The following is a 54,414-nucleotide window of genomic DNA, read 5'->3' as shown; positions in this document are numbered from 1 at the left end:
AGATGGAGCAGGTCGAACACGTAGTAGACGACCGGCACCGTGGTGAGCAGGGCCGCCGACGGCCGGCTCACGTGGATGCGGTTGGCGAGCCGCGCGAATGACGGCCGGTCACCGGGCTCCAGGGCAACGATCTCCCCGTCCAGGACGGCGGTGTGCCCGGCCAGCAGTGTGCCGAGCTCACCCAGCTCGGGGTAGGTGGTGGTGATGTCGAGGTGGTTGCGCGACAGCACCCGCACCCCGTCGGCGCTGATGTAGCTGATGGCGCGGACGCCGTCGTACTTGAACTCGAACGCCCACCCGGCGCCGGCCGGCAGGGCGCCGGCGGCGGCCAGCATCGGCGGAACGAGATCCGGTACGGCGTCGGTCACCAATTCTGCCTACCCCAGTCGAGGGCCAAGGTCACGGTATTTCTGGTTTCAGATCACCAGGGGCGGTGGCGCCTTGCGCGGTGGCGCCGGTGGGATGGGTGGTCGTGGCGCGCCGGCGCCGGGCGGCACGGTGAGGGTGGCCGTGCGCGGCCGCACCGCCTTGCCCCGCCCGGCCGAGCGCAGCTCGAGGGTGCAGTGGCGCAGCCGGCCGCGCCCCTGGCCGAGGCCGTGCCACTGCCGGGAGACGGTTTCGATGGAGAGCTCGGCGCCGGGCCAGCTGCGGGTGGGGATGAGCACGCTCCCGCGCTGCCGGGCCCGGCTGGACAGAGACCGGGCCAGCCCCTCGGGCACCTCGGCGGGCGGGGCGACGGCCACCAGGTCGATGCCGTCGAGGAGGGTGCCGACCACGGCCGGCCAGTCCGGCCCCGGATCGGGCACGAACGCGAGCCGCTCGGCGGGCACCCCGTAGTCCTGGACGGCGGCCAGCACCCCGAAGGACGGCATGCCGACGACGCACGCCCACGAGCCGGTGTCACGCATCGCACCGGCCAGCAGCAGCATCAGCAGGCTGGTGGAGCCGACCGCGCTGATGGTGGCGCCCTTGCGCAGCCCACCCGACCAGGGCAGCAGCGGCAGCAGCATGGGGTCGGTCGGCAGGATCTGGGTGGCGTCGGGCGTGACCTCGGCCTGGTCGGCGGTCTGCACGGCGTGCGCCAGCGCGGCGGTGTTGCCGCGCTGCTCGGCCGCCTGGTTGACGCGCTGGAGAGCGGCGAGCGCGTCGGCCACGCCGCTGATCTTGCCGTCGCCGGTCCATTCCTGCCGTGAGCCCACGCCTGCCCCCTTGCCTGGTGCCGTGTCGCGGGGGAAGACGCGACGTCCGCGCTTCGAACGTTTGTTCTAACCGGCAGCCTAGCGTACCGGTGGAACTCCCGCACGGAACTCACGCAGACCCCGCTCCCAGCGCTCGCGCCGCTGCTCCAGGGTCTGCTCCCACCAGGGGACGCCGCGTTCGCCGAGCGCGACCTTCGCCGCCTGCACCCGGGTGCGGGCGGGTTTCGGGTCCCGGTCCGCGCGCAGCGCCGCGCCGACGTCCCGCCGTGCGGCCATCAGCGCGCGGCGCAACTCGGCGGCGACGTCCTCCGGGATGGCCGGGTCGGTCGCCCGCCACCGGCGCCCCTTGATCACCACGTAGCGCTGTTCCTCGTCGCCGGTCATCAGCCGCGCCGTTCCGCGTTGAGCCGGGCCGCCTGCCGGGTGAGGTGCTCACGTTCGGGCAGGCTGTGCGCGGACCGGGCGGCCTCGGCGTAGAGCCGGGCCGCGGTGGCGAGGTCACCGTCCCGCTCGTGCAGGTAGGCCGCCACGGCGGTGTAGCGCGGCAACCCGGGGTCGAGCTGCGCCAGCGCGGCCAGGCCGGCCCGCGGACCGTCCGCCTCGCCGACCGCGACGGCCCGGTTCAGGCGGGCCACCGGGCTGTCGGTGAGGCCGATCAGCTCGTCGTACCACTCGACGATCTGCACCCAGTCGGTCTCCTCCGCCGTACGCGCGTCGGCGTGCAGCGCGGCGATCGCCGCCTGCGCCTGGAACTCGCCCAGCCGGTCCCGGGCCAAAGCGGCCTGCAGCACGTCCACGCCCTCGGCGATCATGCGGGTGTCCCAGAGGCCGCGGTCCTGCTCGGCGAGCGGTACGAGCCGCCCGTCCGGACCGGTCCGCGCGGCCCGCCGGGCGTGGTGCAGCAGCATCAGCGCGAGCAGCCCGGCCACCTCCTCGTGCTTGATCCGGGCGGCCAGCCGGCGGGTGAGCCGGATCGCCTCGGCGGCCAGGTCGACGTCGCCGGAGTAGCCCTCGTTGAAGACCAGGTACAGCACGCGCAGCACGGTGGCGACGTCGCCGGGCTGGGTGAACCGGACCTCCGAGACGGTCCGCTTGGCCCGGCTGATCCGCTGGGCCATGGTCGCCTCCGGCACCAGGTAGGCCTGGGCGATCTGCCGGGTGGTCAGCCCACCGACCGCGCGCAGCGTGAGCGCGACCGCCGAGGCCGGGGTCAGCGACGGATGCGCGCACAGGAAGTACAGCTGGAGGGTGTCGTCGGTCTGCCCGGCCGGGCCGGGCGGCGGTTCCACCTCGACGAGCGCCTCGCGCCGGCGCCGGGAGGCGTCGGCGCGAGCGGCGTCCAGGAACCGGCGCCAGGCCACGGCGACCAGCCACCCCTTGGCGTCCCGCGGCGGGTCGTCCGGCCAGGCGCGGACCGCCTCGACCAGGGCGTCCTGCACGGCATCCTCGGCCGCCGCGAAGTCGGCTCCGCGGCGGACGAGGATCCCGATCACCGTGGGGGTGAGGGACCGCAGAAGGGCCTCATCCACGGTGTGTCACTCGGTGATGGTCGGGGGCATGGTCAGGATCGGGCGCACCTCGAGCCACTCGTGGATCGGCTTGCCGCCCGCGCCCGGCGCCGCGGACAGCTCGGCGGCCAGCTCCAGCGCCCGGTCGTAGCTCTCCACGTCGATCATCATCCAGCCGGCGATCAGGTCCTTGGTCTCGGCGAACGGGCCGTCGGTGACCGGCGGGCGCCCCTCGCCGTCGTAGCGGACGAACGTGCCCTCGGCCTGCAGCGCCTGACCGTCGACGAACTCGCCGGTGTCCTCCAGCCGGGCGGCGAAGTCCTGCATGTACTTCATGTGGGCGGACACCTCCTCGGGCGTCCACTGGTCCATCGGCACGTCGTTGACCGGGGCCGGCGCGCCACGGTAGTGCTTGAGAAGCAGGTACTTGGCCATGGTGATCTCCTTGGAACGGTACGGCCCATCGTGGCCGTGTGCGATGCGGGGACGGAGCCGAACCCGGGTTCTCGACATCTTCGCGTCAAGAACTTTCAGGCGCGCTGGCGCTCCTCCCGCTGCCGGATCAGTTCCTCGACCGCGCTCGGCAGGGTGGTATCGAAATCGATCAGTTTCGCCCAGGTCGGGGTCACCACGATCCGGACCATGCTCCGGTAGAGCGAGCGCACCTCCGCCTCCCACGCCACCCGCTGCTCGGGCGTCATCCGGTAGGTGCCGCTGGCCTGCATGTACTCGTCCGGGATGCCGTCGACGAGGTCCAGCTCGGCCCGGCCGCGGATCAGCAGGATCATCGGCGGGTGCACCTCGGTGTCGATGGTCAGGGCCACCATCGGGTTGGCCCGCAGCGCCGGGAGCTTCGGGGCGTTCGGCGTCGTACACATGACGATCGTCGAGCCGTTCCAGACGAACCCGATCGGGACGTTGCGGGGTGTGCCGTCCTTGGCGACATAGGCCAGGCGGGTCAGGTCGCGGGCCAGCAGCTCCTGGCTGATCGGCCGCTGCAGAACCTCGGTGATCTCGTCGGGTCGCACGGTGGTTCCTCCTCGTTCAGGTCGTTTCCCCGGGGACGGAGCCGGCACCGCGTTCTCGACATCAGGTGCGCGCCATGGGCAGGGTGAATTCGTGCACCGCGGACCAGTCCTGGCGGGCGACCACGTGCATCACCCCGCTGTGCGGCTGGTAGGTCACCGACCACTGGGTGTGCGGCTGCGCGACGGCGCGGAGCACGTCGAAGGCCTGCTCCCGGTTCAGCACGCCGTCCCGTTCGGTGAGGGTGGCTTGCGCGGTGGCGTAACGCCGGTCGGCCTGCCGGGTGGTGGCGTCCGAGCCGGCCAGCCGGAAGTTGGTCAAAGCGTGCCAGCGCGGGCCGCCGCGGGTCACCACCCGGCGGCCGTCGACGAACTCGACCACCGCCGAAGCGCCGGACCGGTCGGCGATCAGGTAGTGCAGCGGCGGGCCGCCGTCGAAGTCGAGGTTGAACCGGTCGATCAGGGCGAGGGCCTCCTCGACCGTCGCCGCCCGGTCGAGCATCAGCCGCAGGATGCGCACGCTGCCGACGGTCGGCCGGTCGGGGCGCGTCTCGGCCCGGCCGGACTCGTCGGCGGCCATCCCGACCACCAGCCCCCGATCGTTCATGCCGTCGAAGGGCAGCAGCGGCGCGCCGAGCAGCCGGCGGCGGGCGTCGTCGTCGGTCAGCGGATCGACGCCGGCCGGGACACCGAGATAGAACAGGTCGACGATGGACACCGAGGCGTAGCCGTCCGGCGGATCGGTGTGCAGCACCAGCGCCGGGTTGGGATCCCAGTCGAAGTTGCGGGCGAAGACCGACCGCCCCGGGTCGCCGGTGGCGTAGAACAGCGAGCAGCCGAACGGTTTCGCGGACGGGGGAAGCGGCACGCCGGCCAGCTCGTCGTAGTCGCCGGTGAAGGTCATCGCGTACATGTGAGTGCCGGGAATCCGGCGCAGGCCGGCCAGAGAGGCTGTGCCGGCAGTGCTCGCCTCGGGCGGGCTCGAGCAGGCGGCCACGCCCACCATCAGCGCGGCCAGCAGCATCGCCGTGATTCCGCGTCGCATCGCTACACGGTAACCCCGGGCTCACCGCGTCAGGGGCCGTGTCAGAGGCGTGACAGGGCGGTGTCAGAGCGGGCCCCGATCTTAGGTGCATGCGAAGTTCAGCGATTGAGGTCTCCGGGCTGCGAAAGGCCTTCGGCGACAAGAAAGTTCTTGACGGCATCGACCTGACGGTTGCGGCGGGCACGATCTTCTCCCTGCTCGGCCCGAACGGCGCGGGCAAGACCACGACGGTCAACGTGCTCACCACGCTCATGCAGGCCGACAGCGGTTCGGTACGCGTCGCCGGCCACGACGTCGCCACCGAGGCCAAGGCGGTGCGCGCGCTGATCGGGGTGACCGGCCAGTTCGCCGCGGTGGACGAGCTGCTGTCCGGGCAGGAGAACCTGCAGCTGATGGTGGACCTGAACCGTGCGGTCACCGGCAACGGCAAGCGGATCGTCAACGACCTGCTGGAGCGTTTCGAGCTGACCGAGGCGGCGCAGAAGCCCGCCGCGACCTACTCCGGCGGCATGCGCCGCAAGCTGGACCTGGCGATGACGCTGGTCGGCAACTCGAAGATCATCTTCCTGGACGAGCCGACCACCGGGCTGGACCCGCGCAGCCGGCGCACCATGTGGGAGATCGTCCGCGGGCTGGTGGCCGACGGGGCGACCATCTTCCTCACCACCCAGTACCTGGAGGAGGCCGACCAGCTGGCCGACCGGATCGCGGTGCTCGACCAGGGCCGCCTGGTCGCCCAGGGCACCCCGGAGGAGCTCAAGCGGCAGATCCCCGGCACGCACGTCCGGCTCCGGTTCGCCACGGTCGCCGACCTGGACGCGGCCGCCCGGCTGTTCGCCGACTCCACCCGCGACGCCGAGGCGCTGACCCTGCGGGTGCCCAGCGACGGAGGCACCACCTCGCTGCGGGCGCTGCTGGACCGGCTCGACGAGCACTCGCTCGGCGCCGAGGAGTTCTCGGTGCACACCCCCGACCTTGACGACGTTTTCCTCGCCCTGACGGGCCACGCCACGGAGGTGGGCGCCAAATGAGCAAGAACCAGTCGGCCGTGATGCTGCGACGCAACTTCAAGCACCTCACCCGGAACCCGACCTCGGTCTTCAACGCGGTCCTGATGCCGGTCGTGATGATGCTGATGTTCGTGTACGTGTTCGGCGACGCCTTCGACGTCGGCGTCGACTACATCGACTACGCCACACCGGGCCTGATGCTGCTGGCCGTCTGTTACGGGCTGGGCGCCACCGCGACGTCGGTGAACTCGGACATGACCAAGGGCATCATCAACCGGTTCAAGGTCATGGACGTCTCCCGCAGCGCCGTGCTGAACGGGCACGTCGTGGCCAGCGTGCTGACCAACCTGATCGCCATCGGGGCCCTGCTCGGGGTGGCTTTCCTGCTCGGCTTCGACCCGTCGGCGAGCCTGCTCGACTGGCTCGGCGCGATCGGCATCGTGGTGCTGCTCGGCCTGGCGGCCGGCTGGTTCACGATCGCCCTGGGCCTGGCCGCCAAGTCGCCGGAGACCGCGGGTATCGCGGCTGTGCCGCTGGTCATGCTGCCGTTCTTCAGCAGCGCGATCGTGCCGGCCGAGCTGATGGGACCTGGTGTCCGGCAGTTCGCCGAGTACCAGCCGTTCACGCCGATCATCGAGACCCTGCGCGGTTTCCTGAACGGCTCGCCGGACACCACCGACCTGATCGTCGCGGTCGCCTGGTGCGTCGGGATCACCCTGGTCGGATACCTGTGGGCGTCCGCCACGTTCAAGAAGCGAGCGTGACCTCGGCCAGCTGACCCCAGTCGGCATGCGTACCCTCCTCAGCCGCCTCGGCGAACCTCTCGCCGAGGCGGCTTCGTGCCGCCTGCTCGATGCGGGCCAGGTCCGGGTGGGAGCGGTCCGGCAGCCCGCGCTGGGCGACGCTCGCCGCGAGCAGGCGGGCGACCTGTTCGTGCTGCTCCTGGCGCAGGGCCAGGTCCGCGACACCGATGAGGACGTGCGCGATCAGCAGCGGGTGTCCCGCCTCGGCGGCCGCCCGGCAGGCCGCGGCACGATGCGCCCGGCTCTCGGCGAGGTCACCGGCCAGATAACCGAGCACGTCGTGCCGGGTGGCGCGGACGCTCGACTGTTCTGCCTTGTCGCCGAGCAGGGCCGTCGCGGCGTCGAGCTGCCGGTGCGCCTCGTCGGCGTCGCCGTCCCAGCGGGCCAGTTCCGCCTTGGCGAAGGCCAGTTCGGCCAGGGCGTCGGGCCAGGTCACGCGAGCCGCGTACCGTTGCGCCTCGGCAAGAGCGGCCGCGCTGGCGGCCTGGTCTCCCTGCAGCCAGCGCAACTGTGCCTGCCGCGCCCGCATGTGGATGACGTCCTCGATGGAGCCCAGCTCGGTCACCACCGTGACCGCCTCGTCGTAGTGCTCGCACGCGCCGGCGAACTCGCCGCGCGTGGCGAGGCGGTCGGCCAGTTCCATCAGGGCGAAGTAGATCCCGAACCGTTCGCCCAGCGCCCGGAACTCGGCGAGGGCCTGCCGCAGATAGGCCTCCCCCTCCGGGCCGAGCAGTCCGTGGTTGATCCGCGACTTGCCCATGTGCAGGCGGGTCAGCGCGCGGACCCAAGGGTCCCGGCTGTCCAGCAGGGGATCCCACGCGGTCAGGAAGGACTCCGGCGCCCGCAGCATGCGTTCCAGCGGAACGATCAGCTCCAGCACCGGGTTGGTGATCGGGCCGCGCCGGCTGAGCTCGTACGCTTGGTGGATCCACTCCGCCGCGTGGTTCTCGTCGGCCCGCCCGGAGCTGGCGAACATCGAGATCAGGCCGTAGACCACGGCCCGCGTCTCGTCGGTCACCTCGCCCGGCACACCGGCGGCCGCGGTGATCAGTTCGATGCCCTCGGCCTTGTGCCCGCTGAGCCACCAGTACCAGCCGGCGCCCGCCGCGAGCCGCATCGCCGCCTGCGCCTCCCCGGCGGCGACCGCGCCGCGCAGCGCCGCGCCGATGTTGTCGTGCTCGGCCTCCAGCCCGGCGAGCCAGGTCAGCTGCTCGGCGCGGCGCAGGTGCGGATCGGCGGCCTCGGCGAAGTCGGTGAAGTAGGCCAGGTGTGCCCGGCGGGCCGGCTCCGATTCGCCCGCCTCGGCGAGCCGGAGCCCGGCGTACTCCTTGATCGTGCCCAGCATCCGGTAGCGCGGGGTGCTGTCGCCCGCGGTGACCAGCAGCGATTTCTCCGCCAGCGAGGTGAGCAGCTCGAGCACCTGCTCCGGCTCGACGCCGTCGCCGGCGCAGACCCGCTCGGCCGCTTCCAGGCCCGCGCCGCCGGAGAAGACCGAGAGCCGGCGCAGCACCGTCCGCTCGGCGTCGCTGAGCAGCTCCCAGCTCCAGTCGACCATCGCGCGCAGCGTCCGGTGCCGGGGCAGCGCGGTCCGGCTCCCGCTCGTCAACAGCCGGAACCGGTCGTCGATCCGGTTCGCGAGCTGCTCCAGAGACATCGTGCGCAGCCGGGCCGCGGCCAGCTCGATCGCCAGCGGCATCCCGTCCAGCGCCCGGCAGACCCGCGCCATCGTCGCCAGGCTGCGGGCGTCGATCGTGAGGTCCTTGCGCACCGCTCCCGCCCGGTCCCGCAGCAGCTGGACCGCGGGGGAGGAGCCGGCGTCGGCGTCCCGCTCCGGCACGGTCAGCGGCTCGACCGGCCACAGTGCCTCGCCGGTGATGCCGAGCGGTTCCCGGCTGGTGGCCAGGATCCGCAGCCGCCGGCACTCGCCGAGCAGCCGGTGGGCGAGCGCCGCCGCCGATTCGATCACGTGCTCGCAGTTGTCCAGGATCAGCAGCACCTCCCGCTCGCGGATGGCGGCCACGAGCCGGTCGGTCAGATCCGCCTCCGGCGCCCCGCCGAGCAGGGCGTCACGCAGGCCGAGCGCGCTCAGCGTCGGCTGCGCCACGTCACCGTCCGCGCCGATGGCCGCTAGCTCCACCAGCCAGACCCCGTCCGGCAGGTCGCCGAGCAGGGTGCGCGCGGTCTCGGTGGCGAGCCGGGTCTTGCCCGAGCCGCCCGGCCCGATCAGCGTGGTGAGCCGATGCCCGGCGACGAGGTCACGGACCGCCGCGATGTCCGCGTCCTTGCCGACGTAGCTGGTCAGCTCGGCGCGCAGGTTGGTCCGGCGCTCCTCGGCGCGCCGGCCGACGTCGCCGCGCAGCAGCGCGACGTGCAGTGCGGACAGTTCGGGGGAGGGGTCGGCGCCCAGCGCCTCGGCCAGCTCGTCCTTGGTGCGCTGGTAGACCAGCAGGGCCTCGTTGCCGCGACCGGCCGCCGCCAGGGCCCGCATCAGCGCCGCGGCCAGCCGTTCCCGCACCGGGTGCGCGGCCACCAGGTCGGTCAGTTCGGTGACCAGTTCCGCGCCGTGCCCGAGGGCGGCCTCCGCGTCGAACCGGTCCTCCAGCGCGGTCAGGCGCAGCCCTTCGAGCCGGGTCACCGCGGCGTTGAACGCCGCGCTGTCCGGCAGGCCGATGTCCTGCATGGCGGCGCCGCGCCACAGGGCGAGAGCTTCACGCAGCATTCGTACGCGTTGAGCGATGTCATCGTGCCGCGCCTGACTAGCGCTGACGAGCCGCTCGAACCGCACCGCGTCGACGGCATCGGGCGCCACCGTCAGCCGGTAGCCGTCCGTCTGCCCCTCGATCGTCTGCTCGGGCAGTGCCTTGCGCAGCCGGGAGACCAGCCGGTGCAGGGCGTTCGTCGCGTCCGCGGGCGGCTGCTCGCCCCAGATCCAGTCCACCAGAGTCGCTTTGGGGACCACACGACCGGGTTCCAGCGCGAGGGCGGCCAGCAGCGCGCGCAGCCGCGCGCCCGGCACGTCGGCGAGGACACCGTCGTCCGTGCGAACCTCGAACGATCCGAGCATCCCGATCAGCACCAGCAGATTTTGCCACGGGTGAAGATCCGGCCGGTCCGGCGCGGCCTCAGCGTGCGGGCGCGCGAGTACGGTCAGGGTGTGACCGGGCAGAAGAACGACCGCGTCGAGGACGTGGCCCTGCTCATCCTCCAGTGGCTGGGCGAGCAGGGTGTCGACGCGATGATCAGGGTGGATGCCGAGAGGCAGGCCGAGGGAAAGCCGGCCTGGACCTTCGCGGCCAGTGGCGGCCCGCTGGAGTGGGGCATGCGCGCTGACGGGCGGGACGCGCGGGAGTGCATGTCACGCGCGGTGGTCAAGCTGCGGGAACTCGGCGTGCAGGTGCCGGCCGGCAACGCCGATGCGGGTGACCGCCACCGCGCCTAGCAGACGAGCGCCGCGACGACACGGTTGACATTATGCAGGCAGCTGCCTGCATAATGCAGGTCATGGTCGGTGACATGGACATGGTGTTCAGAGCTCTCGCCGACCCGACCCGCCGCCGGCTGCTCGACAGCCTCCGCGAGGAGGACGGCCAGACGCTGGGCCGGCTGTGCGGGCGCCTCGCCATGACGCGACAGTCGGTGACCCAGCACCTCGGTGTGCTCGAGGACGCCAACCTGATCAGCGTCGTCCGGCGGGGCAGGGAGAAATGGCACTACCTCAACCCGGTCCCCATCCATGAGGTGCAGCAGCGGTGGATCGCCTCGTTCGAGGAGCCCCGCCTGCGCGACCTCGCCGCGATCCGGCGCCACGCAGAGGAGACGCACATGACCGCCACCAAACCCGCCTACGTCTACGTGACCTACATCCACGCGACCCCGGAACGGGTCTGGGAGGCGCTGACCGACGCCGACCTGACCGGGGCGTACTGGGGGCATCAGAACATCTCCGACTGGCAACCCGGGTCGTCCTGGGAGCATCGGCGCACCGACGGCTCCGGCATCGCCGACGGCGGCGGCGTCGTGCGGGAGGCGGTCCCGCCGAAACGCCTGGTCATCACCTTCGGTGAGGCGGCCGGCGACGACGGGCCGGAGGTCACCACGGTCACCTTCCTCATCGAACCGCACCACGAGATCGTCCGGCTGACCGTCACCCACGAGAACCTCGCGACCGACGAGGACGTCCAGGCGATCTCGCTCGGCTGGCCCGCGGTCATGGCCAACCTCAAGTCCCTGCTGGAGACCGGAAAGGCGCTGCCGCGGGCGCCGTGGGAGATGCCGGCCGGCCTATGATCCGCACGCCGTCCGCACTACGTTGTGGACCATGAACCGACATCGATCTCTGTTCGGCGGGTTGCTGGCCACCCTCCTGATCGCCGCCGTCGCGGTGGTGGCCCTGCCGGGCGCGGCGAGCGCGGCCACGACCCCACCCGGTGGCCGGGCGAACTACACCGTGGCCCTGATGCGCAACGTCGGCACCCAGTCGTTCGTCCGCCTCGCCCAGTACAGCCTGCGCAGCGACAACTCGATCCGGATGGATTACTGGGCGTGGAACGCCCAGACCCCCCGGCCCCAAGGCCTCGTCCGGCCTGACGAGCGGCGGGTGTGAGTTCACCTGCCAGATCTGGACGCCGGACGGATTCCAGGGTGCGCCGAGCCAGCTCTTCGGCACGTGGTCGATCACCGGCACCGACGACGTCACCATCGTGTGGTCCAACGGCCAGGCCGAGCGGTGGAAGTTCGCCAACCTGGCGACCCTCACGCAGTTGACGCTGGCGAGCCACCCGACCGCCACCGTCGGCTGGGGTTGGGGCAGCACGAAGGGCTTCAACTACGGGGTGTCGACCCGGGCCATCTTCGAGTCCAACATGCCTCCCCTGTCCGGCCGGTGGCAACAGAACAACTGGGGCACGATCATCGGCGGAGACAGCACGCAGTTGCAGGTCAGCGCGAACGGCAGCATTCCGGCGAAGCTGTGCAACGACAACTGCATCGACATCTCGACGCCGCCGAAGGGTCCCGACGACCTGGGGAACAAGGCCTACATCGGCGGCACCGGCACCGACCGGAAGATGTTCTACAACCACGAACTGCGCAAGGTTTACGCGGCGGACTGCCCGGTCCGTGGCCACCTCAAGGCGGGGCTGCAGATCATCGACGACACCGGCGCCTTCCGCGGCCTGATCATGGTCGAGGCGTCGCTCGCCGACAAGACCTATGGCACCAACATCCTCACCATCTTCGACCTCAACAACGTCGTCTAGCGTCACTCCATCAAACAACCGAAGGGGTACGGGTGAGCTCGCCGACCGGGCCGTTCGACCAATGGCTGACGCCGCGCCGGGAAATGTCGTGGCGGCCCGGTTCCGCGGCGATCTCCGAACCGATCGCGAAACTCGGCGGGCAACCGTTCTGGCTCGACGAGCCGTTCTGGCCGGTGTCGGCGAGCTCCGGTGACCCGATGACTTTCATCGGGCAGTTCCCGGCACCGGGCGGCGCCGCGCTGGCCTACCTGTTCCTCAGCGACGCCGACGGCAGCTACGACCCGGACGGCGGCGAGAACGCGCTGATCGTCCAGCCGGGCGGGCGGATCCCGTCGTTCCTAAAAGGCGAGAACCGGCGGACCGGGCCGTCACTGTGGCGGCGCGGAACCGACTGGAACGACCGCGTCCCGGTGGAACTGCACATCGACCTGCGGCCACCCGACCCGGCGACCCTCCCGGTCTACGAGCGGCAACTGGCCGAGCAGGACGCCGAGCGCCGGGGTGAGCCGCTCGAACCTGATGAGAACGCCTACCTCGAGAAGCGTGACTATCTCGGCGGGCGGCCGGTGTTCTGGCAACCCTGGGCGGTCGAGGAGATCGGCGAGTCGTGGCGGTTCTTCTTCCAACTGGACGGCGCCGAGGGCTCGGGTGACGACGCGTTCGCGCTGCCTTACGGCGGCGGCACCGGATATGCCTTTCTGAGCGAGGATCAACGGGAGGGCCGCTTCTTCTGGGACTGCGCCTGAATCAGGCCAGCCGGCGCCGGATCCACCACAGGGAGAAGACCGACAGGGTCGCGGTCAGGGCGATCAGCAGGCCGAATTCGCGCCACTGCAGGGGCCAGAATTGCGAGCCTTCGACGTACGTCAGCTGTTGACCGAGATTTTGCTTTTTGAGCCAGAGCGGGCACGTCTCGTTGTCGCGGGGCGCCTCGGGGCCGCACAGGGTGGGGTCCGCCGGGCCGCGAAACTCGGCTCCGGTCGGGGTCACCGTGGTGTTCGACAGGATCCAGGCGCCCCGGACGTCGGGCTCGACGTGGATCTGCATCTCCTTGGTCTCCTCGCTCATCGAGATGCCGAACCGGCCGTCCACGTTCAGCGGGGTGGTCGTGGTGACCCTGTCGGCCAGCAGGGGACGCACCAGGAACGGCCCGGCGAGCTGCAGTCCGGCGACCACCAGCAGGGTCACCGCCATCGCGGTGACGGTCCGCCGCAGGAGCAGCCCGGCGGTGACCCCGACCACGAAGGCCAGCGCCGCGTAACCGACCGGCACCAGGCCGCGCGCCGCGAAGACCAGCGGGTTGAGCCGGTCCGCGGAGGCCGCGTCGATCGGCTGCGCCCACCGGCTCAGCATCAGGCTGAGCAGACCGGTGCCGAGCGCGGCGGCCACGCCGCCGAAGACCAGCTTGACCAGCAGCCAGCGGCCGCGGCTCACGGTCTGGCTGAAGACCATCCGGTACGTGCCGGACTCCAGCTCCCGGGCGACCAGCGGCGCACCCCAGAAGATGCCCAGCAGCACCGGCAGCAGGATCAGCGTCGCGATGGCGGCCAGGTGCATGTCGTGGGCGAGGTTCTGCTGCACGGACTGCAGGAAGGTCTTGCCGGCGCTCGCGCAGGCGTCGCCCTGACAGCCGGTGTAGCCGGCCCGCGCGGCGAGGTCGGACACGTCGACCCAGGTCAGCGCGAGGCCGGCCAGGAGCACCACCAGCAGGCCGCCGGTCACCGAGGCCGGGGCCCGGAACTGGCGCCAGGTCATCCAGATCATCGCTGTCCCTCACTCATGTACGCCAGCACGATGTCCTCCAGGTCCATCCGGTTCACCTGCCAGTACGGGTCGTCGATCGGTGCCGTGCTGCGCACCACCAGCGTCGACTGCACGTCGGTGTGGCGCTGCTCGACCACGGCCCGGCCGGCGCCCAGATCGGCCCGGTCACGCCGCGCCCCGACCAGCCGGTGGTGGCCGGCCAGCAGCTCGTCGACGTCGCCGGCCACCCGCACCCGGGAGGCGACCAGCACGATCAGGTAGTCGCAGACCCGCTCCAGGTCGGCGACCAGGTGCGAGGACATGACGATGCTCATGCCCTGCTCGGCGGTCAGCTCCATCAGGCTTTGCAGAAAGTTGCGCCGGGCCAGCGGGTCGAGGGCGGCCACCGGCTCGTCGAGCAGCAGCAGCTCGGGCCGCTTGGCGGCGGCCACGGTCAGCGCCAGCTGGGCGCGCTGACCGCCGGAGAGCTTGCCCGCCTTCTGCGCCGGGTCCAGGCCGACCTGGGCGATGCGGCGCTCGGCCAGCCCGGCGTCCCAGCCCGTGTTGAGATGCGCGCCCATCCGCAGGTGCTCGGCGACGGTCAGGTTCGGGTAGACCGGGGTGTCCTGGGCGACGAAACCGACCCGCGGCGACCCGCTCACCGGCCGCTCGCCGAGCACCTCGATCCGCCCCGCGGTCGGATCGAGAAGCCCGCAGGCGAGCTGCAGCAGGGTGGACTTGCCGGCCCCGTTCGGCCCGACCAGGCCGACGACGTGCCCGGCCGGGACGTCGAGGGTGCAGTCGGACAGGGCGGTGCGACGGCCGTACCGCTTGGTCAGAGCGTCCGCGATCAGAGCGCTAGTCATGCTCGGGCCTCCGAAAACGCACGAAAAGTGCTGAGGAACAGCGCCTCGATGCTCTCGTCGTCGAGGCCGGCCTCGCGGGCCTCGGACAGCCAGCCCTCCAGCCCGCGCCGCAGTGGCTCGTGCTTGCCCAGCGAGTCGCTGCCGAGTGATCGGGTGACGAACGTGCCCAGGCCGGGCCGGGCGGCGACCAGGCCTTCGTACTCCAGCTCGCGGTAGGCCTTCGACACCGTGTTCGGGTTGATCGCGACCTGGCCGACCACCTCCTTCACGGTGGGCAGTTTGTCGCCCTCGTGCAGGAGCCCGAGCCGGAGCGCGTGCCGCACCTGCTGGATGAGCTGCATGTAGGGCGCGACCCCGGAGCGCGAGTCCAGATGGAACTCGATCACCTCACCACCTCATTCCACTAGTTTCCTAGCACAATAGCGGTGGCCGACCACTTAGTACAGTGCCGACCGTGACGGTGCGGTCGGTTGTCTTCGATGTCGGTGGCGTACTGGCGACCTCAACACCCTGCTGTCGATGTAACACGTCATCTTGTTCCGGAACCGGGCGCTTATATTGACGCTCTTCTTTTAACTTTCTTAATCTTTGACGGCCCGCAGTCATCCCCACGGCGTGCCCGCACGCCGGACACGAAGGGTCGTCATCCCCATGAGCATCAGAAGAAGGAGCAGGCTCGCGACGATCGCCGCGGCGGCTGTCGTCGTTGCGCTCGCCGGCCAGGACGTCTCGCACGCCGCGGTGCTGCCCAACGGTTTCAAGAGCGTCGGCTACCTGCCGTCCTGGGCGGGCAGCGTCACCAGCGTCCAGTACAGCAAGCTCACCCACATCAACTACTCGTTCGCGCTGCCCAACGCCAACGGCACCCTGCAGCCCATCGAGAACACCGCCAAGCTGCAGCAGCTCGTCACGCTCGGGCACCAGAACAACGTCAAGATCTCGCTGGCCATCGGTGGCTGGAACGACGGGAACGACTCGGCGTTCGAGTCACTGGCCGCGAACGCCGGCACCCGCACCACGTTCGTCAACTCGGTGATGAACGTCGTCCGCCAGTACAACCTCGACGGCATCGACATGGACTGGGAGTACCCGGACCCCGGCGCCTCGGCGACCAACTACACGGCGCTGATGCAGCAGCTCAGCACCGCCCTGCACAACGAGGACAAGCTGCTGACCGCCGCGGTGGTCAGCGAGGGCAACACCGCCAACGGGGTGCAGCCTGCCGTGTTCGGCTACGTCGACTGGCTCAACATCATGGCCTATGACGGCGGCACGCCGCACGCCGGCTATGACTGGTCGATCAACGCCGCGAACTTCTGGAAGAGCCGCGGCCTGCCCAAGGCCAAGACCGTGCTGGGCGTGCCGTTCTACAGCCGGCCCGGCTACTACACCTACGCCCAGTTGGTGGCGATGGACCCGGCCAACGCCAACCGGGACTGCACCACGGTGGGCGGCGCGCAGCAGTGCTACAACGGCCTGCCGACCGTCCGGCGCAAGACCCAGTGGGCCCTGGCCAATGCCGGCGGCATCATGAACTGGGAGCTGTCGCAGGACGCCACCGGCGCCAACTCCCTGGTCAGCGCGATCTATGAGACCGTCATGGGCGGCAGCGCGCCGACCGGCCGGACCGGCCCGATCACCGGCATCGCCGGCAAATGCGTCGACATCGCCGCGGCCGGCAGCGCCAACGGCACAGCCGTCCAGCTTTACGACTGCAACGGTACGGGCGCGCAGAGCTGGACGGTCGGCACCGACAGCACCATCCGTGGCCTCGGCAAGTGCCTGGACGTGGCCGCCGGCGGCACCGCGAACGGTTCGCTCGTCCAGATCTACGACTGCAACGGCACCGGCGCGCAGCAGTGGCAGGCCCAGTCCAACGGCACCCTGCGCAACCCGGCCAGCGGCAGGTGCCTGGACGCCCAGAACAACAGTTCGGCGAACGGCACCCGCTTGCAGATCTGGGACTGCTTCGCCGGCGCCAACCAGCGCTGGACCCTGCCCTGACGGCGGACGGGATCCGCGGACAGCCGGCCGCGGATCCCGCCGAAGCCGAAAATGTCGGTGGGGCGGTTTAGTCTCGCGCCGTGATGATCGAGGGTGTGGGGCGCTTGCCGACCGCGGGTGAGGAAACTCGGTTCTGGGATCTCGTCGAGTCGGCGTGGGCGGCGTGCGGGCCGGAGCAGGCCGGACTGCGCCGGGCGCTGGTGGAGCGTGACCCCGCCACCGATGACGGCAACGACGGTCTCTATGCGCTCGACGACTGGCTGGAGTCGTTCCTGGAGCATCTGCGGCGGCTGTCCGCCGGCCTGTCGAGCGCGGAGCTCACCGATCTGGACCGGGTGGTCGAGCGCAAGCTGTTCGACATCGACCGGGAGGAGATCCACGAGTTCACCGACGGTTCCGACGACGGGTTTCTCTACTGTCGCGGCTTCGTCGTCGCGGCGGGCCGCGAGTTCTACGACGCGGTGCACGCCCGCCCCGCGATGGCGGTGCTGGACGCGGAGTGTGAGGCGATGTGCTACTTCTTCGCGCACCTGCACAACGAGCGCTTCGGCGACTATCCGGACACCGGGTCGGGTGTCTCGCGGGAGTCCTGCCGCAATCCCGACGGCTGGTGAGCTGGGGTTTGCCAAGATCGTTTATGGTGTGGCGATGCAGCGATGGTGGCCGGTGGTGGCCGTGATGACGACCGCATTCGCGCTGGCCGGCTGCGCGGAGAGCGCCGCCGACAAGCCCGCGGCGAGCAAGGGCGCGAAGCCCGCGGCGAGCAAGAGCGCAACGACCGAGCCGGCGGCCGGCCAGACTGCGGCGACCGAGCCGGCGGCGGGCCAGACCGCGGCGACCGAGTCGACGGCCGGCGCGACGGCAACGAGCGAGCCTGCGGGCGGCGACACCGCGGCGACCGAGCCGGCGGGCGACAGCTTCGTGAGCGTGGTCCGGGCGCAGTTGCCCGACGTGGCCCGGGATCGGCCGGCCGCCGAGATCCAGGCGATCGCGGACCTCGCCTGCGCCGACCTCGCCGTCGGCAAGAGCGCCGACGACGTCGTCGCGGCGGCCCGCACGTTGGGCACGCTCGACGCGGAGGCGACCGACCAGGCCACCGCCCGGGAGCTGATCAAGCTGGCGATCGACACCACCTGCCTGGACCAGCGCGACCGCGTCGACGACTTCTGACGGCCATGATCGAGTTCGCCGCCCACGACGTCATCGCCCGCCGGGAAAGCCTGGCGGGCCGGGTGCGCGACGCTCTCGCCATCGCCGGGCTGCCGATCGTGGCTCCCGACATGGATTGCACGCTGGGCCGGCCGGGCGCCGAGGTGCGGGTCGACAAACTCGCCGACGCCCATGCCCCGGTGCGTGTCGAGTGGCATCCGGACCGCGTGCTGCAGGAGGCCTTCCTCGCGGACCAGGCCGATGCGCACTACCTGGTGGTGCTGGAGGGCATGCTCCGGGTCATCACCGAGATCCTGACCTCCGCGGGTTTCCCGGTCCGCGACAGCACCAACGACTTCGCGCCCTTCACCCTCGAGGTGCTCGGAGCACCCCCTGATTCCGCAGATTAGGGGTGCCGGCACGGCGCGCTTCGTCCATCGTGGATGCGTGATTGCCATGCTGGTTCCTGCCCAGGTGCCCCCGCCCTCCCGCACCGCGGTCGGGGCGGCTTACACGGCCGCTGCCGCGGCGACCGCCGGATTCATACCGCTGCACCTGATCTGTGCGCTCGGCGTCCCGCTGTTCGCCGACCCCGACCGGTTCGCCGCGTGGCACGCCGACGGTGGCGGCATCTATCTGCTCACCCTCAACCTGCTCGCGATCCTGCCGGCGATCCTCGCGCTGGCACTGGTCCGACCGTGGGGACTGCGGTTTCCGGACTGGGTGCCGGTCTGGCGGGGCGAGGCCGTGCCCCGGGTGTTGCTGCTGGTGCCGGGCTACGGACTCGCCGTGGTGCTCGCCGGGTACACCGTGTTCGCGGCGGTGCTCGCCGTCGTGCAGTGGGACGATCCGGCCGCCATCTTCAGCCCGTGGACCGGTCTGTGGGGCATTCCGCACTTCATCCTCTGGGCCGGCGGCCTCACCATCGCCACCAGGTCGTACGCGAGGCGCACCGCGGCGGACCGGGAATGACCACCGAGCGGGACAAGCGCGCCGTTCGCCCGCCGTGGCACATGTGGGTGGTCGCCGTCGCGACGTTCGCGATCTACTTCGGCGGAGCCCGTGACTTTCTGCGAATCCTGGCGAACGACGCCGACTACATGGTCCGGCAGTTCGGCGAGCCGGGGGTGAACTACTTCGCGGACTATCCGCCGGTGTTGCGCTTGATCTGGGCGATCAACATCGTCGGCGGGCTCGTCGCGCCGTGTCTGCTGCTGGCGCTGAGCCGGTGGGCTCTGGCGGCCGCCGCGGTCGCCGCGGCGGCTCAGGTCGTGCTGCTGATCGTGACGTTCGGCTTCCGCGACCGGTGGGACGCGCTGGGCGCCGCGACGTCCTGGTTCGACATCGGCATCGGCGTCGCCACCGTCGCGCTGGTCGGGTACTGCTGGGTGATGCGCCGCCGCGGCACGCTCCGCTGAGCGGTGCACACGGCGGCGCGGAGCCCTGAATCAGCGCTCGCAGTCGCGCTCCGTGTCGTCGGCGCCCTGCGTACAGTTGTCGCCGACCGCGCCGTTGGGGCCGCCGTCGAGCAGGTCGGCGGCGTCCGGCGTCTCGAGGCCGCTGAGCCAGTCGTCCCCGGCGTCACCGAAGATCTGGTCCCGGCCGTATCCACCGATCAGCGAGTCGTTGCCCAGGCTGCCGTGGATCAGGTCGTCGCCGCCGTTGCCCATGATCGTGTTGGCGGCGGCGCCCCCGTAGAGAACGTCGTTGCCCGAGCCTCCAGAGGCGGCCTCGACGTCGGCGCCGATGGCGTCGCCCTCGCCGGGGAGACCGTCATCGGCGTGGCCGACCGTTCCACCGAGATCGACGGTGACCGCCTTCTCATATGCCCAGTAGTCGGCCGTGTCGAGGCCGCTGCCCCCCGACCAGGACGTCCGCCGCCGTGCCGGTGGAGTAGTCGTCGCCGGTGAGCGTGTCGTGGTCGGCGCCGCCGTCGAGGTAGTCGTAGCCCTGGTCGCCGTGCAGGTGGTCGTTGCCGGACCGGCCGTAGACCCGGTCGTTGCCCGAGCGGCCCCGCACGTGGTCCCCACCGGAGCCGGCGTACACCACGTCGTTGCCGGAGCCCGCGTACACCAGGTCGCTGCCGCCGAAGCCGGAGATCCGGTCGTTGCCGCTACCGCCATGGAGGTGGTCGTGGCCGCTGCCCCCGGAGACCTTGTTCTGCTTGCCGGTCGCCGCCTTGTACTTGACCTCGACTCGGCCATGCGAGAAGTAGCCGGCGGAAACGACGCCGGTGGACGCTGCCAGGGCGGCGGGCGCGGTGGCGACGCCGACCGAGACGGTGGTGAGGAGTGTGACCCCGACGCGGGTCAGCCAGGTGGAGCGAGACATGCAAATCATTTCGGATCATCCGCCGTGAGCGGACAGCGTAGATCGCCCCCGCCACCCTGGACGGTCCGCCCGAAGTCACCGCCGTAGCTGCTCGCGCACTGGTGGTTGCGGCTCCGGGCCGCGAGAGGCGGCCCGGAGCCCCGATGTCAGCGCTCGCAGTCCCGCACGGTGTCGGCGGCGCCGGCCAGGCACTGGTCGCCGAACGCACCGTTGAAGCCGCCGTCGAGGAAGTCGGCGTGGTCCGGGTCGTCGACGCCGGTGAGCACGTCGTCGCCGTCGTCGCCGAAGACGGAGTCCTTGCCCGTCGAGCCGTTCAGCCGGTCGTTGCCGCCCTCGCCGTGGATGCGGTCGTTACCGCCGTTGCCGTGGATCTCGTTGCTGAGGCGGCCGCCGTAGATGAGGTCGTCGGCACTGCCACCGAGGGCGTTCTCCACGTCGACGTCGATGGCGTCGCCCTCGCCGCTCACCCCGTCATCGCGGTGATCGAGGCCGCTGGCGAGTTCGAGCAAGAGCGGCGCCCGGTACGAGCTGTAGTCGGCGACATCCGTGCCACTACCGCCGACGAGGACGTCCGCCGAGATGCCGGTGGAGTACACGTCGCCGGTGAGCCGGTCGTTGCCGTCGCCACCGTCGAGCCAGTCCGCGCCCTGGTTGCCGAAGATGTTGTCCCGGCCGGTCAGGCCGTACAGGACGTCGTGGCCGGTGTCACCCCACACGTAGTCGTCACCGGAACCGGCGTAGACCACGTCGTTGCCGGAGCCGGCGAAGAGCGCGTCCGCGCCGCTGGAGCCGGAGAGGCGGTCGTTGCCGGAGCCGCCGATGAAGTAGTCGTTGCCGCCGTTGCCGTACAGGCGGTCCGCGCCCGTGTGGCCGTTGAGACGGTCGGCGGACGACCCGCCGGTGAGCACGTCATCGGCGCTGCCGCCGTCGGCGTACATGGGGACCGACGTCTTGTTGGTCACCGAGTCGGCGCGGTCGTAGGTGTAGACCTGCACCTGGGTGGGCGGGTACTTCAACTTGCAGCGAATCCTGGTCTTGTCGCCGGAGACCTTGGTGCAGCCCTTGCCGGCGCGGATCGCCACCTTGTCGTCGATGGTGACGGTCTTGCCGGAGCGGGTGATGACGACCTTGTTCTGCTTGCCGGTCGCCGCCTTGTACTTGACGACGGTCTTGCCCGAGACGGACACGACGCCGGTCGACGCGCCGAGGGCGGCGGGCGCGGACGCCACACCGACCGCGGCGGTCGTGAGAAGGGTGACCCCGATTCGGGTCAGCCAGGTGGAACGGGACATACGAAAATCCTTCCGGATCATCCTCCGTGAGCGCGCATCCTACAAAGGACGATCAACAAGGATGATCAGCGGCGAGCCGCCGCCGGGGCGTTCGCGGTGACCGCCCGCAGGATGTCGTCGACCCGTTCTTTGGCGTCACCGAAGAGCATCGCGCAGTTCTCCCGGAAGAAGAGCGGATTCTGCACGCCGGCGTAGCCCGAGGCCATCGACCGCTTGAACACGATGACGTTGTCGGCTTCCCAGACCGTCAGCACCGGCATGCCGGCGATCGGGCTGGCCGGGTCGTCGGTGGCGGCCGGGTTCACCGTGTCGTTGGCGCCGATGACCAGCACCACCGACGTACCGGTGAAGTCGTCGTTGATCTCGTCCATCTCCAGGACGATGTCGTAGGGCACGCGCGCCTCGGCGAGCAGCACGTTCATGTGACCGGGCAGCCGGCCGGCCACCGGGTGGATGCCGAAGCGCACGGTCACGCCGCGCTCGCGCAGAACCCGGGTGAGTTCGGCGACGCCGTGCTGGGCCTGGGCGACCGCCATGCCGTACCCGGGCGTGATGATCACCGAGTCGGCGGTGCTGAGCAGTTCGGCCACACCCTCCGCGGTGATCTCGCGGTGCTCGCCGTAGTCCTTCGCGTCGGCCGGGCCGGCCTCGATGCCGAAGCCGCCGGCGATGACCGACAGGAAGGACCGGTTCATCGCCTTGCACATGATGTAGGACAGGTAGGCGCCGGACGAGCCGACCAGCGCGCCGGTGACGATGAGCAGGTCGTTCTCCAGTAGGAAGCCGGCGGCCGCGGCGGCCCATCCGGAGTAGCTGTTGAGCATCGACACCACCACCGGCATGTCGCCGCCGCCGATGCTGGCGACCAGGTGCCAGCCGAGCAGCAGGGCGATGGCGGTGACCACGATCAGCAGCCACAGCTGGGGCGCCACCACGAACCAGGCGGTGAGCGCGGCGAAGGCGACCAGCGCGCCGACGTTGAGCAGGTTCTTGCCGGGCAGCATCAGCGGGCTGGACTTGATCCGGGCGGAGAGCTTGAGGAACGCCACGATCGATCCGGTGAACGTGACGGCGCCGATGAAGACGCCGATCACCACCTCGGCGCTGTGGATGCCGAGCATCTCCTGGCCGGCCAGCAGGGCGGCTTCGGGGCCGTCCGGGTGCGCCTCGACGTGCAGGTAACCGTTCCAGCCGACCAGCACGGCGGCGAGGCCGACGAAGCTGTGCAGCAGGGCGATCAGCTCCGGCATGCCGGTCATCTCGACCTTGCGGGCCCGGTACAGGCCGATCACGGCGCCGATCAGGGTGGCCACCACGATCAGCGCCAGTCCGATCGTACTGATCTCGCCGTCGATCGCGAGAGCGATCGTGGCGACCAGGGCGACGGCCATGCCGGCGATGCCGAAGCTGTTGCCGGCCTTGGCGGTCTCGTGCCTGGACAGGCCGGCCAGCGCCAGGATGAAGAGCAGGGCGGCGACGATGTACGCCGCCTGCGCCGCGGTTTCGACGGTCATCAGATCAGCTCCTGGAGAACATGGCGAGCATGCGGCGGGTCACCGCGAAGCCACCGAAGATGTTGATGCTGGCCAGCAGGATCGCGACGAACGAGAGCGCGGTCACGACGGCGTCGCCGTGGCCGATCTGCAGCAGGGCGCCGACGACGATGATCCCGGAGATCGCGTTGGTGACCGACATCAGCGGCGTGTGCAGGGCGTGGTGCACGTGCCCGATCACGTAGTAGCCGATCACGATCGCCAGGGCGAAGACGGTGAGGTGCCCGCGCAGCGCGGCCGGCGCGGCGGCGGCGAGCAGGAACAGCGCGGCTGCGCCGCCGCCGATCACCGCGAGCTGCCGGCCGGGCTTCTTGACCGGCACGGGTACGACGGCCGCCGCCACCGCCGGGGCGACCGGGGCGGCCGGGTTCGCCGACACCGACACCGGGGGAGGGGGCCAGGTCAGCTCCCCGTCCCGGACGACGGTCATCGAGCGCTGCACGACGTCGTCGAAGTCCAGGACGAGCTGCCCGTCCTTCTCCGGGGTCATCAGCTTCATCAGGTTCACCAGGTTGGTGCCGTACAGCTGGGAGGCCTGCGCGGGCAGGCGGCCGGGCAGGTCGGTGTAGCCGATGATCGTCACGCCGCCCTCGGTGACGACCACCTCGCCGGGAACGGTGCCCTCGACGTTGCCGCCGTTGGCCGCGGCCATGTCGACGATGACGCTGCCCGGTTTCATGGTGGCCACCATCGCGGCGGTGATCAGCCGCGGCGCCGGCTTCCCGGGGATCAGCGCGGTGGTGATGATGATGTCGACCTCGGTGGCCTGCGCCGCGTAGAGCTGCGCGGCACGCTCGTTGTAGTCCTCGGACATCTGCTTGGCGTAACCGGTCGACGAGACCTCGACGTCGCCGGCCTCGACCGACAGGTACTCCCCGCCGAGCGATCGGACCTGGTCGGCGACCTCGGGGCGGGGGTCGGTGGCTCGTACGATCGCGCCCAGACTGCCGGCCGCGCCGATCGCCGCGAGGCCGGCGACGCCGGCGCCGGCGACCAGCACCTTGGCCGGCGCGACCTTGCCGGCGGCGGTGACCTGGCCGGTGAAGAAGCGGCCGAAGGCGTGCGCGGCCTCGACGACGGCCCGGTAACCGGCGATGTTCGCCATCGACGACAGCACGTCGAGGGACTGGGCACGGGAGATGCGCGGCACGGCGTCCATGGACAGTGCCGTGATCGGCCGGCGGGCGAGGTCGTCGACCAGGTCCGGGTCCAGGCGCGGGTTGAGCATGCCGATCAGCGTGGTGCCCGCGGCGAGTTTGTCGAGCTGCTCGGCCGGAGGCGGATTGATCGCGAACACGATGTCGGCGGCGAGCGGGTCGCCGATGGTCGCGCCCGCGCCGGCGTAGGCCTCGTCCGAGAACGAGGACGCCGCGCCGGCGCCGGCCTGCACCACCACGCCATATCCCAGTTTGACCAACTCCGCCACGGTGGCGGGTGTGGCTGACACCCGCCGCTCACCCGGATCAGGGTCACGCGGTACACCGATGATCATTAGTTGACTCCCGGTTGAAGTTGATCCTGAAAACGTGCGACGTGGGTCGCCGGTTCAACGCGTCCGATATTTTGTTACTCGCCAGTAGGGAGAGGTTAGGTGCTCGGGCGCGAAAAGCCCAGAGTCCAACACACCCAATGTCACCGGAGGATCGCGCTGAGGCAACGTTCAGTCGAGGTGGCACACCTCCGGGAAGGCCGGGCTGGGTCCCGCCAGCAGCCGCTGCGGCCGGTGCCGCAGATGCAGGTCGAAGAAGGCGAGCGGGTACGCCTGCTGGATGCGCACCGCCCGGGCCGGGTCGAGGGTGCCCACCCAGCCGGTGAGTTCCTCGCCGCTCATCCCGGTGAGCCGCGCCAGCTGCGGAATCAGCCACTGCTGATCGTTGTACGACCCGTGGGCCGCCCCCTTGGCGCGCAGGTTGAGCCGCCATCCTCGCAGGAGCGACCAGAACTGCGCGACGCTCGGCTCGGAGGTCCGGGTGAACTCCGCGCTCATCAGCAGGAACGGCCGGTCCAGTTCGGCGACCGGCGGCTGCGACTGCATCTCGCCGTCGAAGCCGATCCCGGCCCGGACCCGCCGGTCGACGTTCATCACCAGGGCGGTCGCGGTCGCCGCCTTCGACCAGCCGAACATGCCGACCCGGCGCAGTTCGAGGGCGGCGCCCAGGCCGGCCGGCAGCGGTCGCCCACCGGCGTCGGGATTGCGGCCGGCGGCGATCTCCTCCAGCCGGTCGAGGACGAACTGGACGTCGCGCGCGTGGTCCCACGGAGTGAGAGGCAGGTCGTCGGCGGAGACCACGAGACGGCCGTCCGGGAACTCGGTGAAGCCGTCGTACGGGGTGTCGACGGTGACCACGACGTAGCCGTGGCTGGCGAGTTCCTGCACCACGATGGTGGTCTCGGCGCGGCAGGTGTTGTTGCCGTGCGAGTACATCACCACGGGCAGCCGGCCGGACCCGGGCAGGACCGCAGCGCCCTCGTGGCCGGCGGTCAGGGGTGCGGCCGCGACCCCGGGGTCGAAGCCGACGGACTCGATCAGTGCCCGCCAGGACGCGTCGGGCATCCACGGCGCGACGGGATGCCGCCGGATGTCGCGGGCAGCGGGATACCAGACACCGGCCATCAGCTCGAGCGGGCGACCGGGGCCGGCGACCGGGTCCGGCCGGGAGCGGTCGACGAGGTGCAGCGACACCGTGCCGACGCGGTGTGGCCCGGTGGGCCGGGGGAGTGTGAGCCGGGCCGGGGCCGCCCGTCCCGGGCCGGCGATGCCGAGCGGCACGGCGGCTCCGGTGGCCAGGGCGGTCGCGAGCAGGTGGCGGCGGGTGATCATCGGTCCTCCCGGGGGTTGGTCTCGACCCGTGCGATGAGCAGCTTCAGCCGCCCGATCTCCTCGGCGAGCGCGGCGGTGCCGGCCGGGGTGAGCGTGATCCAGGTGCGGCCGCGCTTGCCCTCATAGCCCTTCTCGACCTCGACCAGCCCGGCCGTCTCCAGCACGGTGACGTGCTGGGAGAGGTTGCCGGCGGTCAGCTGCAGCTGGGTGCGCAGATAGCCGAACTCGACCCGGCGGGCCTCGTGCGCGATGGTGAGGATGCCCAGCCGGACCCGCTGGTGCACCACGTCGTCCAGCCCGGTGACCGGGTGCGACTCGGGGGCGCCGGCGTCGGCGGTCATCGGCGCCACCGGCGGGCCGCCGCGAAGCCGGCCGCGCCGAGCAGCAGCACCGCGCCGTTGATCACCTGCTGCGGCACGAACTCCGCCCGGACGTTGCTGTGGTCCTGCCAGCCGAAGTTGATCGGCACCAGGACCACGGCCAGGTAACCGAGGGTGAAGATCAGCAGGGCGACGTTGCGCTCCAGCCGGGCCAGCACCAGCAGCGCGACCCCGATCGTGCCCCACGGCGCGACCAGGCGGTCGAGCACGAGCACCCAGGACGGGAACGGGTCGGCCGGCGGGTTGTCGAACAGGAACAGGCGCGCCAGCAGCCACACCACGGTGAACAGCACGGTCAGCCCGGCGCCGGTGATCGCGTACGGCAGCACCCGGGCGCCCAGCCCTCGCGCCCGGGCGACCCGCACGTAGCAGTAGGCGATCGCCGCATAGGCCAGCAGCAGCGCCACCGGCCAGTAGAACAGCACGCCCTGGCGGGCGAACTGGCAGCCGTCGCCGGTGCAGCGCACCACCATGCCGTAGTAGTCGAACGGGATGCCGGCGAACGTCACGGCGGCCAGCACCAGCAGGGCGATCCAGGTGGCCCGCTGGTCACGGCGCACCCGGTGGGCCAGGGCGCGCGCGTTGGAGAGCAGCCGGCGGGGATCCCCGCCGGCCTGTACCGAGTCGGTTGTCATGCCAACAGGTTTCCATTACAAACCTGTTGGCGCTAGTGCCAAATTTAGATTTGTTGATACCGCTGGAGGAAGAGCGCCTCGGCATGCGCCAGCCGGGCGATCTCACCCGGGTCGACACTCTCGTTCGGCGCGTGGATCAGCGCGAGCGGCTCCTCCACGCCCATCAGGACGATCTCCGCCTCCGGGTAGGTGTCGGCGAACACATTGCACAGCGGGATCGATCCGCCCTGACCGAGAGTGGTCATGTCCCGGCCGAACGCCTCGCGCATCGCCGAGGCGAGCGCCCGATAGGCCGGCCCACCGGTGTGCGCCTCGAACGGCTGGCCGATCGCCTCCCGCGCGACACTGATCCGCACGCCCCACGGCGCCGCCGCGTGCAGGTGCGCGATCAGCGCGTCCTCCGCCTTGGCGGCGTCGGTGCCCGGCGGCACCCGCAGGTTCAGCCGGGCCCGGGCGTGCGGCTGGATCGCGGCCGCCGAGCCGACCACCGGCGGGCAGTCGACGCCGAGGATCGTGACCGCCGGCCGGGCCCAGAGCATGTCCGAAACCGTGCCGTCGCCGAGCAGCCCCACCCCGTCGAGCAGCCCGGCGTCGGCGCGGAACTGATCCGTGGGATACGGCGCCCCGCCCCAGGTCTGGCCGCTCTCCAGCCCGGCGATCGTGGTGTTGCCGGCCGCGTCGCGCAGCGTGGACAGGATCTGCACCAGGGCGGCCAGCGCGTCCGGCGCCGCGCCGCCGAACATGCCGGAGTGCAGTTCGCCGGCGAGCGCCTCGACCGTGACGACCACGTTGACCATGCCGCGCAGCGTCACCGTGGCGGCCGGCACGCCCACCGCGGCGTTGCCGGTGTCGCACACCAGAATCGTGTCGGCACGCAGCAGGTCCGGGTTCCGCACGACGAAGTCCTCGAGGCCGCCGGTGCCCTGCTCCTCGGAACCCTCGACGATCAGTTTCAGGTTGACCGGCACGTCGCCGCCGAGGGCGCGCAGCGCGGTCAGGTGCATGATGATGTTGCCCTTGCAGTCGGCTGCGCCCCGGCCGTACCACCGGCCGCCGGTCTCGGTCAGCTCGAACGGCGGGGTGCGCCAGGCGGCGGCGTCCAACGGCGGTTGCACGTCGTAGTGGGCGTACAGCAGCACGGTGGGCGCGTTCGGGACGGTTGCCGGCCGTACGCCGAAGACCGCTTTGCTGCCGTCGCTGGTCTCCCGCAGGCCGAGGTCGGTGAAACCGACCTCGGCGAAGTGCTCGACCACCCAGTTCGCCGCCTTCGTGCACTCCTCCGGCGGATACTGCCGGGGGTCGGCGACCGACGGGATGGCCACCAGCTCGGCCAGGTCGATGCGGGCCTGCCCCATCAGGCCGGCGATCCGGTCGGCGAGGCTCATCCGGCCACCTCCGAGAGCTTGAGGTCGTCCACGACCTGCTGGTACGCCTCCAGGTTCTGCGGGCAGTAGACCTTGGTGATCAGCAGCTGGCCCTGGACCACCTTCTCGTCGGCGATCACCGGCCGCTGTCCCGGGCCGGCCGCCCCGTTGGTGAGCTGGCTGTAGAGCGTGGCGCGGCTCAGGGCGGCGTCCGGGTCGGTGCAGACCGTGCCGCCGTCGTCGCCGAGGACCGAGGCGATCTGCTCGGTCGTCGGCACGTACATGCCGGCCGAGTTCAGTTCCACCTGCAACTGTTGAGCCTTCGCGGTGGCCACCTGATCGTCGCGGCGGTTGTCGAAAACGATCAGCCCGATGACGGCGAGCAGGAGAAACACGACACCAGCCACGATGTAGGTCGTCGTTTGATGACGGGTCTCCGCGGTCATGCCGCTGCCTCCTTCCAGGACGGCTTGCGGAACCGGTAGAAGAGGAAGGGCACGAGCAGACCGAGGCCCAGGGCGCCACCGGCCACGACGGCCAGGTAGACGCCGACGTTGCCGGAGCCGAACTGCGACGGCGGGACGAACCCGATCAGCAGGGCCGCCAGCGAGGCCGCGAAGCCGACACCGCACAGGCCGGTCAGCATCGGCGCGCGGTAGCCGCGCGGGTGATCCGGCTGGCTGCGGCGCAGGCGTACGGCGGCCACGAACATCAGCAGGTACATGATCAGATAGACCTGTGTGGTGATCACCGAGAAGATCCAGTACGCGCTGGAGACGTCCGGGATGAACGCGTAGGCCAGCGCGATCACCGTGGTGATCAGGCCCTGCGTGACCAGGATGTTCTGCTGCACGCCGTGCTTGTTGAGCTTCTGCAGGAACGGCGGCAGGTAGCCCTCCTGGCGCGAGATCAACAGCAGGCCCTTGGACGGGCCGGCCAGCCAGGTGAGCATGCCGCCGAGCGAGGCGGCGACCAGCATGATGCCGAGAATCGGGGTGAGCCACTGCGAGTCGAACGCGGCGAACACCGCGTCGAACGCCTGCATCACACCGGCGGTCAGCGACAGCTGCTCGGCCGGCACCACCCAGCTGATCGCCAGCGCGGGCAGGATGAAGATCAGCAGGACCAGGCCCATCGCCAGGAACATAGCGCGCGGGAACTCGGTGCCCGGCTTGCGCAGCGAGCCGACGTGCACCGCGTTCATCTCCATGCCCGAGTAGGACAGGAAGTTGTTCACGATCAGCACCAGGCTGGACAGTCCGGCCCAGGCGGGCAGCAGGTTGCTCGCGGTCATCGGCGCGGCCGACTCGTTGCCCTGGCCGAGGAACGCCACACCGAGGATGACCAGCAGCGCGCCGGGGATCAGCGTGCCGATGATCAGGCCGCCGCTGGCGAGCCCGGCCACGCCGCTGGTGCCGCGCGAGGACACCCACACGCCGGTCCAGTAACAGACCATGATCACGATGGCGGTCCAGACGCCGCTGGACGCCAGGTCCGGGTTGATGACGTAGGCGAGCGTGCTCGCGACGAAGCCGAGCAGGCTCGGGTAGTAGAAGATGGTCATGGCGAACTGGCACCAGACCGCGAGGAAGCCCATCGGCTTGGACAGGCCCTGGCTGACCCAGTTGTAGACGCCGCCCTCCCAGCCGGAGGCGAGCTCCGCGGAGACCAGCGCGGTCGGCAGCAGGAAGACCAGCGCCGGCACGATGTAGAGGAAGATGCTGGCCAGGCCGTAGACGGCCATCGTCGGCGAAGGCCGCAGACTGGCCACCGAGCTGGTGGTCATCAGGGCCAGCGCCACCCACGAGATGTACGCGACCGCCGGTGCGGTCCGTTTGGCTGCTGTCGTGCTCACGCTGCCTCCCAACAGCTAAGAGTCAGCCAGATCATCAGTGGGCATGGATGGTTCGCGCCTCATCCCTGGCGGGTTAGTTCGATACCGGCCGGGACTCGGCCGGAGCAACGGCACCGCGCGGTACGCCGGCCGGGCTCATCCGCTGCGAATGATGCCGGACGGCGGCCGGGGATCGACGCTGATGGTCATGACGGACACCCGCGAGTCCAGGGCCGCCGGCGCCGGCGTGCTCCTCGTCGCCTGCGTCTCCGCGCTGGTGGTCAACGCCAACACCTCGGCCGTGACGATCCTGCTCCCGGCGATCAGCGAGGACCTCGGCACCTCCCTGGACGTGCTGCAGTGGGCGGTCACCGGCTACATGCTGGTCGGCGCCGCGGTGATCGTCACGTCCGGGGCGCTCGGCGACGTGTTCGGCCGCCGGAAGGTGTTCCTCCTCGGGCTGATCCTCTTCGTCGCCTCCTGCGCGCTGATCGCCCTCGCCGGCAGCGGCGGCGGCGTCATCGCCGGCCGGATGCTCCAGGGTGCGGCCGGGTCCACAATCCTCGCCTGCGGGATGAGCCTGCTCTCGGTGGACGCGGCCGGCGCCGGGCAGATGAAGGCGATCACCCTCTGGGGCGCGGCCTCCGCGGTCGGCGCCGCGGCCGGGCCGCTCATCGGCGGGGTGCTCGTCGACGTGACCGGCTGGCAGGGCCTGTTCTGGATCGACGCGGCGATCGCCGCCGCGTGCATTCCGATCACGCTGACGGCCGTCACGGAGTCCCGGGACCCGGACCGGCCCCGCTCGATCGACGTCCTCGGCACGATCCTGGTCGCCGTCGCGCTCGTACCCCTGGTGCTCGCGCTCAGTATGAGCGGCGACTGGGGCTGGGTGTCGGTGCCGACGATCGGCTGTCTGGTGATCGCCGTGCTGGGCGGCTGGGGTTTCGTCGTGGCCGAGCGCCGGGCCGCCGCGCCGCTGGTCGACCTGCGCCTGCTGCGCAACCGGGTCCTGGTCGGCGCGACCCTGGCGATCCTGCTGGTCGCCGGCGCGATCAACGCCCTGATGTACCTGCTCAGCCTCTACTTCCAGGACCCGTCGGCGTTCGCCATGACACCCCTGGAGGCGGGCCTGGCCACGCTGCCCGCGGCCGCCGCGATGATCGCCGTCACCCCGCTGATCACCCCCTTGGCTCAGCGGATCGGCGCCGGCTACGCGATCCTCTTCGGCTTCGGGCTCGCCGTGGCCGGTTCGCTCGCGCTGGTCTTCGTCACCGCGTCCTGGACGTACGCCGCCTTCGTGCTGCCGCTCGTGGCGATCGCCGTCGGTCTCGGGTTCGCCAACGGGCCGGCCTCCTCGGCGTCCACCGCGGCGGTCTCGGCCGACGAGGTGGGGCAGGCTTCCGGCATCTCGAACATGGCCCGCTACGTCGGCGGTTCACTCGCGGTAGCCGCGGCGGCGACCGTCTCCACCGGCGTCACCGAGTCCGCCACCGCGGCCGGTGACCAGCCCGCCGACGCGCTCGCCGCCGGGCTGGCCGGTGCGTCGATCTTCCTGACCGTGGTCTCCGGCCTGGGCATCGCCCTGGTCCTGCTGATGGGACGGCACCGCGGTGACCGTGTGGAGGCAGTCCACCGCTCCGCCGCGGCTGCGGCGACCAGCCACACCATCCCGACGCGCCCGGTACCCGTGCGCCAGGCCGTCGAGAGGTGAACACACCGTGTCGTTCGCGTGAATTGACACTCCGTGGAAAACCGCCCAGCCAGGCAAGACAGCGGTTCCTACAGTGACTGCCATGCGAAGGTCCCTTGTAGCATCGACAGCCGCCGTCCTCGCGCTGTCGCTCATGCCTGCCGGGCCGGCACTCGCCGGCTCGGCTGCGGACACCGCGCCGCCCGAGATCCACTCCTTGACCTTCTCGGAGTCCTCAGTCACCGTCTCCGGCCTGGGGACGAAATTCGTCCAAGTGCGGGTCCGGCTCACCGACGAATCGGGGGTCGAGCCCATCGACTACAACCCGAGTTTCGAGCTGGCCTCGCCCTACCTGCGGCTGAACGCCGAACCGAACGGCTACATCCTGCTCCGTCTGGCGGAGGGGACTGAACAGGACGGTATCTGGGCCGGTAACATCCCGGTCACGTCTGCCTGGCGGGGGAGGATCACGCCGGTCCAGATCTACGCCAAGGACAAGACGTACGAGAACACGCTCGACATTCACCCCGGGGCGCTCGGCCTCGATCCCGTCCTGCAGGTGAACAGCTCCAACCGGCCGGCCATCGACATGACCTTCTCCCCGGAGCCGCGCAAGCCCGGCAAGCCGGTCACTCAGAAGGTCCGGGCCTGGAACACCACCACCGGCAAGCCTTGGCCCAACCTGCCGCTGCATTTCAGCTTCGACAACGGCTGCGTCGAGCCGGGCAATCTCACGTCCGCGCGGACCCGGGCCGACGGGACGTTCAAGCGGACGATCAGCGCGTGGCAATCGCAGTGGCTGCAGTGTGTCTGGGTGCCCGCGGCCAACCAGCCGGGCCTGATGTGGCCGCCGTCGGTCATCGCGGTGGACAGCGGTTTCGTCCGGACCAAGCAGTACTCGGTCACCGCGAAACCCGCCGTCACGTCGGTGAAGGCCGGCAAGAGCGTCAAGGTCAAGGGCAAGATCCGCCCGAAGGTCAAGGGCAAGGTCGTGCAGCTACAGCGGTACTACAAGACGAAGAAGGTCTGGCGCACGGTCAACACGGCGAAGGTACGCGCCGACGGGACCTACACCGTCCTGGCCACGCCGAAGGGCAAGGCCACCTACACCTACCGCGTCTACGTGGCCGGCGACCAGAGCGTGGTCGGCAACGTCTCCAAGAAGTTCAAGATCCGCGGGAAGTGAGCGATGGCCGGCACCGGCGGGTGCCGGCCCATCATCGCAATGCCGCTGCCCGTGGCTCAGACGATCGAGAGCTGAACGCACCGCGATATACGCGTGAATTCACGGTATGCGGGAAAGTGCCCGGGCAGGCAAGACAGCGGCCCCTACATTGAGTCGCATGCAGAAATCCCTGGTAGTGCCGACAGCCGCCGTCCTCGCGTTGTCGCTCATACCCGCAGGGCCGGCACGTGCCGGCCCTGCCGCGGACACCACGCCGCCTCAAGTGCACTCCATCGCGTTCTCGGAGTCCTCGGTCACCGTCTCCGGTTTGCAGACCAAGTTCGTCGAAGCGCGGGTGCGCCTGAGCGACGACACCGGAGTGCAGGAAATCTCGTACGGGTACAACCCGCCGTTCGAGCTGGCCTCCCCCTACCTACGGCTGAGCGCCAAACCGAACGACTACATCCTGCTCCGTCTGACGGAGGGGACGGAACAGGACGGGATCTGGACCGGCAACATTCCGGTCACCTCCGCCTGGCGAGGGACGATCACGCCGATCCAGATCTATGCCAAGGACAAGACGTACGAGAACACGCTCGACATGCATCCGGGATCGCTCGGCCTCAATCCCACCCTGAAGGTGAAGAGCTCGAACCGGCCGGCCATCAGGATGACGTTCTCGCCGGAGCCGCTCCCGGCCGGTAAACCGGTCGTCCAGAAGATCCAGGCCTGGAACACCACCACCGGCAAGCCCTGGCCCAACCTGCCGCTGCATCTCAGCTTCGACAACGGCTGCGTGGAGCCGGGCGGCCTCGTGGCCGTGCGGACCCGCGCGGACGGGACCTACAAGCGGACCATCAGCGCCTGGCAAGCGCAGTGGGTGCAGTGCGCCAGGGTGCCCGGCGTCAACCAGCCGGGCATGGTGTGGCCGCCGACGGTCATCACCTCGGTCGGAGGTTTCGTCCGGACCACGCAGTACTCGGTCACCGCGAAGCCGGCCGTCACGTCGGTGAAGGCCGGCAAGAGCGTCAAGGTCAAGGGCACGGTCCGCCCGAAGGTCAAGGGCAAGGTCGTGCAACTGCAGCGGTACTACAAGGCCAAGAAGGTCTGGCGCACCATCAACACGGCGAAGGCGCGCGCCGACGGCACCTACACCGTCCTGGCCACGCCGAAGGCCAAGGCCACCTACACCTACCGCGTCTACGTGGCCGGCGATGTGGACGTGGTCGGCAACGTCTCCAAGAAGTTCACGATCCGCGGGAAGTGAGCGGGGAGACCTCAGATCGCCTGGCCGGAGATGAACGGCAGCCAGCCGGCGTACCAACCGGAGAGCAGCCCCAGCGCGCCGAGCACGATCACCAGATCACGATTGCGCGCCCGGGCCAGAGCGATGGCCGGCACCAGCAGCACCGCGAACGCGGGCAGCAGGTGCCGGCCCATCATCGAGATGTGCGCGTGCGAGCCGGCCGCCAGCACCAGCGTCGCGGCGGCGAAGACCGTCAGCTGCCACGGCCCGCGCCGGGCCAGCAGCGCGAACAGCACCAGGTACCCGGCGAGCATCAGCACCGACAGGATCCGGATCGGCTTGGTGGCGTTGTCCTCACCGACCCCGATCATGATGTCCGTGACGACCTGCCAGGTCGACTGGCCGTAATCCCACCAGGCGCCGAACGTGTTCTGGTGGGTCTCGAAGAACCTGTCCACGCCGCCGAGCTTGGCGGAGGCGTAGGCGACATAGGCGAGCAGCCCGGCGGGGGCGAGCACCATCGCGGCGTACGGCCGCCAGCCACCGCGCCGGCGGGCGGCGGCGACCAGCGCGGCCAGGCCCACGGTGCCGATCAGCGCGGCCGCGGTCGGCCGGCTCAGCCCACTGATCCCGGCCAGCAGCCCCGCGATCAGCCAGCGCTCCTTGAGCAGGGCATACAGCGTCCAGGCCGACAGTGCGGTGAACAGCGACTCGGTGAACGCGCCGTTCTGCGTCAGGGCGGCCGGCGCGACCGCCCACACCGCGGCCAGCATGATTCCGGCGCGATGGCTGTGCACGTGCCGGCCGATGGCGTACAGGCCCCAGGCGGCGGCGATGGCCGAGAAGAACGAGACGATCAGGCACGCTGTCACGCCGGAGACGCCCGGCAGGTAGGTCAGCGGCCGGGCCAGCCACGGATAGAGCGGGAAGAACATCAGGCGCAACTCGTACGGCACGCCGTCCGCGTCGACCGCACCGACCGGACCGCCCAGCCCGTGCTCAGCGATCTTGGAATACCACCGCGCGTCCCAGGCCACCAGCGCGTCCAGGAACGATGTGAAGGTCCGCCACTGGTTGTTGATCGTCCCGTCCGGGTAGACCTGCCGGCCCGGATCGCGGGTGTGCGCGTGCGAGGCCAGCAGGTACATGACCTCCAGGCTGAGCACGCGCAGCACCAGGTAGACACCGATGGCCGGGGCCGCGAGGCGGGCCGAGGCCAGCAGCCGGGGGAGCGGGCGCTCCGAGATCTGCGGCGCGGGGGTGTCGTCCGCACGGGTCAGGGCGACGTCGGAAATGGGAATGCGCCTCTCTCACAACCTGTGCCGAACAACTACCGGGATCGATGCGGCACACTACCGCATCAGCGTGATCCACTGGCCCCCAGCCAGCGGTATCGGCGCTCCGGGCGGCCCGCCGCCGCGTACCGCAGGGTGACCTCGGCCCGGCCGGTGTCGTGCAGGTGCTCCAGGTAACGGCGGGCGCTCACCCGGGAGACCCCGATCCGGTCGGCGCACTCGGCGGCGGACAGCGTCTCGCCCGCCGACCGCAACGCCCGCTCCACCAGGCCGGCGGTCTCGGCGCTCAGGCCTTTCGGCAGGACGGCGGTGGACACCGGGTGGGCGGTCGCCCGGGCCAGCACCCGGTCGACGTCGGCCTGCGAGTGCACCTCGGCCGCGTCCATCCCGGTACGCCGGCTCGCGTACTGCTCCAGGCGCTGCCGCAGGTCGTCGACGCCGAACGGCTTCAGCAGGTAGTTGACCACCCCGTGCCGGACCGCGCCGCGCACCGTGTCGGCCTCCTTGGCCGCCGAGATGACCAGCACGTCGCAGTCGTGCCCGGCGGTCCGCAACCGGGCCACCACGTCCAAGCCGAACATGTCCGGCAGATAGAGGTCGAGCAGCACCAGTTCGGGCGCCAGCTCGGCGACCGCCCGCAGGGCCTCCGCGCCGGTGTGCGCGGTGCCGACCACCCGGAAGCCGGGCACCTGCTCCACGAAACCGCGATGGATCCGGGAGACCATGAAGTCGTCGTCGACGACCAGCACGTCGATCATCGAGAACCTTTCCGTGGAACCCCCGGCTTCAGCCGTGGGGAAGAAACGGATTGCCTGCGATGCAGGTCAGGGATAGTCGCTCCGCCGACAGGGCGGATGGGGGTCTGGTCAGACTTTGCGCTGGTTCTCGACATACCTCTTCCCGTCGGTGGATGTCGTTCTGTGGGTCGCAGCGGCCGGTTGTGCCTGCCCGGCAAGGTGACCGTCGCGGTCGTCTGGTCCCGCGAGCTGCCGTGCGACCCGACCAGCGTCCGTGTCTACCAAGACAACCTCGGCCACTGGTACGCGTCCTTCGTGGTTCGCCGCGAGATCGCCGCGGTCCCGGATGCGGATCTGCCGGGCCTCGGTATCGACTGGGGCGTGAAGACCACCGCCACCACTACCGACCCGGGCTTCGACCTGCCACACCTCGGGCATCGCCGTCGGTGCGCCGCCGAACTGGCCAAGGCCCAGCGCAAGATGGCCCGCCGCCGGCGACCAAAGGGCCAGGCGCCGTCGAAGGGCTACCAGGCCGCGAAGGCGCAGGCCGCCAGGATCGCCAAGAAGGCGGCCCGGCAGAACACCCACGACGCCCGCGTCTGGGCCAAGAACGTCACCGAGCACCACGCGCTGATCGCGGTCGAGGACTCCAAGCCGAAATTCCTGGCCAAGACCACCATGGCGCGTAACGCCGCGAGGACGATCCTCGCCACGGCTGAACGCCACCGTGCCAGTGCCGACGACGTCAGACATCTGATCGCCTCCTTCCGCGACGGTTATCAGGTGCAGTCCGAGCTGGAAATTCAGGGCCCTGCCCCGGAGGGAAGTCCCCCGGATTCATCCGTGGGGATCGTTAAGAGGGCACCTTCTCCGGGTGGCCGACCGTCAGGCGGGCGGTGAACATGGCTCCGTCGGGGGTGTTGGCGACCGCGACCTCCCCGCCGTGACGTTTGCAGACCACCCGGGTCAGCGCCAGACCGATGCCCCGCTCGCCGCCCTGCGCGGCCTTCGTGGTGAAACCGCGGGCGAAGACCTCCTGCGCCAGCTCCGGCGCCACACCCGGGCCGGAGTCCCGCACCGTGATCTCGACGGCGGTGCTGTCGTGCCGCAACTCCACCTCCACCCACGCGTCATGGTCGGGATCGCCGGCCGCGGCCGCGTCGACCGCGTTGTCGACGAGGTTGCCGACCACGGTCGTCACGTCCGCCGAGTCGACCGCCTGCAACCGGCCCAGATGGGTGCGCTCGGAGATGCGCAGCCGCACGCGCCGCTCGGCGGCCTGCGCCGACTTCGCCATCAGCAGCGCGGCGACCGCGGTGTCGTGCACCCGGCTGGTCAACGCCAGATCCAGCGACTCCCGGTGCCGGGCCAGGGCGCCGACATAGCGCACCACCTCGTCGTACTCGCGGATCTGGATCAACCCGGAGATGGTGTGCAGCTGGTTGGCGAACTCGTGTGCCTGCGCCCGCAGCAGCTCGGTCGAGCTGCGGAACGACCCCATCTCGCGCTCCAGCTGCGCCATCTCGGTACGGTCCCGCAGCGTGGTCACCGAGCCGAACCGGCGGCCGTCCTTGGTGACCGTCATCCGGTTCATCACCAGCACCCGGCCGCGGCGCACCACCACCTCGTCACGGTCGCCGCCGGTCAGCACGTCACCCAGCCGCCCCTCGCCGATGCCCAGCTCGGTGAGGCTGCGCCCGACACAGTCCTCGGGCAGGTCCAGCAGCGTGCGCCCGACCGCGTTGACCAGCGTGATCCGGTGCTGCGGGTCGAGCGCGACGACACCCTCGGCGATGCCGTAGAGCATCGCCTCACGATGCTCGGCCAGCCCGGCGATCTCCCGCGGCTCCAGCCCGAAGGTCTGCCGTTTGATCCGGCGCGCCAGCAGCCACGACCCGGTCAGCCCGCCCAGGCTGGCCACGCCCAGATAGATCAGCAGGTTGCCGGAGGCGTTGCGGGCCCGCTGCCAGATCGTCGGCGACCGCTCACCGATCATCACGGTGCCCAGGTGCCGCCCCAGGTTGTCACCGGGGCGGGCGCCGATCACCGGCGCCTGCGCGACCAGCTCCCGCGCGCCGTCCACGCGCAGCTCGCCCGACCAGCCGCGGCCTTCGGCCACGCCCGGATCGCCGAGCGGCAGCCGGCCGCGGACCAGGCTCGGATTGGTCGAGCTCACCACGACACCGCGGGCGTCGGCGAGCGAGACCGAGGTGACACCCGCTTGCGTACGGATGGTCTGCACCAGCGGGGCGAGGGTCTCGCCGGACCCCGGTGCGCCGAGCTGACTGCGCACCAGCGGGTTGTCGGCGAGCTGTTCGGCGAGCGCCGCCACCCGCCGTCCCTCCACGCGGTTGAACGTGGCGGTCGACTGCGCCAGCGACAGCGCGGCGATCGCCACCAGCACCACCACGATGATCATGACCTGCAGCGCGAGCATCTGTCCGGCGAGCGTGGGCCGGCGGGCGGTCACGACCACAATGAACTCAACCTCCGTTGTCGCCACAACGCAGACCCGCCGCCCGCGAAAGGGCCACCATCATCGCGCCGGACACGGACGAAACGAAAGAGAAACAGCGATGAAACTTGTGGTCAGGGCCCTGGTCGGGGCGGTGGCTGCCGTTTCGGTGGCCGCGGTGAGCGCGTGCGGCGCGACCGCGGACGACGACGCGGGCGGCGCCGCCGGAAAGCCCGTCGCCGACCTGCGGATCATGGTGCCGAACAGCCCCGGCGGCGGCTACGACACCACGGCCCGCAGCATCGCGAAGATCATGGAGGACGACCGGATCGCGACCGGCGTCGAGGTCTTCAACCTCTCCGGGGCGGGCGGCACGGTCGGGCTGCAGCGCACGGTCAACGAGAAGGGCAACGGCAAGCTCGCCATGCAGATGGGGCTGGGCGTGGTCGGCGCCTCGTACACCCAGAAGTCGCCGGCGAAGCTCACCCAGACGACCCCGCTCGCCAAGGTCATCGAGGAGCCGGGGGCGATCGTCGTACCGAAGGACTCGCCGTACCGTACGATCGCGGATCTCGTCTCGGCCTGGAAGGCCGATCCGAAGAAGGTCGCCGTGGGCGGCGGATCGTCGCCCGGCGGCCCGGACCACCTGCTGCCGATGCAGCTCGCCAAGACCGTCGGCATCGACCCGCGACAGGTCAACTTCGTCTCCTACGACGGCGGCGGTGAGCTGCTGCCGGCCGTGCTCGGCGGCAAGATCGCGTTCGGGGCCAGCGGGGTCGGCGAGTTCCTCGACCAGGTCGAGGCCGGTCAGGTGCGGGTCCTCGCGGTCACCGGCGAGCAGCGCATCGACGCGGTCAAGGACGTGCCGACGCTCAAGGAGTCCGGCATCGACCTGGTCTTCACCAACTGGCGCGGCATCGTCGCGCCGCCGGAGATCACCGACGCCGACCGGCAGACCTGGATCGACGCGCTGACCCGGATGCACGGCACCGAGGCGTGGAAGGCCGAGCTGGCCAAGCACGGCTGGACCGACGCGTTCGTCACCGGCGAGCAGTTCGCCACGTTCCTCGCTGAACAGGACAAGTCCGTCGCCGACCTCCTCACCGGCCTCGGCCTGACATGACCGGCGCCCCCCAGCCGGTTCCGGCCCCGGCGAGCAGCCGGGGCCGGGACCGGGCCCAGTACGGCGTCTGCGTCTTCCTGGCCCTCGTCGGCATCCTGGTCATCGTCGACGCCGCCCTCACCGGCAACGCCACCAGCAGCAACGACCCGATCGGCCCGCGGCCGGTGCCGATCCTGCTCGGGGCGCTGCTGCTGATCGTCGCCGCGGTCTACGCCGCCGACGTGGCCCGCGGCGGCCGCGGTGAACCGGAGGGCGGCGAGGACGTCGACCTCACCACGCCGATCGACTGGCGCACCGTCCTGCTGCTCGCCGGCGCGTTCGCGGTGAACGCCGTGCTGATCGAACCGCTGGGCTGGGTGATCAGCGGTTCGCTGCTGTTCTGGTCGGCCGCCGTCGTCCTCGGCGCGCGCCGCCACCTGCTGACGATCGCGGTCGCGGTCGCGCTGGCGCTCGTCACCTTCTACGGGTTCGCGATCGGGCTGGGTGTGAACCTGCCCGCCGGAGCACTGCAAGGAATCCTGTGATCGACGACCTGACCTCCCTGCTCGACGGGTTCGCCAACGTCGCGACACCCGGGAACCTGCTGATCGCGCTGCTCGGCGTCACCGTCGGCACCGCCGTCGGGGTGCTGCCCGGCATCGGCGCGGCGATGACCGTCGCGCTGCTGCTGCCGCTCACCTACGGCCTGGAGCCGACGCAGGCCTTCATCATGTTCGCCGGCATCTTCTACGGCGGCATGTACGGCGGCTCCACCACGTCGATCCTGCTCAACACCCCCGGCGAGTCGTCGTCGGTGGTCACCGCCATCGAGGGCAACAAGATGGCCAAGGCCGGGCGCGCCGCCCAGGCCCTGGCCACCGCGGCCATCGGCTCGTTCGTCGCCGGCACGATCGGCACCCTGCTGCTGGTGCTGATCACCCCGCTGATGGTGGCGTTCGCCATCGACCTGGGCGCGCCGGACTACCTGGCCATCATGATCCTCGGCTTCATCGCGGTCAGCGCGGTGCTCGGCTCGTCCCGGGTCCGCGGGTTCGCCGCCCTGCTGATCGGCCTGGTCATCGGCCTGATCGGGATCGACAGGGTGACCGGCCAGCAGCGGCTCACCCTGGACGTCCCGCAGCTCGCCGACGGCATCGACGTGGTGGTCGTCGCGGTCGGCATCTTCGCCGTCGGCGAGACCCTGTGGGTCGCGGCCCACCTGCGCCGCCGCGCCGCCGAGGTGATCCCGGTCGGTCAGCCGTGGCTGCGGCGCGACGACTGGCGCCGCTCCTGGCGGCCGTGGCTGCGCGGCACCGCCCTGGGTTTCCCGTTCGGGGTGATGCCGGCCGGGGGCGCGGAGATCCCGACGTTTCTCTCCTACAGCCTGGAGAAGAGACTCAGCCGCCGCCCGGAGGAGTTCGGCAAGGGCGCGATCGAGGGCGTGGCCGGTCCGGAAGCCGCTAACAACGCGTCGGCGGCGGGCACGCTCGTACCGATGCTGGCGCTCGGCCTGCCCACCAACGCGACCGCGGCGGTCATGCTGGCCGCCTTCCAGACCTACGGGATCCAGCCCGGACCGCTGCTGCTGGAACGCGAATCGACCCTGGTCTGGACGCTGATCGCCAGCCTGTTCGTCGGCAACCTGCTGCTGCTCGTGCTCAACCTGCCGCTGGCCCCGGCCTGGGCGCGGCTGCTGCGCATCCCGCGCCCCTATCTGTACGCGGGCATCGTGTTCTTCGCCTCGATGGGCGCCTACGCCGTGAACGCCCAGCCGTTCGACCTGTTCCTGCTGCTCACCCTGGGTCTGCTCGGCTTCGCGATGCGCCGTTTCGGACTGCCCGTGCTGCCGCTGATCGTCGGCGTCATCCTCGGCCCGATCGCCGAACGGCAGGGCCGGATGGCCCTGCAGCTCTCCGGCGGCGACCTGTCCGGGCTGATCGGTGGCCCGGTGTCCTTCGCCGTCTACGCGACGATCGCGGTGATCGTGGCGTGGCCGCTGCTGCGCCGGTACCTGATCCGCCGCTCACCGGCTCCAGGCTCGGCGATCCAGGAACGCCTCGACCGCGGTCATGACCTGCCCGAGGACGGCGGCGGACCGGGCCAGCGGCTCGCCGGGCAGGAACGGCGCCCGGGCGGCGCGCAGGGCGGCGACGCACCGCTCGTCGGTGAGCAGCGGAGTGAGCCAGACGGCGGGAAGTGACCGCTCGGCGGCCAGCTCCGCCGCACAGGTGCCCAGCGACTTGCCGCTGATGGGGACCCAGGCCGCCTCCGGGGATGAACACGATGCCGCGTTCCACACCGGCCATTATGGTCGCCGCCGCTGTCGCCGGGCAGGCGTCGACGGTGACCCGCAGGCCGGTCCTATTTCTTCCCTCCGGTGTGGGTCGGCCGGGGCTTCTTCGACTTCTTCGTCTTCGGGGCGTTGCCGGGATGCGTCGTGCCGGTGGGATCGGCGGGCGAGGTGGTGACGCCCTGGCGGGCGCAGTAACGCTCGATGTTCTCCTCGCCGCCGGCGGCGGCGATCAGGTCCCGCCGGTCCCGGCCGTTCATCGGATGGCCGCCGGCGTCGGCCGTCTGCCAGGCCGCGCACCAGCCCGCCTGCGCCGGACCCAGGGGTACGGGCGTGCGCGGCGACGTGGCTCTCGGGGTGGGCGACGGGGCCGGCGCCGACGACGGGGTGCGGGTCGGCGCCCGGCTCGGCGTGGGCGCCGGCACGCCCAGTCCGGAGAACAGCCGGTGCGCGCCCTGCTGGACGCCGGTGGGCAGGTTGCCGGTCCGGGCCGCCACCGCGGTCCCGCTGACGCTCAGCACCGCGACCGCGGCCACCACGGTCACGACGAGCCTGCGGGTGGACCGCCGTGCCGGGACCGCCGGGATGTCGGGTCGCGTGGCCGCCGCGGCCCGGCGACGTTCGGCGGCGAGGGCGGCGACCATCGCCTGCTCGCCGCTCAGTTCGGTGGGGGAGGCCGGCGCTCGTACCGCGTCGAGCAGATGGTTGAGCGCCGGGTCGGCACGGTCGAGATCGAGCCGGCCGGATCGCCGGTCGCGGATCGCTCGCAGCGCGTCGCGCAGTCGCATCCCGCTACACCCCCTCGGTGGCTTCGTGACGCAGGATCTGCTCGGCGCGGCCGCGGACCTGCGGGTCAGCGGCCAGTCTGCGCAGTCCGCGCATGGTCGCGATCCGGACCGCGCCGCGGCCCTTGCCCAGCACCCGGGCGGTCGCCGCGACGTCGAGGCCGGCCACCACCCGCAGCATCACCGCCTCGGCCTGGTCGACCGGGAGCGCCGCGACCCGGCTCAGCGCCCAGGCGGTCTCGGTGCCCTCGATCACCTCGGCGGCGGCGTCCGGGACCGCCGCGCCGACGTCCACCGTCTCGGCCGCGTCCTCGAGGCGGCGCCCGGCCCGGCGCAGCTCGTCGATGCCGCGGTGCCGGGCGATGTGGAACAGCCAGGCCCGGAAGGCGACCGGGCTGCCGGTGAACCGGTCGAGGTCACGCGCGGCCTGCAACCAGGTCTCCGAGGCGACGTCCTCGGCGGCGTTGCCGGCCAGCACCCGCAGGTAGCGCAGGACCGCCGGGTGCAGCGCGCGCCAGAGAACGGCGAATCCGCGTTCGTCACCGTCCCGCGCCGCGATCAGCGCGTCGGCGAGTTCGTCATCCGTCGGCAAGTGAGCTCCCTCTGCAACAGGGGTGCACGCTACCCGCCGGCCGTCGTCAGGGCTGGACGACGCCGACCACGTTCGCCACCGGCAGTGGTCCGTTGTGGGACGAGTCGTTGGCCACACCACGGTTGTCGCCGAGGACGAAGACGTGCCCGGCCGGCACCGTGGTCGCGTCGAAGGCGACCGGTGGCTCGCCGTCGGTGTTGACGTGCGGCTCGTCCAGCGCGGCGCCGTTGCGGACCAGCCGGTCCCTGGCGTCGCAGCAGCTGATCGTGTCGCCGGGCACCGCGACCACCCGATAGACCCGGACCGTTCCCTCACCCCAGCTGCCGGGCGGCTGGAACGCGACGATGTCACCCGCGCGTGGCCGGTACGCCCCGGACTCGACCTCCGCCGCTCTGACGACGGCGCCCTCCTCGAAGGTCGGCGCCATCGAGATGGACTGGATCCGGTAACGCTTCTGGTCACCGGCCCCGCACGAGCCACCAGCGATCAGGGCGGAGACGAGTCCCACCAGGAGGAATGAGTTTCGCACCGGCTGATCATCACATTCACCGGCATCGTCCGAAGTGTATGGATCGCGCAGCGTTCTGCCGGTCGTTTCTGTTACTCGAAATGGCGACCTGACCGGTTGATAATGCTCACTGCGCGATTCTTCCCCTTCGCGTTGATCTCTCCCGGCTGACTTCCTAGCCTGGGGTCCGATCGAGGGGGAGATAGATGTCCATCGAGGTCCGTCTGCTCGGGCCGGTGGAGTTACGGGGAGAACACGGACCGGTCCACTCCGGACCGGCCAAACGGCGTGCGGTCCTCGCTGCGCTCGCACTGGAAGCCAACCGGCCGGTGACGCTGCACCGGCTCACCGAACTGCTCTGGGCCGGGGAACCGCCCCCGTCCGCGGTCGCGAACATCCGTAACCATGTGGCGGCACTGCGCCGTACGCTCGGCGGCCGTCTCGTCTCCCGGCACGGGGCGTACCAGCTGGACCTGGACCCGTACGAACTGGATGTGACCGAATTCCGGCGGCTCGCGGACAGCGGGCGAGGCGCGCTGGCGCTCGGGGAGGCCCGCCGGGCCGAACCGGACCTGGCAGCCGCCCTGCGGCTGTGGCGCGGGCCCGCCGGGCACGGGCTGCCGCGCGGCGCCGCCCTCGACGTCCTGCTCGCCGGCCTGGAAACCGACCGGCTGCGCACCGTGGAAGACCTCATCGAGGCGCGCCTGCGGCTGGGGCACGCCGGTGAGCTGGCCGCGATCCTGCGCGAGCACCTGGCTGCCCACCCGCTGCGGGAACGGGCCTGGGGGCAGCTCATGCTGGCGCTCTACCGGGCCGGTGACGTCGGCGCCGCGCTCGCCGCCTACCGGCAGGCGCAGGCCACACTGCAGGTTCAGCTCGGCGTCGACCCGGGCGGCGAACTCGCCGAACTGCACGTCGCGATGCTGGAACGGGCACCCCGCCTCGACCACCCGGGCGCCCGCGGCCGGGCCGCCGGCGTGGACGTGCCCCGCGAACTGCCCCCGGACCCGGCGTTCCTGACCGGCCACGCCGACGAGCTGGCGGCGGTGGTGGCCGGGGCGCACCGTACGCCGGCGGTGGTGGTCGTCCACGGCCCGGCCGGCAGCGGCAAGACCGCCCTGGTCACCCGGGCCGGCCACCGGCTGGCCGGCGCGTTCCCGGACGGTCAGATCTTCGCCGGCGCCGGGCCGGACGTCTCCGCGCCCGACCTGATGGCCCGGGTGCTGCGGGCCCTGGGAGTCCCGTCCGGCGAGGTGCCCGAGCGGGCCGACGAGCGGATCGGGCGCTACCGGTCGCTGCTGGCCGCCCGCCGGGTGCTGATCGTCCTGGACGCGGCCACCGACATCGGGCAGGTGCGCCCGCTCATCCCGGCAGCGGCCGGCTCGGCCCTGCTGGTGACCAGCCGCCGGCCCCTGCCCATGCCCGAGGCCGTCCCCCACGTCGCCCTGCGAGCGCCGTCCGGCTGAGGCGCCAGCAGGGCTTCGATGGTGCTGATCAGGCGTTGGTGCGCTGGAGCAGGTGGATCTCCGCCGGCTAGGAGTCCGAGCGGCGGGCCCGGAAAGCGATCATGTTGACCCGGTTGCCGCAGCGTACGGTGCAGAAGCGCTTGGAGCCGTTGCGGGACAGGTCGAGGAACAGGCCGGTGCAGTCCTCGGCCGCGCAGACGCGCAGGCGACCGGTTTCGTTCATCCGGATCACGTCGATCAGGGCCAGCGCGGCCTCCACCCGGATGCGTTCGGCCAGCGGCGCGCTGGGATCGGTGGCGTGGATGTGCCAGTCCGAGCCGTCGTGGCGGGTCAGGTACGGCAGGGCGCGTGCCTCGCGCAGCATCCGGTTGACCGCCTCGACGGCGTCGTCCCGGTCGAGGGTCCAGACTTCGCGCAGCTGGGAGCGGGCGTGGCGGACCGCGTTCAGCTCGGCCTCGTCGTGGTCGATGCGTCCCGAGTAGACGTAGCGGGAGAGCAGCTCGTCGAGCTGGTCGACGGTGGCCAGTTCGTCGGTGCCGGAGCGGCTGGCGGTCGCTTCGGTGTTGGCGAGGGCGACGACGAAGGTGAGCGCCTCCTCGGTGTCAGGGGCAAAAAGCAATTTGACTCCTTATCCGGCCCGGCCTAGCGTCAGGGGTGTAGCAACTTTAGTCCATTACAGGGGAGGGGCTGTGCGGATCTCGCCGCAGTACACCGGGCTGGCCGCCGCCGTCACGTCGGCCGCCACGTTCGCCACCTCCGGTGCGTTCATCAAACCGCTTCTGGAGGCCGGCTGGTCGCCGGCCGCCGCGGTCACCGCCCGGGCACTCACCGCCGGGCTGGTGCTGCTGCCGTTCGTGCTGCTCTCGCTGCACGGCCGATGGGACGCGCTGTGGCGGGCGCGCTGGCGGGTGCTCGGCATGGGCCTCATCGCGGTGGCGTTCACCCAGCTGGCCTACTTCGCGGCCATCCGGCGGGTGCCGGTCTCCACCGCGCTGCTGGTGGAATATCTGGCGCCGTTGCTGCTGGTGCTCTACGTCTGGGTGACCACCCGGCGGACGCCCCGGCCGGCCGTGCTGATCGGCTCGGTGCTCGCGATCGGCGGCCTGGTGCTGGTGATCGGGCCCGGCGCGCTGCAGGCCGTCGACCCGGTCGGCATCGCCCTGGCGTTCGCGGCCGCGATCGGCTGTGCGGTCTACTTCCTGGTCGCCGCCCGGCCCGCCGACGGTCTGCCGCCGGTCGCCCTGGCCGGCACCGGGCTGCTGCTCGGCGGAGCGGCCCTCGGCCTCACCGGCGCCGTCGGCCTGGTGCCGCTCACGACCAGTTTCGACACGGTGCCCCTGCTCGGCTCGACCGTGCCGTGGTGGGTTCCGCTCATGGTGGTCGCCATCTTCGGGACCGCGATCGCGTACGCATCGGGGATCTTCGGATCGGGCCGTCTCGGCCCGCGCCTGGCGTCCTTCGTCGGCCTGCTCGAGGTGGTGTTCGCCTCGGCCTTCGCCTGGCTGGTGGTCGACGAGGCGCTCACCCCGCTGCAGCTCGCCGGTGGCGTGCTGATCCTGGCCGGCATCGCCGCTATCCCGGCCGCGCCCGCGGTGCCCACCCCGGCCGAGCCGGCCGAGCCCGCCGAACCGGCCGTGCCGCGGCCGACCGGGCCGCGGCGCCCGCCTGAGACGTCCCCCGGTGGAGTGCACTATCTGAACGACTGCGGACGACAGCCGCCTGCCGACGTATTTTGGCGAGCGGATCCGCTGACGGCCTGCCTCGGCGGTGATCGCTCAAGCATCGGGCTCCCCGGTAATGGCACGTGTCCTCGGCACGCACCCCGGGCCGATCCCGGACACGCGGTCGCCCCGGTGCGGCAGCCGGAGCCGCGTCCGGATGCCGGAGGCCCTTCCCGTGGGGAAGGTACCGGCGGTGGCAGACAACTCCTATCTGATCGGTGACACGCCACAGTTGACCGTTCGCAACGACGTCGATGCGAGCGTGACCGAGCTGACCGTGCGGGGATCGTGGGACACCGACCTGCGGCACGCCACGATCCGGGCGCTGTGCGGCTGCCTCGCCGAGATGCCCCGCACGATGATCGTCGACCTGGCCGACCTGGCGGACCCGCACGGGGACTCCGCGCCGACCTGGCAGACCGCCCGTCAGTACGCGCGGTCGCACTGCGCCGAAACCACGCTGATGGTGTGCGCGGAGGGCAACGCGGCCGAAGCGAGGCGGTCCGCGCCCCAGCCGCCGTGGACCCACTACCGCCGGCTGGACCTGCGTGCCGAGCTCTCCTCCGCGGGCCTGGCCCGGGTGGTGACGCGGGACGCGTGCCAGGCCTGGGGCCGGCCGGCGCTGGCCAATCACGCCGTTTTCATCATGTCGGAGCTGGTGACCAACGCGGTGCTGCACACCGGCACGAAGATGGTCGCCTCGGTCTCGGTGCGCGGCCGGCGACTGCATCTCGCGGTGCGCGACGGCACCGGCACGCCGCCCCGTCTCGTCCGGGCGAACGGCACGCCGCTGTCGCGCGGGACGGGACTGCGGCTGGTGCGGGCCGCCAGCCACGCGTGGGGCGCGCTGCCCTGCCGGGACGGCAAGGTCGTGTGGGCCACCGTGGACGGCGGCGCCGGATAGATCGCCCGGCGCTCCCGTGACTGCCAGGTGACGGCCGCCCTGCGACGCTGCGGGGCATGGACGAGCAGCAGCGGGCGCCGGGCGTCTGTCTGATCCGGGTGCGGGTCCAGGCCGGGGCGCTGGTCATCACGATCATCCAGACCCCGGACATCACCGACCGGAGCGCGGAGACGACGGCGTCGTACGCGGAGGTGAACGACGCCGTCGAGGCCGTCCGGGCGTTTCTCGGCGGGTTCGCCGAGGCTCAGCGCTCGGCCGGCGCATAGGCGCGCCCCGGGCGCACCATCGCGAACAGACAGGGGTGCGGTTCGATGCCGAGCTCGGTGTTCAGCAGCCGGCGGTACGACGTGAACTGCCGCTTCGCCTCCACCCAGTTCCCCTCCGCGAGATGCGCCGCGAGCAGTGTGCGCTGGGCGCTCTCCCGCAGCGGCTCATTGGTGGCCGCGACCATCGCCGCCTCGACCGCCTCCCGGCAGCGGCCGAGACCGAGCAGGGTGGCGCTCAGCGACTCCAGGGCGTGCAGCAGCCGCTGGCGGATCCGCTCGCGTTCCATCAGCGCCCAGTCGTCGTACCAGCCCGGCAGCAGGTCGAGGCCGTCGACACCGGACGGGCGCACGGTCAGGTCGGTGGCGGTGGGCCGCCCGTCGATCAGCCGGTTCGCCCATCGGGTGATCACGTGGACGTCCACCACGACGTCGCCGCGCAGGCTCAGCGAGGATTTGCCGGCCTCGATCAACGGCACGCAGCCGCGGTTGAGCCGCCACAGCGAGGAGCGCAGGTTGCCGGCGGCGCGCAGGTCGTCACCGGCCGGCCAGAGCGTGCCCGCGGCGTGCCGGCGCTCGACGCGGTCGCCGTGCAGCGCTACGAACGCGAGCAGCCGCTTGCTGCCCTCCGGCACGCTGATGCGGCGTGCCGGCGCGGTGACGTACGGACCCCCGAACAGGTGCAGGACCGTGGCCCCCTCCGTACCGAGCAACTGCGCCCACGCGTCCATCGCTCCGCCTCCCGTCCGCCGGTCTCGTAACCTAGCCACCGCGCCGTCACACCCTCGTCAAAGCCGGTCCGGACGGCGGTGACGCTCCGGTGACGGTCCCTTCTGTCGGAAATCTGCTGTCGATCGACGTCCCGGGGCGAGCACGATGGGCTACGTCGGAGGGGGCACCCGATGGACGATCAGCCGGCCCGCGCCGGCCCCTACGAGCTGCGCCTGCTCGGCGGCTTCCTGCTGCTGTGCGGGGGCCGTGCGGTCGCGGTGCCCGCCTCCCTGCAGCGCATCGTCGCCTTCCTCGCCCTGCGCGGTCCCGCCCCGCGCCGTGCCGCTGCCGGCATCCTGTGGCCGTCCACCTGCGACGACCGGGCCATGGCGAGCCTGCGCACCGCGGTGTGGCGGCTACGGCGGATGGCGAGCGGCCTGCTCGTGCAGTCCGGTGAGCTGCTGGCCCTGGACGCGGCCGTGCAGGACGACGTGCACGGCGCCGACCGCACCGCCGACGCGCGCCGGCCCTGCGCCGAATTGCTCCCCGGCTGGTACGACGACTGGGTGATCATGGACCGGGAGCGCTTGCGGCACTGGCATATCCGGCTGCTGGAGACGGCCGCCGCCGCGGCGATCGAGGAGTCCGCCCTGGACGCGGCGCTCGACTGGGCGCTGGCCGCGGCGGCCGCCGACCCGCTGCGCGAGAGCGCCCACCGCCTGGTCATCGCCGCCCTGCTCGCCGACGGGAACGTCGGCGCCGCGCGCCGCCACCTCGCGCTGGTGCGCGACCTCTTCCGGGAACAGCTCGGCATCGCCCCGTCCGACCAGGTGGCAGCGTTGTTCCAGAAGGTCGCCGTGACTGTCCGGTGACGCACCGGTTCCTACCGTGGCGCCATGCCGCAGTATGAAACCGCGCCGCCGCCGGTGCGGCGCAACGTGCTCATCCTGCTCATCATCCTGTTCCTGGCGCTTCTGCTGCTGCTCGCCTTCTGCCTGGCGAACACCGACAGCAACGACTACGGCAACGGCCCGCCGCCGAGTTCCCGGCCGGTCGTGTCCCTCTCGTCCCGAGTGCCGGGGCCGGTCGTCGACTCACCGCCGAGCCCGCCGATCCCACCGCCGTCGTCGACGAGCCCCAGCGCGCTCCCGTCGTCGAGCAGCCCCACCGCGTCACCGTCGCCCTCTCCGAAGCCGGAGCCGTCGCCGTCCTCCCCGATGCCGAACGGTCCGCCGGACGCCGGGGGAGGGTCCACCGCCCCGGACGGCTTCCTGCGGTTCATCGGCGTCGCGCTCATGCTCTCCGCGCTGATCCCCGCCTGGTACTCGAGAAGATCACGCAGTGCGCGCGCCTGACCAGCGCCGCCCCTGGTGTGCGCTGCTCTCGGTCGTCCTGTTCGCCGCCGGCCTGGCGCTGGCTGCCCGGCCGGCCGAACCCGTGCCCGCCGCCCCGCCGGCCGCGCGGACGGCCGTTCGGCCGGTTCCGGTCGCCACGCGGCCGGCGGGCCTGCCACGGTCCGTCCCGGTGCTCCTCGACATCCCGGCCGCCGGCATCCGTACGGCGCTGACCCCGGTCGGCCTGAACCCGGACGGGACGCTCGCGATGCCGCCGCCCACCCGCACCGCGCCGGCCGGCTGGTACCGCCACCTCGCGGCGCCCGGCGAGATCGGCACGGCCGTCATCGCCGGTCATGTCGACTCCGCCCGCTTCGGCCCGGCCGTCTTCTACCGGCTCCGGGTCCTGCGGCCCGGCGACGCCGTCACGGTCCGGCGCGCCGACGGCGCCACCGCACGCTTCCTGGTCACCGCCACGAAGTGGTACGCCAAGAACCGCTTCCCCGCCGAGGCGGTGTACGGCCCGGCGAACCACGCCGCCCTGCGCCTGATCACCTGCGGGGGTTCCTTCGACCGCCGCGCCGGCCACTACCGCGACGTCCTGGTGGTCTACGCCGCCGCCCACTGACATGCAACCAATGGTTGCGCGTCTCGCCGGACCGGGCTAGTGTCATGCGCAACCAAAGGTTGCAGGAGGATGGCATGGAACTCGGAACCATCGAACGCGAGATCTTCGTCGAGGCGTCCCCGGAGATCGTCTTCGACGTGGTGAGCAGCCCCGAGCACGTCAAACAGTGGTGGCCGGACGACGCCCGTTACGACCCCACCCCCGGCGCCACCGGGCAGATCGTCTTCGACAACCCGGACAACGGCGGTGACGTCGTCTCGTTCACCGTCGTCGACGCCCAGCCGCCGACGATGTTCTCCTTCCGGTGGACCCATCCCGCCGGCGAGGTGGCCGCCGAGGGGAACTCGCTGCTGGTCACCTTCGAGTTGACCCCGTCCGGCGACGGCACGCTGCTGCGGATGACCGAGACCGGCTTCCGTGAGATGGGCTGGTCGGCCGCGGTGCTGGAGGACTGCTACCACGACCACGTCAGCGGCTGGGACCACTTCCTGCCCCGCATCGCGCCCTATGTCGCGACGCTGACGGTCCGGCCGTGAACACCGCGGTGGCCGAGCCGGTCGACGACGACCTCTGGTCGGCGATCGGCGACCCGACCCGCCGCCGGATGCTCGACCTGCTGCTCGTCGACGGCCACGGCACCGCCACCTCGCTGAGCCAGCAGATGTCGGTCACCCGCCAGGCGGTGGCGAAACACCTGGGCGTGCTCGACCGGGCCGGCCTGGTCCGGGCCGCCGCGGAGGGCCGCGAGCGGCGTTACCGGGTCGACGACGCCCAACTCGCCCGCGCCGTGGCGCAGCTGACCTCGGTCGGCACCGCCTGGGACGCCCGGCTGCAGCGCATCAAGCGGATCGCCGAGGCGATCCAGCGCACCCAACAGAGCTGATTCTCACGATCGGGAGGTACGACATGGTCGACATCCTGCACCGCGTCGGCGTCAAGGACGCGACGCCGCAGCACGTGTACGACGCACTGACCACCATCGACGGCTTGGCCGGCTGGTGGACCGAGGACACCAAGGGCGACACCGGCACCGGCGGTGTCATCGAGTTCCGCTTCCTGCCCGGCGGCTTCGACATGGAGGTCGTCGAGCAGCGCCCGGCCGAGCGGGTGGTGTGGCGGGTCGCCGACGGCCCGGAGGAATGGATCGGCACCACGATCAGCTGGGATCTGCGGCAGGACGGCGACTACACGATCGTGCTGTTCAAGCACGAGGGCTGGCAGAAGCCGGTCGAGTTCATGCACCACTGCAGCACCAAGTGGGCCTCTTATCTGCTGAGCCTCAAGTCGCTGGTGGAGACCGGCGAGGGTGCCCCGGCGCCACGCGACCTCCAGATCAGCGACTGGCACTGACGGGCGTACCGTCGGGGCATGATCAAGCGGCTGGCGTGGGTCTCGGCGGCGGAGGCCCGCGGGCGCGACGAGGACGAGGAACTGGCCCTGCCCGCGTTGCGGCGGGCCGGGGTCGAGGTCGACGTCGTGGTGTGGGACGACCCGGCGGTCCGGTGGGCCCGTTACGACCGGGTCGTCCTGCGCTCGACCTGGGACTATCCGCAGCGCCTGGAGCAGTTCCTGGCCTGGCTGGACTCGGTCGCGCAGGTCACCGAGCTGTGTAATCCGATGCCGATGCTGCGGTGGAACCTGGACAAGCACTACCTGGCCGACCTCGCCGGGGCCGGGGTGCCGGTCACCGAGACGACCTTCGTCGAGCCGGGGCAGGAGCCGGTCTTTCCGGACGGCGAGTTCGTGGTGAAACCCGCGGTCGGCGCGGGCAGCCGGGACGCCGCGTCGTACGGGCCGGGTGAGCACGACCTGGCCCGGGCGCACGTGGCGCGGCTGCACGACGCCCGGGCCTCGGTGCTCGTGCAGCCGTTGCTCAAGTCGGTCGCCGCCGAGGGGGAGTGGCCCCTGGTGTTCTTCGGCGGCCGCTACAGCCACGCCGCCGGCAAACGGGTGGCGCTGCCGCGGGCCGGCGTGATCGACGACCTGTTCGCCGAGGAGACCAACACGCCGTACGTCGCGGACGCCGAGCAGATCGCGACGGCGAACCGGGCGGTCGAGGTGGTGACCGCCCGGTTCGGTGTTCCGCTCTATGCCCGTGTGGATCTCGTCCGCGACGACCACGGGCGGCCGTGCGTGCTGGAGGTGGAGCTGGTGGAACCGTCGCTGTTCCTGCCGCAGGCGCCGTCCGAGGCGGTCGGCCGGCTGGTCAGCGAGTTCACCCGCGAGCGCAGGTAGTGCCGTTGAGGGTGAAGGTGGACGGCGACGCGAAGCTGCCGCTGTAGGTGCCCTGGAATCCGAAGGTGGCGCTGCTGCCCGCCGCGATGGCGCCGTTGTAGCCCACGTTGCGGGCGGTGACGGCGCCGGACGTGCCGCTGAGCGTGGTGCCCCAGGAGTTGGTGACCGACTGCCCGGAGGGCAGCGTGAACGCGAGGTTCCAGCCGTTGATCGCGGCGTTGCCGGTGTTGGCGACGGTGACGTTGGCGGTGAAGCCGTTGCTCCACACGTTGGTGGCATAGCTGACCCGGCAGGCGCTGGTGCCGGGCTGCGGGTTCGACGGTGAGGGCGAGGTGGGTCCGCCGCCGCCGCCGTTGACCGACGCGCTGAAGCTGTTCACCGCGAGGCCGGCGCCACCGATCCACGGCTCGAAGCCGGCCTGGATGCTGGTCAGGTACCACGAGTCGGTGACCGAGCTGCGGGACTTCACGTCGTTGATGAAGTCCAGGACGCTGAAGCTCCAGCTGGTGATCGGGGACGGCGCGACGTAGGAGACCACCGCGTTGGAGCCGTTGCTGCCACGCCACACCTCCCAGGTGCGGCCGCCGATCGTGGCGGTGCCCACGACCGAGCCGATCGGCTGGATCGAGCCCTGCCGGTTGAACCAGATCATGATCTCCTGCGCGTTGACCCCGTCGGTGCGCGGCGACGGGTCGAGCCAGATGTCGAACGACGCGTTGTAGGTGGCGCCGGAGACGTACGTGTAACTCACGCTGCTCGTGGCGCTGCTGATCGAACCGACCCGCATGGGCAGGTTGGTGCCGGGGGAGCACCGGGTGTAGTGGCAGCCGTAGTAGACGGCCGGATAGGACACCGGCGCGCCGCTGGTGTTGCCGACGCTCTGCTGGCTGGTGATCCGGAAGCCGGTGTCGGTGACGTTGATGCACTGTTCGGCGGTGCCGCCCCAGCGGTTGTTCATGGCGACGTAGCGGCCGCCGATCGTGGTGGCGCCGTACTGCTCGCAGATCAGCGTGTCGGCCTGGGCGGGTTGGGCGACGACCAGCGCGGTCAGTCCGGCGATCGTGCAGAGGGCGGCGGCGAGGGGACGGAAGGCACGTCTCATGGAAGCTCCTTGGGCCGGGACCGGAAACCCAATGGGGGATTGTGGGAGCGCTCCCGCGCGACGTTACAACACATCGACATTCATGAGAAGAAGCCCGTAACTCTTCCGGCGCTCCCTCGTTGGGGATACGGATGACTCTTCGGCGAGCGGCGTACGCCGTACCGTTGCTGGTGGTCGTGGTGGTGCTCGGCGTGCTGCCGCCGGCCGCCGCTGCCGGCCTGCTCACCTCCTGCTCCGCGGTGATCGCCGTGCTGATGGCGCGGGCGGCGTTCGGCGGCCGCGCTGCCGGGCCGCGCCTGCGCGTGCTGGCCCTGGATGAAGTAGAGCCGCCGGGTCGGCAGGGCGGCCTGCGACGCCAGCACGTG

At 71.2% G+C, this 54,414-nt stretch carries 63 protein-coding genes (1 of these 63 only partly in view); 32 read left to right on the top strand and 31 right to left on the bottom strand.

Annotation, left to right across the window (positions count from 1 at the left end; all coding sequences use genetic code 11):
* From ligD to AB0F81_RS22075, 7 genes are all read right to left on the bottom strand, one after another.
* A protein-coding gene (gene ligD, locus AB0F81_RS22105) for a non-homologous end-joining DNA ligase (RefSeq protein WP_360200092.1) crosses the window boundary here: on the bottom strand, window positions 1–368 show its beginning. The gene continues 796 nt to the left of window position 1, outside the view; only the first 368 of its 1,164 coding nucleotides appear in the window; it begins with the start codon at window positions 366–368; its stop codon lies beyond the left edge, outside the window.
* A 48-nt stretch (window positions 369–416) separates the two neighbouring features.
* Window positions 417–1,199, bottom strand: a complete 783-nt coding sequence (locus AB0F81_RS22100; RefSeq protein WP_360200090.1) for a hypothetical protein — start codon at window positions 1,197–1,199, stop codon at window positions 417–419.
* A gap of 78 nt (window positions 1,200–1,277) precedes the next feature.
* The gene (locus AB0F81_RS22095) at window positions 1,278–1,583 is read right to left on the bottom strand and encodes a hypothetical protein (protein ID WP_360200088.1); all 306 of its coding nucleotides are present in this window, start codon (window positions 1,581–1,583) and stop codon (window positions 1,278–1,280) included.
* Entirely contained in the window at window positions 1,583–2,728 is a 1,146-nt protein-coding gene (locus AB0F81_RS22090; protein ID WP_360200086.1) for a DUF6596 domain-containing protein, read from the bottom strand. Before AB0F81_RS22090 ends, AB0F81_RS22095 begins: the two co-directional genes overlap by 1 nt.
* Window positions 2,729–2,734: 6 nt before the next feature.
* Window positions 2,735–3,142, bottom strand: coding sequence for a YciI family protein (locus AB0F81_RS22085; protein WP_360200084.1), 408 nt, complete (start codon window positions 3,140–3,142; stop codon window positions 2,735–2,737).
* Window positions 3,143–3,237: 95 nt separating this feature from the next.
* The gene (locus AB0F81_RS22080; protein ID WP_360200082.1) at window positions 3,238–3,735 is read right to left on the bottom strand and encodes a pyridoxamine 5'-phosphate oxidase family protein; all 498 of its coding nucleotides are present in this window, start codon (window positions 3,733–3,735) and stop codon (window positions 3,238–3,240) included.
* Between the two features lie 61 nt (window positions 3,736–3,796).
* Window positions 3,797–4,777, bottom strand: coding sequence for a carcinine hydrolase/isopenicillin-N N-acyltransferase family protein (locus tag AB0F81_RS22075; RefSeq protein WP_360200080.1), 981 nt, complete (start codon window positions 4,775–4,777; stop codon window positions 3,797–3,799).
* A gap of 89 nt (window positions 4,778–4,866) precedes the next feature.
* On the opposite strand from AB0F81_RS22075, the gene AB0F81_RS22070 reads away from it, so the two are divergent.
* Window positions 4,867–5,808, top strand: coding sequence for an ATP-binding cassette domain-containing protein (locus AB0F81_RS22070; RefSeq protein WP_360200078.1), 942 nt, complete (start codon window positions 4,867–4,869; stop codon window positions 5,806–5,808).
* On the top strand, window positions 5,805–6,551 hold the full coding sequence (locus AB0F81_RS22065) for an ABC transporter permease (RefSeq protein WP_360200076.1): 747 nt from the start codon (window positions 5,805–5,807) through the stop codon (window positions 6,549–6,551). Before AB0F81_RS22070 ends, AB0F81_RS22065 begins: the two co-directional genes overlap by 4 nt.
* Here AB0F81_RS22065 and AB0F81_RS22060 read toward each other — a convergent pair.
* Window positions 6,535–9,666 carry a BTAD domain-containing putative transcriptional regulator gene (locus AB0F81_RS22060; protein ID WP_360200074.1) on the bottom strand — a complete coding sequence of 1,044 codons (3,132 nt, stop codon included), beginning with the start codon at window positions 9,664–9,666 and terminating at the stop codon, window positions 6,535–6,537. The two genes, AB0F81_RS22065 and AB0F81_RS22060, sit on opposite strands and share 17 nt — an antisense overlap.
* Before the next feature lie 18 nt (window positions 9,667–9,684).
* Between AB0F81_RS22060 and AB0F81_RS22055 the strand changes: the two genes are divergently transcribed.
* The 5 genes from AB0F81_RS22055 (at window position 9,685) to AB0F81_RS22035 (ending at window position 12,594) form a co-directional block, all read left to right on the top strand.
* Complete coding sequence (locus AB0F81_RS22055) at window positions 9,685–10,029, top strand: hypothetical protein (protein ID WP_360200072.1); 345 nt, start codon at window positions 9,685–9,687, stop codon at window positions 10,027–10,029.
* A gap of 62 nt (window positions 10,030–10,091) precedes the next feature.
* Complete coding sequence (locus tag AB0F81_RS22050) at window positions 10,092–10,877, top strand: metalloregulator ArsR/SmtB family transcription factor (RefSeq protein ID WP_360200070.1); 786 nt, start codon at window positions 10,092–10,094, stop codon at window positions 10,875–10,877.
* 31 nt (window positions 10,878–10,908) lie between these two features.
* Window positions 10,909–11,193 (top strand): hypothetical protein, encoded by a 285-nt coding sequence (locus AB0F81_RS22045; protein ID WP_360200068.1) that lies wholly within the window; start codon window positions 10,909–10,911, stop codon window positions 11,191–11,193.
* Between the two features lie 97 nt (window positions 11,194–11,290).
* Window positions 11,291–11,848 carry a hypothetical protein gene (locus tag AB0F81_RS22040; RefSeq protein WP_360200066.1) on the top strand — a complete coding sequence of 186 codons (558 nt, stop codon included), beginning with the start codon at window positions 11,291–11,293 and terminating at the stop codon, window positions 11,846–11,848.
* A 32-nt stretch (window positions 11,849–11,880) separates the two neighbouring features.
* Window positions 11,881–12,594, top strand: coding sequence for a hypothetical protein (locus AB0F81_RS22035; RefSeq protein WP_360200064.1), 714 nt, complete (start codon window positions 11,881–11,883; stop codon window positions 12,592–12,594).
* Between the two features lies 1 nt (window position 12,595).
* On the opposite strand, the gene AB0F81_RS22030 is transcribed toward AB0F81_RS22035, so the two are convergent.
* Genes AB0F81_RS22030 through AB0F81_RS22020 form a run of 3 tightly spaced genes read right to left on the bottom strand, consistent with a single transcriptional unit; the run spans window position 12,596 to window position 14,843 of the window.
* Window positions 12,596–13,612, bottom strand: a complete 1,017-nt coding sequence (locus tag AB0F81_RS22030) for an ABC transporter permease subunit (protein ID WP_360200062.1) — start codon at window positions 13,610–13,612, stop codon at window positions 12,596–12,598.
* Window positions 13,609–14,457 (bottom strand): ABC transporter ATP-binding protein, encoded by an 849-nt coding sequence (locus AB0F81_RS22025; RefSeq protein ID WP_360200060.1) that lies wholly within the window; start codon window positions 14,455–14,457, stop codon window positions 13,609–13,611. Before AB0F81_RS22025 ends, AB0F81_RS22030 begins: the two co-directional genes overlap by 4 nt.
* Entirely contained in the window at window positions 14,454–14,843 is a 390-nt protein-coding gene (locus AB0F81_RS22020) for a GntR family transcriptional regulator (protein WP_360200058.1), read from the bottom strand. Before AB0F81_RS22020 ends, AB0F81_RS22025 begins: the two co-directional genes overlap by 4 nt.
* Window positions 14,844–15,108: 265 nt before the next feature.
* Here AB0F81_RS22020 and AB0F81_RS22015 point away from each other — a divergent pair, with 265 nt between their 5' ends.
* From AB0F81_RS22015 to AB0F81_RS21990, 6 genes are all read left to right on the top strand, one after another.
* Window positions 15,109–16,461, top strand: a complete 1,353-nt coding sequence (locus AB0F81_RS22015; protein WP_360200056.1) for a glycosyl hydrolase family 18 protein — start codon at window positions 15,109–15,111, stop codon at window positions 16,459–16,461.
* Between the two features lie 95 nt (window positions 16,462–16,556).
* On the top strand, window positions 16,557–17,075 hold the full coding sequence (locus AB0F81_RS22010; RefSeq protein WP_360200054.1) for a DUF4240 domain-containing protein: 519 nt from the start codon (window positions 16,557–16,559) through the stop codon (window positions 17,073–17,075).
* Between the two features lie 34 nt (window positions 17,076–17,109).
* Window positions 17,110–17,631 (top strand): hypothetical protein, encoded by a 522-nt coding sequence (locus AB0F81_RS22005; protein ID WP_360200052.1) that lies wholly within the window; start codon window positions 17,110–17,112, stop codon window positions 17,629–17,631.
* A gap of 5 nt (window positions 17,632–17,636) precedes the next feature.
* Window positions 17,637–18,020: a hypothetical protein gene (locus AB0F81_RS22000; RefSeq protein ID WP_360200050.1), complete on the top strand. Its 384-nt coding sequence runs from the start codon at window positions 17,637–17,639 to the stop codon at window positions 18,018–18,020.
* Window positions 18,021–18,057: 37 nt separating this feature from the next.
* Window positions 18,058–18,582, top strand: coding sequence for a hypothetical protein (locus AB0F81_RS21995; protein ID WP_360200048.1), 525 nt, complete (start codon window positions 18,058–18,060; stop codon window positions 18,580–18,582).
* Window positions 18,579–19,028, top strand: coding sequence for a hypothetical protein (locus AB0F81_RS21990; RefSeq protein WP_360200046.1), 450 nt, complete (start codon window positions 18,579–18,581; stop codon window positions 19,026–19,028). Before AB0F81_RS21995 ends, AB0F81_RS21990 begins: the two co-directional genes overlap by 4 nt.
* 30 nt (window positions 19,029–19,058) lie before the next feature.
* Here AB0F81_RS21990 and AB0F81_RS21985 read toward each other — a convergent pair whose 3' ends face one another.
* From AB0F81_RS21985 to AB0F81_RS21935, 11 genes are all read right to left on the bottom strand, one after another.
* The gene (locus AB0F81_RS21985) at window positions 19,059–19,358 is read right to left on the bottom strand and encodes a hypothetical protein (protein ID WP_360200098.1); all 300 of its coding nucleotides are present in this window, start codon (window positions 19,356–19,358) and stop codon (window positions 19,059–19,061) included.
* A gap of 73 nt (window positions 19,359–19,431) precedes the next feature.
* The gene (locus tag AB0F81_RS21980) at window positions 19,432–19,941 is read right to left on the bottom strand and encodes a calcium-binding protein (RefSeq protein WP_360200044.1); all 510 of its coding nucleotides are present in this window, start codon (window positions 19,939–19,941) and stop codon (window positions 19,432–19,434) included.
* A 146-nt stretch (window positions 19,942–20,087) separates the two neighbouring features.
* Window positions 20,088–21,233, bottom strand: a complete 1,146-nt coding sequence (locus AB0F81_RS21975) for a calcium-binding protein (RefSeq protein WP_360200042.1) — start codon at window positions 21,231–21,233, stop codon at window positions 20,088–20,090.
* 65 nt (window positions 21,234–21,298) lie between these two features.
* Complete coding sequence (gene pntB / locus AB0F81_RS21970) at window positions 21,299–22,747, bottom strand: Re/Si-specific NAD(P)(+) transhydrogenase subunit beta (protein ID WP_360200040.1); 1,449 nt, start codon at window positions 22,745–22,747, stop codon at window positions 21,299–21,301.
* 4 nt (window positions 22,748–22,751) lie between these two features.
* Window positions 22,752–24,278: a Re/Si-specific NAD(P)(+) transhydrogenase subunit alpha gene (locus tag AB0F81_RS21965; protein ID WP_360200038.1), complete on the bottom strand. Its 1,527-nt coding sequence runs from the start codon at window positions 24,276–24,278 to the stop codon at window positions 22,752–22,754.
* Window positions 24,279–24,446: 168 nt separating this feature from the next.
* Window positions 24,447–25,607, bottom strand: a complete 1,161-nt coding sequence (locus AB0F81_RS21960) for an acetylhydrolase (RefSeq protein ID WP_360200036.1) — start codon at window positions 25,605–25,607, stop codon at window positions 24,447–24,449.
* Window positions 25,604–25,948: a transcriptional regulator gene (locus tag AB0F81_RS21955; protein ID WP_360200034.1), complete on the bottom strand. Its 345-nt coding sequence runs from the start codon at window positions 25,946–25,948 to the stop codon at window positions 25,604–25,606. The genes AB0F81_RS21960 and AB0F81_RS21955 overlap by 4 nt, the downstream gene beginning before the upstream one ends.
* Entirely contained in the window at window positions 25,945–26,622 is a 678-nt protein-coding gene (locus AB0F81_RS21950; RefSeq protein ID WP_360200032.1) for a hypothetical protein, read from the bottom strand. The genes AB0F81_RS21955 and AB0F81_RS21950 overlap by 4 nt, the downstream gene beginning before the upstream one ends.
* A gap of 44 nt (window positions 26,623–26,666) precedes the next feature.
* Window positions 26,667–28,007 carry a dipeptidase gene (locus tag AB0F81_RS21945; RefSeq protein ID WP_360200030.1) on the bottom strand — a complete coding sequence of 447 codons (1,341 nt, stop codon included), beginning with the start codon at window positions 28,005–28,007 and terminating at the stop codon, window positions 26,667–26,669.
* Entirely contained in the window at window positions 28,004–28,432 is a 429-nt protein-coding gene (locus AB0F81_RS21940) for a hypothetical protein (RefSeq protein ID WP_360200028.1), read from the bottom strand. The genes AB0F81_RS21945 and AB0F81_RS21940 overlap by 4 nt, the downstream gene beginning before the upstream one ends.
* On the bottom strand, window positions 28,429–29,841 hold the full coding sequence (locus AB0F81_RS21935; RefSeq protein ID WP_360200026.1) for an APC family permease: 1,413 nt from the start codon (window positions 29,839–29,841) through the stop codon (window positions 28,429–28,431). Before AB0F81_RS21935 ends, AB0F81_RS21940 begins: the two co-directional genes overlap by 4 nt.
* Window positions 29,842–30,028: 187 nt before the next feature.
* Between AB0F81_RS21935 and AB0F81_RS21930 the strand changes: the two genes are divergently transcribed.
* The 3 genes from AB0F81_RS21930 (at window position 30,029) to AB0F81_RS21920 (ending at window position 33,942) form a co-directional block, all read left to right on the top strand.
* Entirely contained in the window at window positions 30,029–31,531 is a 1,503-nt protein-coding gene (locus AB0F81_RS21930; RefSeq protein ID WP_360200024.1) for an MFS transporter, read from the top strand.
* A gap of 82 nt (window positions 31,532–31,613) precedes the next feature.
* Window positions 31,614–32,696, top strand: a complete 1,083-nt coding sequence (locus AB0F81_RS21925) for a hypothetical protein (RefSeq protein WP_360200022.1) — start codon at window positions 31,614–31,616, stop codon at window positions 32,694–32,696.
* A gap of 262 nt (window positions 32,697–32,958) precedes the next feature.
* Complete coding sequence (locus tag AB0F81_RS21920; protein WP_360200020.1) at window positions 32,959–33,942, top strand: hypothetical protein; 984 nt, start codon at window positions 32,959–32,961, stop codon at window positions 33,940–33,942.
* An 11-nt stretch (window positions 33,943–33,953) separates the two neighbouring features.
* Here the strand turns inward: AB0F81_RS21920 and AB0F81_RS21915 are convergent, their stop codons facing one another.
* The gene (locus tag AB0F81_RS21915) at window positions 33,954–35,096 is read right to left on the bottom strand and encodes a glycosyltransferase family 39 protein (RefSeq protein ID WP_360200018.1); all 1,143 of its coding nucleotides are present in this window, start codon (window positions 35,094–35,096) and stop codon (window positions 33,954–33,956) included.
* Window positions 35,097–35,281: 185 nt separating this feature from the next.
* Entirely contained in the window at window positions 35,282–35,974 is a 693-nt protein-coding gene (locus AB0F81_RS21910; protein WP_360200016.1) for a response regulator, read from the bottom strand.
* 198 nt (window positions 35,975–36,172) lie between these two features.
* On the opposite strand from AB0F81_RS21910, the gene AB0F81_RS21905 reads away from it, so the two are divergent.
* Window positions 36,173–36,853, top strand: a complete 681-nt coding sequence (locus AB0F81_RS21905; RefSeq protein ID WP_360200014.1) for a transposase — start codon at window positions 36,173–36,175, stop codon at window positions 36,851–36,853.
* Here AB0F81_RS21905 and AB0F81_RS21900 read toward each other — a convergent pair.
* A complete protein-coding gene (locus AB0F81_RS21900; protein WP_360200012.1) occupies window positions 36,807–38,423 on the bottom strand; it encodes an ATP-binding protein in 1,617 nt (538 codons plus the stop codon). The genes AB0F81_RS21905 and AB0F81_RS21900 overlap by 47 nt on opposite strands.
* A gap of 106 nt (window positions 38,424–38,529) precedes the next feature.
* On the opposite strand from AB0F81_RS21900, the gene AB0F81_RS21895 reads away from it, so the two are divergent.
* Genes AB0F81_RS21895 through AB0F81_RS21885 form a run of 3 tightly spaced genes read left to right on the top strand, consistent with a single transcriptional unit; the run spans window position 38,530 to window position 41,710 of the window.
* A complete protein-coding gene (locus tag AB0F81_RS21895) occupies window positions 38,530–39,531 on the top strand; it encodes a tripartite tricarboxylate transporter substrate binding protein (RefSeq protein WP_360200010.1) in 1,002 nt (333 codons plus the stop codon).
* A complete protein-coding gene (locus AB0F81_RS21890) occupies window positions 39,528–40,055 on the top strand; it encodes a tripartite tricarboxylate transporter TctB family protein (protein ID WP_360200008.1) in 528 nt (175 codons plus the stop codon). Before AB0F81_RS21895 ends, AB0F81_RS21890 begins: the two co-directional genes overlap by 4 nt.
* The gene (locus AB0F81_RS21885; RefSeq protein ID WP_360200006.1) at window positions 40,052–41,710 is read left to right on the top strand and encodes a tripartite tricarboxylate transporter permease; all 1,659 of its coding nucleotides are present in this window, start codon (window positions 40,052–40,054) and stop codon (window positions 41,708–41,710) included. The genes AB0F81_RS21890 and AB0F81_RS21885 overlap by 4 nt, the downstream gene beginning before the upstream one ends.
* 161 nt (window positions 41,711–41,871) lie before the next feature.
* On the opposite strand, the gene AB0F81_RS21880 is transcribed toward AB0F81_RS21885, so the two are convergent.
* The 3 genes from AB0F81_RS21880 to lepB are packed head-to-tail and all read right to left on the bottom strand — an operon-like array spanning window position 41,872 to window position 43,706.
* Window positions 41,872–42,588: a hypothetical protein gene (locus tag AB0F81_RS21880; RefSeq protein ID WP_360200004.1), complete on the bottom strand. Its 717-nt coding sequence runs from the start codon at window positions 42,586–42,588 to the stop codon at window positions 41,872–41,874.
* Window positions 42,589–42,592: 4 nt separating this feature from the next.
* Window positions 42,593–43,177 (bottom strand): RNA polymerase sigma factor, encoded by a 585-nt coding sequence (locus AB0F81_RS21875; protein ID WP_360200002.1) that lies wholly within the window; start codon window positions 43,175–43,177, stop codon window positions 42,593–42,595.
* Between the two features lie 46 nt (window positions 43,178–43,223).
* Window positions 43,224–43,706, bottom strand: a complete 483-nt coding sequence (gene lepB, locus AB0F81_RS21870; protein WP_360200000.1) for a signal peptidase I — start codon at window positions 43,704–43,706, stop codon at window positions 43,224–43,226.
* A 185-nt stretch (window positions 43,707–43,891) separates the two neighbouring features.
* Between lepB and AB0F81_RS21865 the strand changes: the two genes are divergently transcribed.
* Window positions 43,892–45,151 carry an AfsR/SARP family transcriptional regulator gene (locus AB0F81_RS21865; RefSeq protein WP_360199998.1) on the top strand — a complete coding sequence of 420 codons (1,260 nt, stop codon included), beginning with the start codon at window positions 43,892–43,894 and terminating at the stop codon, window positions 45,149–45,151.
* A gap of 67 nt (window positions 45,152–45,218) precedes the next feature.
* On the opposite strand, the gene AB0F81_RS21860 is transcribed toward AB0F81_RS21865, so the two are convergent.
* Entirely contained in the window at window positions 45,219–45,770 is a 552-nt protein-coding gene (locus AB0F81_RS21860; protein WP_360199996.1) for a CGNR zinc finger domain-containing protein, read from the bottom strand.
* Between the two features lie 70 nt (window positions 45,771–45,840).
* On the opposite strand from AB0F81_RS21860, the gene AB0F81_RS21855 reads away from it, so the two are divergent.
* From AB0F81_RS21855 to AB0F81_RS21845, 3 genes are read left to right on the top strand one after another with little or no spacing between them, the layout of a single operon-like run.
* Window positions 45,841–47,094, top strand: coding sequence for a DMT family transporter (locus AB0F81_RS21855; protein ID WP_360199994.1), 1,254 nt, complete (start codon window positions 45,841–45,843; stop codon window positions 47,092–47,094).
* Window positions 47,066–47,776: an ATP-binding protein gene (locus AB0F81_RS21850; protein WP_360199992.1), complete on the top strand. Its 711-nt coding sequence runs from the start codon at window positions 47,066–47,068 to the stop codon at window positions 47,774–47,776. Before AB0F81_RS21855 ends, AB0F81_RS21850 begins: the two co-directional genes overlap by 29 nt.
* Window positions 47,777–47,832: 56 nt before the next feature.
* Complete coding sequence (locus AB0F81_RS21845; protein ID WP_360199990.1) at window positions 47,833–48,042, top strand: hypothetical protein; 210 nt, start codon at window positions 47,833–47,835, stop codon at window positions 48,040–48,042.
* Here AB0F81_RS21845 and AB0F81_RS21840 read toward each other — a convergent pair.
* Window positions 48,021–48,770: a BTAD domain-containing putative transcriptional regulator gene (locus AB0F81_RS21840; protein WP_360199988.1), complete on the bottom strand. Its 750-nt coding sequence runs from the start codon at window positions 48,768–48,770 to the stop codon at window positions 48,021–48,023. The genes AB0F81_RS21845 and AB0F81_RS21840 overlap by 22 nt on opposite strands.
* A gap of 171 nt (window positions 48,771–48,941) precedes the next feature.
* Here AB0F81_RS21840 and AB0F81_RS21835 point away from each other — a divergent pair, with 171 nt between their 5' ends.
* The 7 genes from AB0F81_RS21835 to AB0F81_RS21805 all read left to right on the top strand — a co-directional run bounded on the left by AB0F81_RS21835 (window position 48,942) and on the right by AB0F81_RS21805 (window position 52,947).
* A complete protein-coding gene (locus AB0F81_RS21835; RefSeq protein WP_360199986.1) occupies window positions 48,942–49,622 on the top strand; it encodes a BTAD domain-containing putative transcriptional regulator in 681 nt (226 codons plus the stop codon).
* 24 nt (window positions 49,623–49,646) lie between these two features.
* Entirely contained in the window at window positions 49,647–50,105 is a 459-nt protein-coding gene (locus tag AB0F81_RS21830; protein WP_360199984.1) for a hypothetical protein, read from the top strand.
* Entirely contained in the window at window positions 50,092–50,712 is a 621-nt protein-coding gene (locus AB0F81_RS21825) for a class F sortase (protein ID WP_360199982.1), read from the top strand. Before AB0F81_RS21830 ends, AB0F81_RS21825 begins: the two co-directional genes overlap by 14 nt.
* A 74-nt stretch (window positions 50,713–50,786) precedes the next feature.
* Window positions 50,787–51,248: an SRPBCC family protein gene (locus AB0F81_RS21820; RefSeq protein ID WP_360199980.1), complete on the top strand. Its 462-nt coding sequence runs from the start codon at window positions 50,787–50,789 to the stop codon at window positions 51,246–51,248.
* Window positions 51,245–51,595 (top strand): metalloregulator ArsR/SmtB family transcription factor, encoded by a 351-nt coding sequence (locus tag AB0F81_RS21815; protein WP_360199978.1) that lies wholly within the window; start codon window positions 51,245–51,247, stop codon window positions 51,593–51,595. The genes AB0F81_RS21820 and AB0F81_RS21815 overlap by 4 nt, the downstream gene beginning before the upstream one ends.
* Before the next feature lie 23 nt (window positions 51,596–51,618).
* The gene (locus AB0F81_RS21810) at window positions 51,619–52,062 is read left to right on the top strand and encodes an SRPBCC domain-containing protein (RefSeq protein WP_360199976.1); all 444 of its coding nucleotides are present in this window, start codon (window positions 51,619–51,621) and stop codon (window positions 52,060–52,062) included.
* An 18-nt stretch (window positions 52,063–52,080) separates the two neighbouring features.
* A complete protein-coding gene (locus tag AB0F81_RS21805) occupies window positions 52,081–52,947 on the top strand; it encodes a hypothetical protein (RefSeq protein ID WP_360199974.1) in 867 nt (288 codons plus the stop codon).
* Here the strand turns inward: AB0F81_RS21805 and AB0F81_RS21800 are convergent.
* A complete protein-coding gene (locus tag AB0F81_RS21800; RefSeq protein ID WP_360199972.1) occupies window positions 52,928–54,049 on the bottom strand; it encodes a cellulose binding domain-containing protein in 1,122 nt (373 codons plus the stop codon). The two genes, AB0F81_RS21805 and AB0F81_RS21800, sit on opposite strands and share 20 nt — an antisense overlap.
* A 131-nt stretch (window positions 54,050–54,180) precedes the next feature.
* Here AB0F81_RS21800 and AB0F81_RS21795 point away from each other — a divergent pair.
* Window positions 54,181–54,414 (top strand): hypothetical protein (locus AB0F81_RS21795; protein ID WP_360199970.1); only part of this gene is annotated, 234 nt, incomplete at its 3' end.

Source organism: Actinoplanes sp. NPDC024001 (genome assembly GCF_040638955.1).
Lineage (GTDB): Bacteria > Actinomycetota > Actinomycetes > Mycobacteriales > Micromonosporaceae > Actinoplanes.
Note: the sequence above shows the minus strand (reverse complement) of the source record. Positions and strands in the feature narration are given on the sequence as shown.

Excerpts from the sequence above, each read along its gene's own strand:
- AB0F81_RS22095 (WP_360200088.1), bottom strand. The coding sequence starts at position 1,583 with ATGACCGGCGACGAGGAACAGCGCTACGTGGTGATCAAGGGGCGCCGG.
- AB0F81_RS22085 (WP_360200084.1), bottom strand. The coding sequence starts at position 3,142 with ATGGCCAAGTACCTGCTTCTCAAGCACTACCGTGGCGCGCCGGCCCCG.
- AB0F81_RS22075 (WP_360200080.1), bottom strand. The coding sequence starts at position 4,777 with ATGCGACGCGGAATCACGGCGATGCTGCTGGCCGCGCTGATGGTGGGC.
- AB0F81_RS22070 (WP_360200078.1), top strand. The coding sequence starts at position 4,867 with ATGCGAAGTTCAGCGATTGAGGTCTCCGGGCTGCGAAAGGCCTTCGGC.
- AB0F81_RS22065 (WP_360200076.1), top strand. The coding sequence starts at position 5,805 with ATGAGCAAGAACCAGTCGGCCGTGATGCTGCGACGCAACTTCAAGCAC.
- AB0F81_RS22050 (WP_360200070.1), top strand. The coding sequence starts at position 10,092 with ATGGTCGGTGACATGGACATGGTGTTCAGAGCTCTCGCCGACCCGACC.
- AB0F81_RS22045 (WP_360200068.1), top strand. The coding sequence starts at position 10,909 with ATGAACCGACATCGATCTCTGTTCGGCGGGTTGCTGGCCACCCTCCTG.
- AB0F81_RS22030 (WP_360200062.1), bottom strand. The coding sequence starts at position 13,612 with ATGATCTGGATGACCTGGCGCCAGTTCCGGGCCCCGGCCTCGGTGACC.
- AB0F81_RS22025 (WP_360200060.1), bottom strand. The coding sequence starts at position 14,457 with ATGACTAGCGCTCTGATCGCGGACGCTCTGACCAAGCGGTACGGCCGT.
- AB0F81_RS22015 (WP_360200056.1), top strand. The coding sequence starts at position 15,109 with ATGAGCATCAGAAGAAGGAGCAGGCTCGCGACGATCGCCGCGGCGGCT.
- AB0F81_RS22005 (WP_360200052.1), top strand. The coding sequence starts at position 17,110 with ATGCAGCGATGGTGGCCGGTGGTGGCCGTGATGACGACCGCATTCGCG.
- AB0F81_RS22000 (WP_360200050.1), top strand. The coding sequence starts at position 17,637 with ATGATCGAGTTCGCCGCCCACGACGTCATCGCCCGCCGGGAAAGCCTG.
- AB0F81_RS21990 (WP_360200046.1), top strand. The coding sequence starts at position 18,579 with ATGACCACCGAGCGGGACAAGCGCGCCGTTCGCCCGCCGTGGCACATG.
- AB0F81_RS21980 (WP_360200044.1), bottom strand. The coding sequence starts at position 19,941 with ATGTCTCGCTCCACCTGGCTGACCCGCGTCGGGGTCACACTCCTCACC.
- AB0F81_RS21975 (WP_360200042.1), bottom strand. The coding sequence starts at position 21,233 with ATGTCCCGTTCCACCTGGCTGACCCGAATCGGGGTCACCCTTCTCACG.
- pntB (WP_360200040.1), bottom strand. The coding sequence starts at position 22,747 with ATGACCGTCGAAACCGCGGCGCAGGCGGCGTACATCGTCGCCGCCCTG.
- AB0F81_RS21965 (WP_360200038.1), bottom strand. The coding sequence starts at position 24,278 with ATGATCATCGGTGTACCGCGTGACCCTGATCCGGGTGAGCGGCGGGTG.
- AB0F81_RS21960 (WP_360200036.1), bottom strand. The coding sequence starts at position 25,607 with ATGATCACCCGCCGCCACCTGCTCGCGACCGCCCTGGCCACCGGAGCC.
- AB0F81_RS21955 (WP_360200034.1), bottom strand. The coding sequence starts at position 25,948 with ATGACCGCCGACGCCGGCGCCCCCGAGTCGCACCCGGTCACCGGGCTG.
- AB0F81_RS21950 (WP_360200032.1), bottom strand. The coding sequence starts at position 26,622 with ATGACAACCGACTCGGTACAGGCCGGCGGGGATCCCCGCCGGCTGCTC.
- AB0F81_RS21945 (WP_360200030.1), bottom strand. The coding sequence starts at position 28,007 with ATGAGCCTCGCCGACCGGATCGCCGGCCTGATGGGGCAGGCCCGCATC.
- AB0F81_RS21940 (WP_360200028.1), bottom strand. The coding sequence starts at position 28,432 with ATGACCGCGGAGACCCGTCATCAAACGACGACCTACATCGTGGCTGGT.
- AB0F81_RS21930 (WP_360200024.1), top strand. The coding sequence starts at position 30,029 with ATGACGGACACCCGCGAGTCCAGGGCCGCCGGCGCCGGCGTGCTCCTC.
- AB0F81_RS21925 (WP_360200022.1), top strand. The coding sequence starts at position 31,614 with ATGCGAAGGTCCCTTGTAGCATCGACAGCCGCCGTCCTCGCGCTGTCG.
- AB0F81_RS21910 (WP_360200016.1), bottom strand. The coding sequence starts at position 35,974 with ATGATCGACGTGCTGGTCGTCGACGACGACTTCATGGTCTCCCGGATC.
- AB0F81_RS21895 (WP_360200010.1), top strand. The coding sequence starts at position 38,530 with ATGAAACTTGTGGTCAGGGCCCTGGTCGGGGCGGTGGCTGCCGTTTCG.
- AB0F81_RS21890 (WP_360200008.1), top strand. The coding sequence starts at position 39,528 with ATGACCGGCGCCCCCCAGCCGGTTCCGGCCCCGGCGAGCAGCCGGGGC.
- AB0F81_RS21880 (WP_360200004.1), bottom strand. The coding sequence starts at position 42,588 with ATGCGACTGCGCGACGCGCTGCGAGCGATCCGCGACCGGCGATCCGGC.
- AB0F81_RS21865 (WP_360199998.1), top strand. The coding sequence starts at position 43,892 with ATGTCCATCGAGGTCCGTCTGCTCGGGCCGGTGGAGTTACGGGGAGAA.
- AB0F81_RS21845 (WP_360199990.1), top strand. The coding sequence starts at position 47,833 with ATGGACGAGCAGCAGCGGGCGCCGGGCGTCTGTCTGATCCGGGTGCGG.
- AB0F81_RS21840 (WP_360199988.1), bottom strand. The coding sequence starts at position 48,770 with ATGGACGCGTGGGCGCAGTTGCTCGGTACGGAGGGGGCCACGGTCCTG.
- AB0F81_RS21835 (WP_360199986.1), top strand. The coding sequence starts at position 48,942 with ATGGACGATCAGCCGGCCCGCGCCGGCCCCTACGAGCTGCGCCTGCTC.
- AB0F81_RS21830 (WP_360199984.1), top strand. The coding sequence starts at position 49,647 with ATGCCGCAGTATGAAACCGCGCCGCCGCCGGTGCGGCGCAACGTGCTC.
- AB0F81_RS21820 (WP_360199980.1), top strand. The coding sequence starts at position 50,787 with ATGGAACTCGGAACCATCGAACGCGAGATCTTCGTCGAGGCGTCCCCG.
- AB0F81_RS21810 (WP_360199976.1), top strand. The coding sequence starts at position 51,619 with ATGGTCGACATCCTGCACCGCGTCGGCGTCAAGGACGCGACGCCGCAG.
- AB0F81_RS21805 (WP_360199974.1), top strand. The coding sequence starts at position 52,081 with ATGATCAAGCGGCTGGCGTGGGTCTCGGCGGCGGAGGCCCGCGGGCGC.
- AB0F81_RS21800 (WP_360199972.1), bottom strand. The coding sequence starts at position 54,049 with ATGAGACGTGCCTTCCGTCCCCTCGCCGCCGCCCTCTGCACGATCGCC.